General features: G+C 43.0%; 34 protein-coding genes, 1 other RNA gene, 1 pseudogene and 1 riboswitch (1 of these 37 cut by a window edge). Of the genes and pseudogenes, 21 read left to right on the forward strand and 15 right to left on the reverse strand.

Translation table 11 applies throughout. From position 1 onward, the window contains the following. The 3 genes from J7623_RS31340 to J7623_RS31350 form a co-directional block, all read left to right on the forward strand. Positions 1-569, forward strand: partial view of a gamma-glutamyl-gamma-aminobutyrate hydrolase family protein gene (locus J7623_RS31340; RefSeq protein ID WP_291929236.1) — the 3' portion only. It extends 136 nt beyond the left edge of the window; 569 of the gene's 705 nt are visible here — the last part of the coding sequence; its start codon lies off the left edge, out of view; it ends in the stop codon at positions 567-569. 2 nt (positions 570-571) lie between these two features. After that, a complete protein-coding gene (locus tag J7623_RS31345) occupies positions 572-1,936 on the forward strand; it encodes an aldehyde dehydrogenase family protein (RefSeq protein WP_291929239.1) in 1,365 nt (454 codons plus the stop codon). A 136-nt stretch (positions 1,937-2,072) separates the two neighbouring features. Then, a riboswitch (cobalamin riboswitch) is annotated at positions 2,073-2,284 on the forward strand. Between the two features lie 183 nt (positions 2,285-2,467). Then, positions 2,468-3,598: a DUF5074 domain-containing protein gene (locus J7623_RS31350; protein WP_291929242.1), complete on the forward strand. Its 1,131-nt coding sequence runs from the start codon at positions 2,468-2,470 to the stop codon at positions 3,596-3,598. 42 nt (positions 3,599-3,640) lie between these two features. On the opposite strand, the gene J7623_RS31355 is transcribed toward J7623_RS31350, so the two are convergent. Further along, positions 3,641-4,741 carry a UDP-glucose--hexose-1-phosphate uridylyltransferase gene (locus J7623_RS31355; RefSeq protein ID WP_291929245.1) on the reverse strand — a complete coding sequence of 367 codons (1,101 nt, stop codon included), beginning with the start codon at positions 4,739-4,741 and terminating at the stop codon, positions 3,641-3,643. A gap of 332 nt (positions 4,742-5,073) precedes the next feature. On the opposite strand from J7623_RS31355, the gene J7623_RS31360 reads away from it, so the two are divergent. The 4 genes from J7623_RS31360 (at position 5,074) to J7623_RS31375 (ending at position 9,057) form a co-directional block, all read left to right on the forward strand. Continuing rightward, on the forward strand, positions 5,074-5,838 hold the full coding sequence (locus J7623_RS31360) for a MerR family transcriptional regulator (protein ID WP_291929248.1): 765 nt from the start codon (positions 5,074-5,076) through the stop codon (positions 5,836-5,838). 253 nt (positions 5,839-6,091) lie between these two features. Further along, positions 6,092-6,682, forward strand: a complete 591-nt coding sequence (locus J7623_RS31365; protein WP_291929252.1) for a hypothetical protein — start codon at positions 6,092-6,094, stop codon at positions 6,680-6,682. A gap of 94 nt (positions 6,683-6,776) precedes the next feature. Beyond that, entirely contained in the window at positions 6,777-7,727 is a 951-nt protein-coding gene (locus J7623_RS31370; RefSeq protein WP_291929254.1) for a helix-turn-helix transcriptional regulator, read from the forward strand. Between the two features lie 97 nt (positions 7,728-7,824). Next, positions 7,825-9,057, forward strand: a complete 1,233-nt coding sequence (locus J7623_RS31375; RefSeq protein ID WP_291929256.1) for an MFS transporter — start codon at positions 7,825-7,827, stop codon at positions 9,055-9,057. A 248-nt stretch (positions 9,058-9,305) separates the two neighbouring features. Here J7623_RS31375 and J7623_RS31380 read toward each other — a convergent pair whose 3' ends face one another. Further along, the gene (locus J7623_RS31380) at positions 9,306-9,824 is read right to left on the reverse strand and encodes a GNAT family N-acetyltransferase (RefSeq protein WP_291929261.1); all 519 of its coding nucleotides are present in this window, start codon (positions 9,822-9,824) and stop codon (positions 9,306-9,308) included. 514 nt (positions 9,825-10,338) lie between these two features. Between J7623_RS31380 and J7623_RS31385 the strand changes: the two genes are divergently transcribed. Next, the gene (locus tag J7623_RS31385; RefSeq protein WP_291929264.1) at positions 10,339-11,337 is read left to right on the forward strand and encodes a hypothetical protein; all 999 of its coding nucleotides are present in this window, start codon (positions 10,339-10,341) and stop codon (positions 11,335-11,337) included. 77 nt (positions 11,338-11,414) lie between these two features. Here the strand turns inward: J7623_RS31385 and J7623_RS31390 are convergent, their stop codons facing one another. The 4 genes from J7623_RS31390 to J7623_RS31405 form a co-directional block, all read right to left on the reverse strand. Then, positions 11,415-12,998: an SIR2 family protein gene (locus J7623_RS31390; protein WP_291929267.1), complete on the reverse strand. Its 1,584-nt coding sequence runs from the start codon at positions 12,996-12,998 to the stop codon at positions 11,415-11,417. 317 nt (positions 12,999-13,315) lie between these two features. Then, positions 13,316-14,032, reverse strand: a complete 717-nt coding sequence (locus J7623_RS31395; RefSeq protein ID WP_291929270.1) for a GIY-YIG nuclease family protein — start codon at positions 14,030-14,032, stop codon at positions 13,316-13,318. Positions 14,033-14,408: 376 nt separating this feature from the next. Next, a complete protein-coding gene (locus J7623_RS31400) occupies positions 14,409-16,949 on the reverse strand; it encodes a toll/interleukin-1 receptor domain-containing protein (RefSeq protein ID WP_291929272.1) in 2,541 nt (846 codons plus the stop codon). A 58-nt stretch (positions 16,950-17,007) separates the two neighbouring features. Then, positions 17,008-17,733, reverse strand: coding sequence for a hypothetical protein (locus tag J7623_RS31405; protein ID WP_291929275.1), 726 nt, complete (start codon positions 17,731-17,733; stop codon positions 17,008-17,010). Between the two features lie 612 nt (positions 17,734-18,345). Between J7623_RS31405 and J7623_RS31410 the strand changes: the two genes are divergently transcribed. From J7623_RS31410 to J7623_RS31430, 5 genes are all read left to right on the forward strand, one after another. After that, positions 18,346-20,046 (forward strand): AAA family ATPase, encoded by a 1,701-nt coding sequence (locus tag J7623_RS31410; protein ID WP_291929278.1) that lies wholly within the window; start codon positions 18,346-18,348, stop codon positions 20,044-20,046. Beyond that, positions 20,030-20,935: a hypothetical protein gene (locus J7623_RS31415; RefSeq protein WP_291929281.1), complete on the forward strand. Its 906-nt coding sequence runs from the start codon at positions 20,030-20,032 to the stop codon at positions 20,933-20,935. The genes J7623_RS31410 and J7623_RS31415 overlap by 17 nt, the downstream gene beginning before the upstream one ends. 956 nt (positions 20,936-21,891) lie before the next feature. Then, positions 21,892-22,839 carry a hypothetical protein gene (locus J7623_RS31420; RefSeq protein ID WP_291929284.1) on the forward strand — a complete coding sequence of 316 codons (948 nt, stop codon included), beginning with the start codon at positions 21,892-21,894 and terminating at the stop codon, positions 22,837-22,839. 104 nt (positions 22,840-22,943) lie between these two features. Beyond that, positions 22,944-23,498 (forward strand): hypothetical protein, encoded by a 555-nt coding sequence (locus J7623_RS31425; RefSeq protein WP_291929287.1) that lies wholly within the window; start codon positions 22,944-22,946, stop codon positions 23,496-23,498. Between the two features lie 193 nt (positions 23,499-23,691). Continuing rightward, positions 23,692-24,312 carry a hypothetical protein gene (locus tag J7623_RS31430; protein ID WP_291929290.1) on the forward strand — a complete coding sequence of 207 codons (621 nt, stop codon included), beginning with the start codon at positions 23,692-23,694 and terminating at the stop codon, positions 24,310-24,312. 284 nt (positions 24,313-24,596) lie between these two features. Here J7623_RS31430 and J7623_RS31435 read toward each other — a convergent pair whose 3' ends face one another. Next, complete coding sequence (locus tag J7623_RS31435; RefSeq protein WP_291929295.1) at positions 24,597-26,657, reverse strand: ATP-binding protein; 2,061 nt, start codon at positions 26,655-26,657, stop codon at positions 24,597-24,599. Positions 26,658-26,954: 297 nt separating this feature from the next. Between J7623_RS31435 and J7623_RS31440 the strand changes: the two genes are divergently transcribed. Beyond that, a complete protein-coding gene (locus tag J7623_RS31440) occupies positions 26,955-28,637 on the forward strand; it encodes a recombinase family protein (protein ID WP_291929297.1) in 1,683 nt (560 codons plus the stop codon). A gap of 339 nt (positions 28,638-28,976) precedes the next feature. On the opposite strand, the gene ssrA is transcribed toward J7623_RS31440, so the two are convergent. The 4 genes from ssrA to J7623_RS31460 form a co-directional block, all read right to left on the reverse strand. Next, positions 28,977-29,350: a transfer-messenger RNA gene (gene ssrA, locus J7623_RS31445) on the reverse strand. A 114-nt stretch (positions 29,351-29,464) separates the two neighbouring features. Beyond that, positions 29,465-30,805, reverse strand: a complete 1,341-nt coding sequence (gene rseP / locus J7623_RS31450) for an RIP metalloprotease RseP (protein WP_291929300.1) — start codon at positions 30,803-30,805, stop codon at positions 29,465-29,467. Between the two features lie 85 nt (positions 30,806-30,890). Then, entirely contained in the window at positions 30,891-32,057 is a 1,167-nt protein-coding gene (locus tag J7623_RS31455) for a 1-deoxy-D-xylulose-5-phosphate reductoisomerase (RefSeq protein WP_291929303.1), read from the reverse strand. Between the two features lie 89 nt (positions 32,058-32,146). Further along, entirely contained in the window at positions 32,147-33,646 is a 1,500-nt protein-coding gene (locus J7623_RS31460) for a GH3 auxin-responsive promoter family protein (RefSeq protein WP_291929308.1), read from the reverse strand. A gap of 384 nt (positions 33,647-34,030) precedes the next feature. Here J7623_RS31460 and rplU point away from each other — a divergent pair, with 384 nt between their 5' ends. The 7 genes and pseudogenes from rplU to J7623_RS31495 all read left to right on the forward strand — a co-directional run bounded on the left by rplU (position 34,031) and on the right by J7623_RS31495 (position 39,059). After that, entirely contained in the window at positions 34,031-34,387 is a 357-nt protein-coding gene (gene rplU, locus J7623_RS31465; RefSeq protein WP_291929311.1) for a 50S ribosomal protein L21, read from the forward strand. Between the two features lie 48 nt (positions 34,388-34,435). Further along, the gene (gene rpmA, locus J7623_RS31470; RefSeq protein ID WP_291929314.1) at positions 34,436-34,714 is read left to right on the forward strand and encodes a 50S ribosomal protein L27; all 279 of its coding nucleotides are present in this window, start codon (positions 34,436-34,438) and stop codon (positions 34,712-34,714) included. A 374-nt stretch (positions 34,715-35,088) separates the two neighbouring features. After that, positions 35,089-35,166: pseudogene (locus J7623_RS31815) on the forward strand (50S ribosomal protein L21); the annotation flags it as partial. 334 nt (positions 35,167-35,500) lie between these two features. After that, positions 35,501-37,189, forward strand: a complete 1,689-nt coding sequence (locus J7623_RS31480) for a DNA polymerase/3'-5' exonuclease PolX (protein ID WP_291929317.1) — start codon at positions 35,501-35,503, stop codon at positions 37,187-37,189. Continuing rightward, positions 37,186-37,890: a PrsW family glutamic-type intramembrane protease gene (locus tag J7623_RS31485; RefSeq protein WP_291929320.1), complete on the forward strand. Its 705-nt coding sequence runs from the start codon at positions 37,186-37,188 to the stop codon at positions 37,888-37,890. The genes J7623_RS31480 and J7623_RS31485 overlap by 4 nt, the downstream gene beginning before the upstream one ends. A 32-nt stretch (positions 37,891-37,922) precedes the next feature. After that, a complete protein-coding gene (locus tag J7623_RS31490) occupies positions 37,923-38,558 on the forward strand; it encodes a DsbA family protein (RefSeq protein ID WP_291929323.1) in 636 nt (211 codons plus the stop codon). 6 nt (positions 38,559-38,564) lie between these two features. Further along, positions 38,565-39,059, forward strand: a complete 495-nt coding sequence (locus J7623_RS31495; protein WP_291929326.1) for a GNAT family N-acetyltransferase — start codon at positions 38,565-38,567, stop codon at positions 39,057-39,059. A gap of 353 nt (positions 39,060-39,412) precedes the next feature. Here J7623_RS31495 and J7623_RS31500 read toward each other — a convergent pair whose 3' ends face one another. From J7623_RS31500 to J7623_RS31515, 4 genes are all read right to left on the reverse strand, one after another. Further along, positions 39,413-41,896 carry a Calx-beta domain-containing protein gene (locus tag J7623_RS31500; RefSeq protein ID WP_291929329.1) on the reverse strand — a complete coding sequence of 828 codons (2,484 nt, stop codon included), beginning with the start codon at positions 41,894-41,896 and terminating at the stop codon, positions 39,413-39,415. Between the two features lie 42 nt (positions 41,897-41,938). After that, positions 41,939-44,083 (reverse strand): OmpA family protein, encoded by a 2,145-nt coding sequence (locus tag J7623_RS31505; RefSeq protein WP_291929332.1) that lies wholly within the window; start codon positions 44,081-44,083, stop codon positions 41,939-41,941. 22 nt (positions 44,084-44,105) lie between these two features. After that, positions 44,106-45,005: a type IX secretion system membrane protein PorP/SprF gene (locus J7623_RS31510; protein WP_291929335.1), complete on the reverse strand. Its 900-nt coding sequence runs from the start codon at positions 45,003-45,005 to the stop codon at positions 44,106-44,108. 71 nt (positions 45,006-45,076) lie between these two features. Next, a partial coding sequence (locus J7623_RS31515; protein WP_291929337.1) for a Calx-beta domain-containing protein occupies positions 45,077-49,182 on the reverse strand: 4,106 nt, incomplete at its 5' end.

The raw sequence follows: 49,182 nt of genomic DNA on the forward strand, positions 1-49,182 counted from the left end.
CCCGCTGCGATGGTTTTGTATTAACGGGTGGTGTGGATGTATTACCATCCTATTATGGCGGCAGTACTCCTTATCCACATCAGCCGTCACACTTTTCACCGGAAAGGGATGCGTTTGAAAAAAAGATCTATGAATACTCGCAGCAGCAGCACATCCCCGTGCTCGGCATCTGCAGAGGATTACAATATATCAATATCCTGGAAGGCGGAAAAGTATATGAAGACATCGGCGAAGCTGCCAACAACATTCATAAAAAAGATACAGCAGATAAAATACACGACGTCACCATCCGCGAAAACACGCTGCTACACAGCATCACCGGCGTCACCAGCGGACAGGTAAACAGTGCCCATCACCAGGCCATTCATCCTGGTCACCTGGGTCGCAACCTGATGATCAGCGCTACTTCGACAGATAATATCATTGAAGGCATCGAGTTTGAAGACAAAACCGACAAAGCTTTTATGCTTTGTGTACAATGGCATCCGGAAAGAATGCCCAACAAAGAAACGAACCCGCTTTCGCAGAAAATAAAAGCACAATTTATTCAAGCAGTAAGAAACCATTAACCATGAAAATTATTAATCCGGCTACAGGAGTTACCATTAAAACCCTGCGTGACGACTCCGATATTTCTCTGATGGAAAAATTCAAGCTGCTACGGGTGGGACAACGTCAATGGATAAAAATACCTTTACCCGAGCGCGTAAAGATCATCGGCAAATTCAATGAGCTACTGGAAAAAAATATTGAAAAGCTGGCCGCCGTACTCACCTCTGAAACAGGCAAACCCCTGCAGCAGTCGCGCAACGAAATCAATGGTGCCAGGGCCCGTGTACAGTGGATGGTCGACAATGCGGAAAAATACCTGGCAGACGAATGGGTAACGAATACGGATACACTAAAAGAAAAAATAACGTACGAACCGCTCGGTGTCATCTGTAATATTTCTGCCTGGAACTACCCTTACCTGGTTGGTGTCAACGTTTTTATTCCTGCATTGCTGGCCGGCAACGGCGTACTGTATAAACCGTCTGAATACGCCATCCTCACGGCGTTACAAATAGAAACACTGCTGGTAAGAGCAGGTGTAGATCCAAATGCTTTTAAAGTAGGTATCGGCGGAAAGTACGCCGGAGAAGCACTGCTGAATATCCCCTTTGATGGCTACTTCTTTACCGGTTCCTATAAAACCGGGCAATTCATTTACGAAAAAGTAGCAAAGAAAATGGTGCCCTGCCAGATGGAACTGGGTGGCAAAGACCCGCTCTACGTTACCGATGATATCACCGACATCGCCGCAGTAGCTGCAGGTACCGCCGACGGCGCATTTTATAACAACGGACAAAGCTGCTGCGCCGTAGAACGGATATACGTACACGAAAAAGTATACGATGAATACGTCACCGAATTTGTAAAAGCCGTGCGTTCCTGGAAACTCGGGCTTCCTACTGATGAAGGCGTATATTTTGGCGCCTTAACCCGGCCGGAACAACTGGAAGTACTGGAAGGACAGGTAAAAGACGCCCTGATCAGGGGCGCTACCCTTTTACTGGGAGGGAAACGCATTGAGCATGATGGCAATTTCTTTGAGCCAACCGTTCTCACGCATGTACACAACAAAATGAAAGTGATGCAGGAAGAAAGCTTTGGGCCCATTATCGGTATCATGAAGGTACAGTCAGATGAAGACGCCATACACCTCATGAATGAAACAGAATATGGCCTCACTGCATCTGTATATTCCAACAGCCAGGCAAGAGCAGAAGAAATTCTTTCACAGGTGAATAGTGGCACCGGCTACTGGAACTGCTGCGATCGCGTTACCGCCGGATTACCCTGGGCTGGCAGAAAACATTCTGGTTTTGGTGCAACATTGTCGCATCAGGGCATGCGTGCGTTTACGAAAACAAAATCATGGCAAATGAAGCCGTAGCATAAGGCATAAAGCTGAAAGCATAAAGCAAAAAGCTATTACAGCGAATGATCTTTGCGATTAATTATATACGCTTAGATCATTCGCTGTAATAGCTTTTTGCTTTATGCTTTTTGCTTTATGCTCCTTTTCCCGTACGTTTGCATCCACAATTGGTTCCCGCCTTTGGCGGGATTAAAAGGGAATCCGGTGAAATACCGGAGCTATCCCCGTAGCTGTGATCCTGCATTCATTTTAGAATGAATCGTTTTTCCGGATACTCCATACCACTGTCTGTCTTACCACAGATGGGAAGGTTGCCGGAAAAGCAGGAGAGCCAGAAGACCTGCCAGCTGTGAACAATCATTCAGCGCTTTCGGGTGAAAGGCCAGGGATGTAAGCCTAACGGCATATATTCTATTGAGTAAAGTATTATTTACCCCAGGGCGCCTTATGCGGATGTACTAACATCGGCCTTCTTGATTTGTTGTTTTTTTCCGGACCAACCATCCGGACAGGGAAAGGTATGTCATCAATCCAAACAATTATTATATGAAAAAACAGTTATTGTCCTTTTTCTTTGTAGCATTTACCCTATTCATCGCTTCCTGTAAAAAAGAAGATGCGCTCACCTCTTCCTCCTTACAAAAGCTGAACGCCAACACTAAAACCGGTGTTACCGCTTCATTGATCACCGGTAAATATGCCAATGGTTTCTTTATTGCCAACGAAGGCTGGTTTGGTCATGGCACCGGCGACCTTCATTTTTATTCGTATAGTGGTGATAGTTTGGTACAGAATGTATACCAGCTGGAAAATCCAACCGGTGCCTTAGGTGGCTCTTCCAACACCCTGCAATTTGCTACATTCTTCAATGATAAACTGTACATCGTAGTGAAAGCAGGTGGCCCGCTGGTAGTCACCGATGGCGGCAGCATGGTGGAAACCGGCCGTATCAGCACCCTGCCAGGCAACGACGGACATGCCTTCCTGGGCGTAGACGCTACACACGGCTTGTTAAGCACCGGCGACGGCGTATATCCGATTACGTTACCTTCCCTGGCAGTGGGTACTAAAATCAGTGGTGTATCCGGCTATACCGGTGATATGCTGAAACTTGGCAGCTACATCTTTGTATTATCTCAAACAGATGGTATTGTAGCGTTGAACAGCAGCACTTATGCGGTGGTAAAAAAATTCGGTGCGGCTAACCTTGGCTTTGCTGCTGGTAAAGACGGCGCAGTATATGCTACCACGGCTGATTCCCTGGTGCGTATTGATCCTGCTACACTCACCCGTACAGCGGTAAAACTGGGCTTCACCGTTCCTTCTCCATGGGGCGCATGGCGTCATGCAGGTATCAGTGCTTCCACCCAGGAAAATGCTATTTACATCGTGCGTAACAACAACTTTGCCGGCGGTACCCAACTATATCGTTATGTAATTGGTAATGCTGCGTCGTTAACCACGCCATTTATCACCCTTCCTACTGGTCAATATTTCTACGGCGCAGGCGCTGCTTACAACAAAGAAACAAATGAACTGGTGGCAACTACTATCAACGGATCAATGACTGGTAGCGTCAACCGTGTGTTGATTTATGACGCCACCACTACTACCCTGAAAAAAACATTGACTTATAACGGCTGGTATTTCCCCGCTATGCCAGTGTTTCATGAATAAACATAATATACAAAAGGCTGACGAAATCGTCAGCCTTTTGTGTTATTGTCCGGCACTTACATTTTCCAACAAAGAATAATGCACATCTGACAGCGATTGTAATTTCTTAGCTGCCCACTCCGGCGTAATATCACGCTGCGGACTCGCCAGCAGCTCATATCCCACCATGAATTTCTTCACAGATGCGGAGCGTAATAAAGGCGGATAAAAATGCATATGCCAATGCCACTCCGGATGTGCGCCACTATTCACAGGCGCCTGGTGCATGCCGGCAGAGTAAGGGAAAGACGTTTCAAAAAGATTATCATATTTGGTAGCCAATATTTTCAATATCGCCGCCAACGCTTGCTTTTCATCTTCCGTAAAATGCGTCATATCCGTTACGTGGCGTTTGCTGACGATCATGGTTTCAAAAGGCCATACCGCCCAGAAAGGTACCAGCGCCACAAAATGTTCATTTTCTACTACCACACGCTCCTGTTTATCTAACTCCTGGGCAATATAGCTTTGGAGTAAGCTTTTACCGGTACTGTCGTAGTATTTTTTCTGGTGAGATGTTTCTTTAATCAGTTCTGCCGGCAAATCGCTGGTTGCCCAGATCTGGCTATGTGGATGCGGGTTGCTGCACCCCATGATATCCCCTTTGTTTTCAAAAATCTGAACATACTTAATCGCCGGATCGGCGGAGAGCTGGCGGAATTCATCTTCCCATAATCCTATTACTTTACGGATGTCTGCCACTTCCATTAAGGGCAGGGTAAGATCGTGCCGGGGAGAGAAGCAGATTACACGGCAAATACCTTTTACGCCGCGCGCATGTAATAAGTCGTCCACCTGCTCCACACCTGCCGGGGTATCCGGCATCAGGGCGCCAAAGTCGTTGGTAAAAGCAAAGGGCTCCTTGTAGTCAGGATTCAGGTCTCCCCCCATCCGGCTGTTACCCGGACATAAATAACAGGAGGCATCATAGGCAGGCAAAGGTTCCTTATTTACTTTCTCTACTTTGCCATTCCACGGCCTTTTGGTACGATGTGGCGATACTAATACCCATTCACCCGTTAATATGTTTAACCGCTGGTGAGGGTGGTCTTCTAACTGGAATTTGTGCATAAATGAAGGTGCTTCGATGATTGCAATAACCATACTTACCGGGAGGTATTTATGGTCAACTGATTAATAAGCGTTAAAAATACGCGTAAAAATAATATTCCGGGAGATAGTTGCACCTTTCAGGGGAAAATATTTATGTCTTTCAGACAATATCAGGTTGTGAAATCCTTATCCGGGGCCTGTTTATCATTCGTTTGTCAGATAATTGCTTCTTTTCGATCCGCCATCCCGATCCGGAACGGTGATTAGATCCGGCCATCACTTTTTCCTTCTCCCGAAAAATTTCCAAAAAAAACTGATTTTTCCCTTGACTCTTACCTTACGTCATACCCTACATTTGTTGCGATAAGGTATAAATCCAAACGATGGACAATTATTCTGTAAAAAAGTTATCCCGTCTGGCAGGTGTGAGCGTGCGCACCTTGCACCTGTATGACAAGATGGACTTATTAAAACCTTCGGTCCGTACCAACGCGGGGTACCGGCTATATGGCGAAAAAGAACTGCTTCGTTTGCAACAGATCCTCTTCTACCGGGAACTGGACTTTCCACTGAAAGAGATCTGCATTATCCTCGACGACCCTGCATTTGACCTGATGCAGGCGCTCGAAGCACATAAAGCAGCGCTCCTGGCCAGGAAGGAAAGGATCAACACATTGATTGGTACCATTGAAAAAACATTGGTAACACTTAAAAACAACACTATGTTACACGCTGAAGATTTATACGAAGGCATCCCACAGGACAAAATAACGGCGCACCGAACAGCCGCCATCTCTCAGTGGGGTGATGCTACCATCGCATCCGTAGAAAATAATTTACGCGCACTGGGCAAAGACGAGATGGCCGCTATACAAACGGCCTTAAATAACCTTACCGCACAGTTGCTAGCATTGATGCCTGAAGGCCCTGACAACCCTGCAGTACAACAATGCATTGAACAACGTCAGGAACTGGTTGACCGGCTTATTGGTGGTAAACCCGAAGCAGGGAAACTGGATTACCTGAGAAAAATGGCGGAGTTACATACAGCCGGGAATGCAGCTATCGCACCGGATGGCCTGCCGGGTAGAGAAATCGCGGTTTTTATTAGTGAGGCAACGGGGTATTATTTGAGGAAGAAAGGATAAAATGAAAAAGCCGGCGAAATGCCGGCTTTTTCAGAATAATCAAATATCTCACATTAAAAAAGACATCAGTTATATAACCTTCTCGCATCCTATTTTATTTCACTGTTCTTTTCAGGATAACTATCTCCGCTATTCTATGCACATCATCAACATTTTCACCTACCTTGCCCGTTAATAACAGCTCAATATATTATATTTAATTTAACACGCACAGATATCTATTTCGTCATAACCCTTAATCATCTGGCATCCCATGAATCGCAAAATAAAAATGTTAAGCCTCGTACTGGGGCTCTGGGCAGCTTCCGCAAACGCACAGTCTAACGCGAAGGACTACCTCCACATTCCCGGACCTCTCCAGCTAAACAACAACAGCTATACCCTGGTATGGACCACACATCCCAGCAACAACTACTACAAACAGGAGTACCTTACGGCCAGTGATAACCTGGAAAAGTTTAAATCACTTGTCACCATTGACTTTCTGCAAGGCGATTTCCAGTCCAAAGACCTTGCAGGCGCGAAAATCGAAGAATTAAAGAAATTGAAGGCCACTAACCCGGTAGTCAATTACAATGTTTATGAAAAGAATGGTGAATACATCCTCGACTTCCTCATTAGTCAGAATACTGCAGACGGAAAACGTGTAGAAATTGTAGAAAGGAATGTATATCGTTATCATGCTGTCAACAGCAAGGGCGTAAAGGGCGTACTGCTTTTTGCCGGCAGCGAACGGGCCTATGGCGACGACGTAACACCTTTCTTAAAAAACCTGCCAAAAGAAAAAAGCAAACTTTTAAACGCAATAGCCAGCTATCAACTACCGAAAGTAACGATTAAATAAATTACAAGTCCGGTGCAAATGTGGAAAAAGCGCCGTGCGGGATGAACGATCTTTTAAATTCCACTACCTTTGATTTATATAAGATCATAAGGTTATGAAAGAAAAAATCATTCCCACCGAATCGCTACTGCAGCACTACAGGCGCACCGGCTATGACATTCCATCAGCACTCCTGCACGAATCAGGGAAAGCACACTTTAATGTACGCAAAGCGCTTACCACTACAGTAAAAACGCCTTTTAACCGGCGCGATTATTTCAAGATCTGCCTGGGTTACATTGATACAAAAGGTAGCGGTACGCTCCTGTATAATGAACAGGAAATGCCGCTGGATCAAAACTGTTTGATCTTTACCAATCCGTCGGTAGCTACTTCCATAGAAATAAACAGACCGTATGACCGCCTCTATTGCTTATTCAACGCTCCATTTATAGAAGGGAGCATTCCTCCGGATATACAGCGGGCATGTCCGCTGTTTAATGCATCCCTGATGCCTGTTGTCCTGCTTACAAAGAAAGAAACACAACGGATAAACACTTATTTCACACAAATGCAGGCGCTGCAGGAATCCGACTATCCTTTTAAATGGGATATGATACGCAACCTGCTCCAGCTACTCATTCACGAAGGGATCCGTTTACAGCAAAAATCAGAAACACCGGTTGCCATCGCTGCTGTAACCCGTGACCGGCTGGCGAATGAGTTCTTTACCTTACTGAACCAGCAATTCCCGGTAGATTCACCTGAATCTCCCCTGAAATTATTAACCCCTGCCTGGTTTGCCGATCAGCTACATGTGCATGTTAACCATTTAAACAGTGTAGTGAAAAAACATGCCAATAAAACGACCCGTGAAATTATTCATAACCGTGTGATCGCCGAAGCGAAAACCTTACTGCGCAATACCAATTGGAACATCTCTGAAATCGCCTATGCACTGGGTTTTGAATACCCTTCTCACTTTAATAAATATTTCAAACAATCTACTAATCAGTCTCCCCTGGAGTTCTGCCTGAACAAGAAACCGGCAGCACCACGAAAGTAACAGGCATCTTTGATTTGTATAATCATCTCTTTGAAACGTGTAATGTTGATAGCTACCAGGCTTCCTAATTTTACAGCGCTAATTTAAAGCAACAAGTATGAGAAGGATCAAAGCATCAACTACCCGTTGGAATACTATCATGTCATTATGCCTGATGCCGCTATCTGGTTTTGCGATGGACATCTTTATTCCCTCCCTGCCCGATATGGCGGTACAGTTACACGCCTCACCAGCCGCTATTCAACTCACTTTGTCTCTCTTTATCATCAGTTATGGTGTTTCACAACTGATCGTAGGTGGGCTGATCGACAGCTATGGCCGCTATATACCCAATTTGATATCCATACTGTTATTCAGCGTGTCCAGCTTTATTATTGCGTACTCCACCCATCTACAGGTGATCTACGCCATGCGGATATTACAGGGATTTAGTGTAGCAGTGATCGCCATCAGCAAGCGTGCCTTTTTTATAGACCTGTATAAAGGTGCAGCATTAAAAAAATACACCAGTATTTTCTCGGTCATCTGGGCTATAGGTCCCATTGTAGCACCTTTCCTTGGCGGATATTTTCAAACCACCTGGGGATGGTCTTCCAACTTCCTGTTCCTCGGCTACTTCGGGCTCATGTTCTTCATTATTGAACTGATTATTGGTGGAGAATCGATGAAAGCAGCGCAACCATTCAGCGTGTCATCAATAGCAAAAGCCTATAGCGGGATGATTAAAACACCTGATTTTACGTTTGGTGTAGTTGTACTCGGGTTAACATATGGAATGATACTGCTGTATAGTATGTGTAGTCCCTTTTTGATTGAGAAACAATTGCACTTCCCGCCCACTATAACAGGTTATTGTGCACTATTCTCCGGCATATCAGTAATGATTGGTGGTATGATATCAAGAATACTGGTAAATAATCCATTCCGCCCCAAAATGCTGCTGGCCAGTGTATCACAGTTGGTAGTAGCAGCCATTATGATACCATTGACAAGGTACTACCACAATTTATTTACGCTGCTTATATATGTTTTCCTGTTACACAGCACTGCCGGGTTCCTGTTCAATAACCTGATGTCGTATTGCCTGATTCGCTTTCCGCAATTTGCAGGCAAAGCAAGCGGCTTAACAGGTGGCGGATTTGCTGTCGTGACCGCCATATTGAGCTCATTAATAGTAAACACTATTTCCATCACCAACCAGGTGACACTGGGAATAGCTTATGGCTTTATAGCCCTAATCACATTCTTCTGCCTGGTAAAAACGAAATGGAAAGGGGCGGAAGAAAGCCATGAGGTAATTCCGATGCCATCAGTGTCTGTGGAAGTGTAAGGTGGCAGGAATCGAGCCCGTGTCCAAAGCTGACTTTCTCTACATGATGCAAAACACGGTGGCTGGCTATAAAAAATAAGATATCATCCTTCAATATGACATTCTCATCAGCAGTTCCATCATTGCGCCATTTGTGTTTTTCAATTGTACAATAGCCATAACAAAGGGGTTTATTGTAAAATTTGTTGTAAAGCTATTGTAAAAAAAGAGGGTAAATGTAGTGTATCCAAGTATATCTGAAATTCCTGTCATGCTGACCAAATAGCTTGCATTCCTGATTTCAAATAGAGTCTAATAGCAGATGTATTTCCTTCCTCAACTTTCAGGTCAACGGCTCTGGCGCCCCGATGATAAAAAACTGCAAATGCGTGTAAAAGCAGCGATGCGCCAATCCCTTCGTTGCGTCTGCGTGGGTGGACGACCAGGTCTTTTACAAATGCACTGGTCCAGCATTGCGCAATCCCAATAATACCTTTTGTATCCCGTGCCAAAAAGCAGAGAGAAGCATCGAATTCAGCATCAGATAACAGGCCTGACCACCAATCCGAAAATGGGGCTACCGAGCCGCCACCATTCTTATACCCCAGGGTAAGAAGATCGTGAACCTCTCTTGCTATATCCGGAATTAATTCCGTGAGGGAAACGTCTGCTGGCCAGGATGGAGGATCAAAAGGATGATCAAGCAACTTCTGCATACGGAATATTTGAGTACCTGGTTCAGACATTTGAGGTTCTTCTTTTGGAATTAAAAATCCCTGATTTTCCAAGGGTTAAAAGTACTCATTTTTGAGAATCCCTGGGTACCTGCAAAATGAGCGGCACTCACCTTACAAAAACAAAAAAGCCGCTATAATAGCGGCTTTAGCACTCTTTTCTTGTGGGCATGACGGTACATTTGTCCGAACAATTTTTGAAGGATCTTAAAAATTTAGCTGAATTACATCTTGATACTTAAGCCAAATCGAAGGAATAGAAATCATAATATGTGATTGGACAAGCAAATTTTCATATAAAAAAATAATATATATCATATGACCGTTTGTAGTCCCAGACCATCTTCCATGCTCACCTCCCTTCTAGTTATGCTTTTAAAAAGCCTGGGCGCAAATACACCAATTTGTTTTTTCATAATTCAACATCTGCTCAATTGTCGAAAAAAGTGTACCTATTCAGGTAAATGCTGGCACTTTCAAAAAAATAGAAAATGCGATACCCTAGTTGCAACCGGCACCAGTTTGACACACGAACTCCATTTCTGGTATTTATTTTTATATTCGGACAATGGCAAAAGGGAAATATTTAAAAACGGATCTGGAAAACAGAAACGATACCCCAGCAGAAAAAAATCGTTTGAGGGCAATATACGATGACCTGGTTGCACGGGGGAGCGCCGGCATCCCGCTTTCCGCTATTGAACAGGCCCATGTACAAGCAGGCTTGCGATTTCTTGGAGAACCTCTTGGGAAATATGCATTTGCAGAGGAAGGCCGCTTCAAAGAAATTTATCTAACATATTTCCATGACATAACCGGCGGCAGCCGATATGTCAAGACGGACGGGCGCGGGAATCTTAGAACTGTTCCACAGATGGAAAGGGATTCTGATCTACAATACCTGATCGACGAGGCAGAAAAATGGGAGAGGTTGATACAACCTGGTGGGCACACCGATCTATTACTCCAGGAAGCAACAAAAGAAGCAAAAGCGGACAGAAAAACTCTTGACAGGCTGGAAAATATCGCCAGCCGGCCAGGGCACTCCGGCACCTACTATTACAAGTATAAAGTATGGGGCCTGTATCTTCGCTCCCGCTGGATGTACCTGTTAGCAAAAGAGATATTGGAAAATACAGATCCAGGCGATTGTTTTTACCAATTCTGCGGCGAGACTATCGAGTTTACTGAATTTTCGCTAATGCACATTCTCAACAGACATTTCGCTGAAGTAACCAAGCAGTTCGTGTCAGGCAAAGATTATCACCCGGAAGATTTCAAACCGCGGATACTTACAGCTCAAATCAAAGCAATTGTTGATTCTATAGATAAAACGGGACTCTTTACCCCACAGGTACGGACCGAAATCAACCTAAAATTTGAGGGAACAGTATATCAACTATGGGCTACCATGCAAAATCGAAATATACCGGGAAGGGGGATTGTTCCTTATAAACGGCTGCAGTCGTTCTATCCAGTATCTGATCCCGCAGTACTAGCAAAACTGACTACAGGATTTAGAGAGGAAACTGTTTCAGCAGTATTATCGGTATTTGTTCCAATTTAAATTCTGGTCGGTTTGAAATAGCTTCATAAAAGGCTATAAAAAGACTAACCAGTGGTTTGAGAAAAACGGGGATATTATTATGCTTTGAAAGCATGTTTTAAATAGTCATAATAGCATACGATTTTTCTGTAATGGGTATTTTGGGCGTTTTTCTCGTTCAATTCAGAAAGTAGCCACTTTCTGAGTACCTCTAAATCAATTTTCTTGCGATCAAGCAGAGGGATGTAATATAAAATATGTAGAAAATCGGTTTGGGATTCGAGCAGCTCAGTTAAGGATTTGAACCTACGGTTAACCTGTGGTTTGTGATTCTGGTAAGAACCACTAGGCAGCAAGGATTTGGGCATGTCGTTCCGAAAAGCGATTTTATCCCTGGTGGCAACAACACCATCAGCGGTTAGCACCCCATTCTCATCAAAGTATCCAAGATCCGCTAAATATCGACACATTGGAATAAAGGGGGCCTTAGTATTGTTTTTCCTCGCCGGAACCAAATTTGGCAACACCTTTTCAACAATTGGCGTGCTCAAATATGCTGATTTTTCCGATAAAATGTCTTTGAAAATGTCGTAGAATTGAACTCCAACGTAGCCTTGTTCTCGAACAGCTTGGTCAGCTATGCCGACCCCCGCAACAAATTGTATATTTTCTTCATCTATGCCATCGACATCGCCAACATACATTTTGTTAGATGGACCATTTGTCTTCACTATTTGAACGACCGCATCTTTAAACTGGCGAAGTAATTTAACAGAATATTGCCTTTTAGCAGAGGCCAAAACCTCAAACAATTCCGAAAATGAATCGAGAGCAATTTTTTTGATTTGAAGGCTTTGGTTTCCTGGACGAAAAAGCGTACTGTCAGATAGCTCCGGGGTGAGTTTTGTCTTATCCCATTCTACAAAAATCAATCGGTCTTTCAGATTAGCAGCATTTTGACCATCCAGGCATTTTATAATGGCATCGAGTATTTCATTGATATTTTCGTCAGTTATGGAGTATCCCAAAAAAATAATTGGGTGCTCGACAAAAATAGTCAAGAGCTTTGCGGCGAGATAGGCATTCCGGTCGTTAAAATTTGTGTAATCCTCATGGGTTAGGACAATACTATCATAGTCACTAATACATCCATGGATTTTATAGATTTCCCCAATTGGCATAAACTCCGCAAAGAGCAACTGTCGCTGACCGATATAAGGCTTAAAATCAGGGAACATTTGTTCAAGAAAATCGTCGTAGTTGGTGGTGATAATTCCGTCTACCACTATCTTCTTAAACAAGTCGATTTCCGTTTGGAGTGCAACGTTTACCTTTGATTGAGTCTTTAAATACTCGCAAAGCTCATATTTAAATGGAGAATGCTTCCCCTTCATTTTCCCACCCAGCGCCTTTGTTCTTTTTGCAAATGCGGGGTTCTTCCACCAAATATCGAAAAAATCATTGGCCATGGCACTCGCAATCTGAGGGGCGTGTCCATTATATTGCGAAATATAATAGTTAAAGTCAGTTGCACCATGCATATTAGGGAAAAACCCTCGTAACAAATCCATCCATGTAGGAAGGTTGTAATATCGACGTGAAAGACCAGAACCCACAAAAATATAGGGGTTTGTCTTGAACTGACTCAAATGGGTTGCTAGGGATTGCTTGAAATCTGGCATAACATAAATATACTATAAAAAAATTATCATAAAAATCTGGCAAAGAACCCTAAGGGTTACGCCAGCAAGTCGCCTTGGCGAACTAAGCGGCGAAAAAAATGGGGAGTGGAATTTATTACTGGCTTTGGCGTTAATTGTTCTTCATCTGGCCATGTAAAGGTGAAGTGTGCTATCTGGCCTTCACAAATCTGTATATAAGGATAATTGATAGTGCTCTTTGCCTTCATAGGAGACAACATGAAGAATTGGTTCGTTTCAAAATCAATGGTCAGAATGAGTTTTGACAATTAAGCAGAAAAGAACCGGCAGTATAATTATTACATAAATTTACGACGTTTGAACGCTTTTACATCCTCAGCACTCAATTCGAACCATTCCCCATTTTTCCTTTTATCTTTAAATCTACTGTGCCAATAGGCTTCTATACCAACTGGATCATCTGTATTAATTGAATGAACCATTTCTATTGATTCGGGAAGTTGTATGGATAATTCATAGTGTCTTCGTCCTGTAGAATTTGACCTTCCTATTTTATAAAACTTACCGGATTTTATCAGATAGACTGCGCCAATAATTAAAACATCTTCGTTCTTCTTTTTTAACTTGTTCAGAGATTGAAATGAAGAACATATTTGGATTATGTCCGAATATTCATCCCTATTTGCACAAAACGTAAGGAGTTTTTTAATAAGCGTTTGCTTATTCCCTACTCGATTAAAAACAGTGTGAGCAGGGAAACTCTTGTCTTCACTTGATTTTATTCGTATTTCGCCAACTACCGGATAATGTCCCAATTCTCGAACTAATGATATTAGCTTTTCAATTACGTATTCGTCGGAGTATGCTTTCTTGAATTCGTTTGCAGCAAGGCCCGCGTCTTTAAGAGCATCTGACCACCTCACCCAATATTTTCCATACCAGTCTGACATTTGGATACCTGTCTCTTTGGAAAAGCGTTCTTTACCGAGAGCCTTTCCATTCACTGTTCCCACTCGCTTTATTTCCGATAGTATAAACTCTTTTGTGTATTGCATTGTCTTACAGGTATCTGTTTAAAATTAACCTAACTCTTTATTTCTATGCTACACCCAATAATTTTCTAATTCATCCTCCAGTTGCTCTAATATCTTGGAAATATCATTTTGTATTCTTTTTTGACGCTGCTTGAGATGTTTCAACTGCTGTTTTATACCCTTCTGGACTTGGTCTCCCCCATCTTTCTTTCTGAAATGTTCAAGTTAACCAGTTGCACCTACTAACAAGTAGGCTGCCAAATAAGCCGCCTTGGCACTTGAGTGCTGTGCATCCACCTTATTATACCTCTTCTTTGTCAGAGACGAAATGGTTAAACTGGACGCCCCTTGACCCCTATCCCGATAGTAAAAATTTGTCCCATTCTCAATACTGAATTTAAAACCGCATTGTTTTCTGCGCTGCCTTTACGAAAGCATCAAGAGTCGAGTCATCAACTTTCAGTAGTGGTGGCATCGCGTGTATTAAGTTCGGGGATTTCAAGTGGAACAGTTTTGCCAATCTAGTAGCCATCGTCTTAAATAACGCAATGTCGTATTTGGGTGCATGTAGGGACAATACCTCTTCAGCTTCGTCAAATACATAAGAAGCCGGAAGGCCTAGTTTCACAAGGTGGCTATTCTGGGAGGTGAAGTTTATGGTTGAATTGGTTTGAAGTTTGACAGTTAATGTGCCTGACATATCCTGCAAGGCAGGACTTCTCATGATAGTTGCGATCACCGCTAGGCAATTGGCAAGTTCATAGTACAGGTTTCTGACAATACTTGAACTAGATCTTGTCACCATTTCGAGCGTTAAACTTTTGTTCTTTGCACTGATCGCATGGATGTCTTGGTAGCCAGAAACGTTTGGTTGCGATAGATCACCGATGAACAAAAATTCCTTGTGTGTTGCCGATTTTCGAAAAGCAAGGTTCAATGCCGGCAGAAAACTCATTACCAAAGGACCGATTGTCGTCTGCAGCTCTTCTATTACCGATTCAATATCGAACAACTTATCCTCCGGGGCGAAAGTGGCTTGAAAGCGATAAAAATTGGATAATCCAACGTTCATAATTTCCGTACCGTCCTCGATCAAATTTTTACTGAGCTTACTTTCGCTTTGTTCGTCCGCCCGAGCCTCTATACTATCTATGGAAAAGGGGTTTATTTGCTTTGGCTGTAACTTCTGTTTTGACGTCGCGACATTGCTGAACTCAATTTCTGGAACATCGTCGAGTTTATGCCGAAGTCGATCAACGGCTCCGCTCTTCTTTAGGTCTAGTATTTCTCTATCCCGAATCTGGGCAGGAACTACGTCATCACTATAGCCATCAAAAGAAACGAAAATATACTTTTTGGGATGCCTTTCAATATCCGACAGGATGTATTGTAACTCTGTCCCAACTCCGCCCTCATATCTTTCGGCACGTCCCTTATACCTCTTTGTTAAAATCACGACAACTTTATCCACCTCTCCAAGCGTCTTGTACATCATCGTTTTAAAGTTGGTCGCAGTTTCATTTTGACTCAAGAGTCTGTCAACAACAGCCTCGTACCCCAGAGTTCTTAGGTGATCCGTAAACGAAACAACAGTTTCATTTTTACGCTCGTCATCTTCCCAGGCGTAGGTTACAAATACCTTAATAGGTGCCCCGGCGCCTTCGGCCGGCGAACCCTTTGATTGATCATTCATAGTAGATCGTTTAGTCTCTTGTGAATTGGCTTTGGGCCTTTCTATGGTAGCTTGCAGAAACTTCTTAAAATGTTCTATACTAAGAAATTCAGAAAAACGCTCCCGATCTGCGGGGTGCCACTGGTAGATTGATTCGAGCCAGTTATTGAACGCTGTTCCCTTTTTTACCATCTGTACCGCTAAAGACTCAATGCCTTCCGGCGTCGGCACCAAGCCCTCGTCAATGGCGGCAGCATAAAGTTCATTGAAGCTGGTAAATTTTCTTTCTGTTTTTTTAAACGGGAATTCCGTTTGCTTGGCAAGCACGTCGATCGGGATGCCGGTCTCAAATGAAGTGTTGGTCAGGGATTCATAGTACCGGAATAGCTTGTGCGTATCAACATCAGCTTTGCAAATCTCTTTTTCGGGTGTAGCCTCTGGGTATGCCAAAAACGCGCTACAAATTTCCTTCAGCGTGCGATCTGCATCCTCATCCAGGTTGTCGACAGGATAGCCGCCGTGCCATTTTAGGATGAATCCCATCAAAACGTGTTTTTGAAGGTCAGAAAATGGTAGGCGCTTAAGCTGATTCATCACCACTGGCGTATCAGCACGCATTTTATTTACAAATTCATTTTGCTCCCGTAAAAGATTGAGAAACTCCAAGGCCTCGAATGCGCGGGAGCCAGGTCCATTTGTAAAATGCTCGATTGTTTCCAATACCAATCGTTGGTTGGGTATGTTCTTGGGATCGGTGTAAAAGGTCAGTTCATGAGAAGCTGAATATCTCGGATTTGGTTCCATGTTGTTAGGTGGTAGGTTTTGCTGACGTTCTGAAAACAAACTTTTTTTTACTTCGTCCAGCATTGCCCTGTATTCAGGGGTATATTCTAACCTCCCCAAATGGTCGGTTTCAAAGCTCTCCATTTTACTAGAAAACACATCAAAATTGCCATCCCCAAGGTGTTTGGTGACGATATTTGTATGTAACCAAACCAATATGTGGTGAAGATGGGATTGGTAGCCAGTCAATTTGATATCACCCCTGGAAAAGACCAGGTCATCATCTTCTATGGCAAGGTCGCCCTCCCCTGGAGCATTCCCCCCTTCAAGGAGGTAGCTTATGTCTTTATAGAGAATCTCATCAAAGTACTTGTTGGCGGCGCGAAGGGGTTCTAGTACCCTTTCAATAAATTCGTCGAGTGCAAGTAGCTCCGTATTACGGATCTCCTGGATAATGTCAATATAGTCTTTACGTTTAAGCATAACCTCAGCTTCGCCGCGAATATAATATTTACAGTGAAAGTCAAGCATTCAAATTGCGTTACAGGCTGATCTCAACTCCTGGGTGGGCTGTCCTAAAGTACTCGCAAAGTTTGTCGTGTAAGGGCAGAAAGAATTTTTCCCCTGAAGGTTCATTATTTGCGAGCCAATTGGCAAGTGTATTATTAATCACCTCGAAAAGTTCAGGCTCTAACGTTGACAGGCACTTCAAATCAATGGACGGGTCAATACACTCGCTAAAATACGATTGAAGAAGCTGCAGGTGGATTATGGCATCTATGTAGTGTGCCACGAATTCCGGGGAGTTTTTAACTTCCAATAAATATAGTTCCTCAATGGTTTGTCGCACTTCATCCAATTGTAGTTCTATAGGGCGTTGAAAGAAATCCCTCTTCTCGAATCCAAGGTCTTCGAATTTTGTAACCATGAAATGGTGTTCCAGGTTGTTGTAACAGCCATCCAGGTATTCGGGTGAAAGTTGGATCGGGTAGCCGTATAGCTGACATGTTACTGCGAGAGGAACCCGAAAACCATCTAAATCCAACCTGGCGTGGAGCAATTCGTGGGCAAGAGCCGAAGGGTTTGGGATTTCACTATTGGCAGTAATTTCAAATTCGGGAATTATTTGACCTAAATCATTCCTATGCCACCAAGCCTCCCAAGTTGCTAGATTCGGGTCGATGTCAAATATAATCTTAACGTCTTCAGCTTCAATGGAGGCTTTCAGCACCTTCGTGCTTTCAGTAAGATTTGCTTCAATTTTCATAGAAAGGGTTTGAGGTTCGTTAGCAATCATACAAATCACTGTTATACTTCCATTAAGGTAAGTAAATTCTGAAAAATGTTGAAGACCGCTCTCTGGCATTTTTAATGGACGTCATGCCCTGTCACTATTGGTCGCTTGCAAATATTGTTAAAAATTTATCATTATTAAAGCCGCACCTGCATGAGCAGCAAAGTGACTGTGAAAAAAGACGATGTGATAAAATGCCTTCCCAATATACCCAATTGGCATGGCGCAAGTGCAGATACAAAATTCGTTTAGATCGCAATTACAAGTCGATAAAAGGGTGAAACCGCTTGGTTGGAGCCTGTTCCTTCGCTTTTAAGAAAAAAATCCAGCGACACAAATTCTATATTTTATTAATGCAAAGATTGCGAATTTCGGGTACTTTCAATTATCCACCCCATAGCAGGATCTGGAGGCTTTTCTCGTTTACCTCATTATAATTGCAAGTGCTATTTTATTATATAAAAATGATATTTTCGTCATGCCCGGCGCCGCCATTTTAGCATATAAAATACACAATACTGGAAAATTTCAGGAAAGTCTGCGACGGAGGGTGTTTTACTAACTTGATCATACACTTTAATAATCATGACTCTTGATATAAAAGATATTCATAATAACATATTCGACTATCTTCTCAATGTACGCAGAAACGACCCTTCTTTCTATTTTAGCCTGCGGCGGAGTAACAGGGAAGGGCGGCTGGAAAACGGTTACTGGTTTCATGGCAATGATCATTATGTCGCAGTCTCTTTCTGGAGCGGTAATGATTGGAAAAATCGTACACCTAATATCATTTTTGTTGCATTAACTACAGGTAAAACATATCTTGAAGTCAACGTTACTGACTCCTCAGTTAAGCGTCGATTTGCCGAAGATGAACTTGTCCCCCGACTGAACCTTCAACAAATAGGCAAAGCATACAGAAAAGAGTATTACTGGGACGAGTATATGCCATCGATCATGGAATTTGTCCATAATGATAAAACAACGATTGATAATATTATAAACGACCATCAATCATATTTTGGTGAGCAGGCGCCAGAGGATCGTATTGGATTTATTGACGGTAGTGATTTCGAGAAAACGCTTCGGAATACTCTGAATTATCGCGAACTTGACGAAGCAATACATGGGCCATTGGAAAACAGATCATTACATGCAATAGCTATAAAGAACTTTGGCCCTATTAAAGAAGTGAGCTTAAATGGAATACCATTTGATAATCAGTGGATATTTTTAACAGGAGAGAATGGAACTGGTAAAACCACCTTACTACGTGCCATCGCAATTTTAGTAGAAAATACACCTTTTCCGAAGAACGCCTCAGCCGGCGATTCACCTACAATCATTGAAGGCTCATTTTTTGATAACACTAGGCGTATATTTGAAGCACACCGAACATCCGAACATCGGATCGTCAACCATAATCTACTTGTACAGGGGTTTGCTGCATATGGTACGTCCAGGTTGACCCGGGGCCAAGGTCCCAATATCAGGGTCGAAACAAATGTAAAACAACGTCTTTCTCCCTATTACAATTTAACCAATTCAGACGGGCTATTATTTGATCTTCTCGAAAAATATACAGAATGGGAACGGAAAAAGATTCATCACATACTCTCTGAAAGATTTGATAACATTAGAGAAGTAATGCACGATTTGATACCCAATTTATCGCGAATAAAATTCGAGCTGGATACACGTCCCCGCAGGACACTTTATATAGAAGAGGATACCTATGGAAATGAGTATGAAGGTGTACCATACTATCAACTGGCATCAGGAATCCGCAGTATGGTTGCTATGTTTGGTGACATGATGTGCCGCTTGTTCGATGCCCAGCCAGAAAAAACTGATCCTTCTGAATTGACAGGAGTGGTTTTGATCGATGAAATAGATCTTCATCTTCATCCTAAGTTGCAGAAGATACTGGTCGAGCAATTATCAAAGACATTTCATAAAATCCAGTTTATCGCAACTACACATAGCCCGATACCTTTACTTGGGGCCTCTATACGAAGTAAGTTCTTTAAGGTTAAACGAACCGCAGAAGAAGCCGTTGAAATCGTCGATCTTTCAGAAATCAAAGTATTCGAAATGCTTCCAACTGCAATTCTGACCTCCGATCTTTTTGACATGAATGGGATTTTCATTCGTGAAGCAGTAAATCCAGAGGACATAAGAACTGAAGAGACCTTTAGCGAAATTAAAAGGAATGATACGCTCAAAGCAGAATTGGAAATCATCGCTAACAGACTAAAAGGAAAGGATGAGAGCAATCACTAAAGATCTTAATGCTGTACCACCAGCATTATTGAGTGCAGATTGTATGCAACACCTGAACGAAATCATAGCAAACCCTGGAACAGTTAAAATAAATAGCAAATTCTATAAAGGAACGGTCAAACTTCCAGATGGTACCGAAGTTAACACAGTATGGGTAGCACTCAAAGAGCTCTATCTTAACAAGTGTGCCTATTGTGAGGCCTTATGTCATCACCCGGATGTAGAACATTTTAGGCCCAAAGGGACACTTTTCGCGCACCCAAGAAATACGTTTGGTTATTATTGGCTGGCATTTGAATGGACAAACCTTGTTCCAGCCTGCCATGAATGCAATAAAGTGTTTCGAAAAGGTAACAAGTTTCCTATTCAGGGTACCAGGGTGACCAACTATCCTAGTACGGGGGTACCAGCTACACTCGACCACCCCCGGAATAGATTTGATTCGCCCTACTTAATGCATGAAGGCCCACTGTATGTGCATCCTGAATATTGTGCCGATCCGTTTACCCACTTTGATTTTTTAAGGACCGGAGCAATTGTCGGACTAACTTCTGAAGGCAGAAGGACGATTGAAGATTTGCAACTTGACCGGGATGATCTCAATGGCTGGCGACGACAAATTTATGAAACGTATCTGGATAGCTTCCGTGATTTGTTATTTCGTTATCGGCGCCAGGGAAGTACTAAAAACTCCGATTGGTTTATGGAAGAAATATACCACCTGGTGTTTAAAATAATTTTTGACGGGTTGGACGAAAAAAAAGATTACACTCTTTTTCGAAAAAGTCTATATCGGAAAATCGATTATTTCTTTATAGATGCCTTTGACCCTATATTTCATAATGATTTGCGCACTGCAATCGAAGCTGCTATTCATCAAATTATTTAACCATAAATTCTTTACCCTGAAGGCACTATTGTTGAATCCTTGGCTTGCTACGAGGTGAAACTTCGGCCATCTGGCTTGCTGGCTTACTGGCTCTCCAGGCGCGTCGCCTAAGATAGATGCTCATCTATTCTCTGCAATAGCTCTATGAAGGCTTTTCTACAAAACTTCAATCGCCACCAGTGGATGAAATTATTTAACTCCTACAAGAAAAGCAAAGTCAATCACCCACAGCTACTTCTCTTCACAAAATGGGACTGATTTAGCAGGAACACTGTCGAGGCGTATGCAACAATTCATGCACTCGAAGCATTGTGCATACAGCCAATTACTATAGAACAGCCATTAGATATAACGGTTCCTGAAAATCAAATGACTCTGGCTTTTTATCTCACCATTCCGAAAGTAGAAAATGTACGCCGTAGTTTAAATATTAAACAAGGAATAAGCAGAGCCAAGAAAGAAGGTCGTTGTCCTGGGATTGCCCTGATTGGTTATGTGAATAAAACTACGGAAACAGGTTTGAAATATATCGCAGACAGATTTCTTCTATAATATACTCTGGTATGTTTTTCTTCTACCAGTTACTCAAGACGATGCCTTACTCCTGCTATTTTATTATCCACATAGGCGGTCCCCTATGCTCCTGCAGGGAGATAACGAGATCAGAATTATTGTCAATCAGGTATGCCAGTTGCATTCTCTTTAATGTAGCCTCCATTTGTTGCATGTTGTTGAAGGTGAGACGCACCATCAGGAGAGGCTGACGGCTAGAAAATAACTGGCATACAAATTATCGGGGGATGGCGGAAAAATCTGGCAGGTCTTGGTAGTGGTAAAAGATATTTTTCAGGTTTGGGTTGTGACCGCCTTTTCCTATAGTATAGAGATTTGGGCAATATTGATGTATTGCTTATATTTATAAAAACATCCCTTTTCCTTAAAATTTTTATCGCCCCATGAATCTCAATCTTGCCATTGGAGTATTGGTACTATTTATTTATGGTTTTATTCCTACCGCCAATGCTCAGGTTCCCAAACCTCGCTATCAGCATATTTTCCAGGATGTCCTTTATCAATTACGCTTAGGTGCAGCTACTATGATATTGCAAGCAGACGAATCTGCCACTGGTATTGCGGATATGGATTCGGTGGATGGTAAGTACCGCATCTTATTTCGTCCATCTTACTTTGACCTCTATCCTGACGTTATATTTATCGGCGCATTATGTCATGAATTAGGCCATGTATTTTATCACCATATAGGGCCAACTACTTTGGAGAAGGAAATGGCAGCAGATATATATTGCGGAGAACAAATGCGCAAGCTTTCTTTTCAGCGTGTAGAAGATGCCTATGAATTTTTAGTCACTGTTAATGAAGGTACAGAACAATATTCCCCAAAGGAGGAACGAAAAAAATACATAAGCCAAGGATGGCAAAATGCCTGTCCACAATCCCCGGTGGCTTTCTATACGGCCTATAATCCGGTGGTACAATGGGAATCCTCCGGTGATACTTTGGTAGTGAAGTTGGATGACAGGATTATAAAAGGTGACTCGCTTTTTACCTATAAATTCGGGATTTTTTATGACAGTAGTAATTTTGCGACCTACCAGCTAGATAAGTTTTCGCGTAAAAATGGTAGTAAAGGTGCCGGGAGAATGGTAAACAATAAGACTACACTGGTTTACAGAAAAATCGGTCGCCATTCCTTTATACTTTATGAGCGTGGCGAGGAACTACCCATATCCCCCTGTTATTCAGACTTAAATGGATATTATGTGACTGATGGTGACCTAAAGGTTACTTGTTATGATGATAAGACAAAGCAAAACGTAACCTACCTATTGCGCAACTATGCCATAGCTGCTAAAGATTTCTTATTCCCTGTTTATAAAAAATAAATCTCATGAAAAAAGTTACACTTCTATTTTTACTGTTCTCATTTATTTTTGCTGATTGTAAAGCACGTATTGATGTGGAGTCCCACCAAAAGATCTTGGATATTATGTCTGCTGCGAGAAATTCTGCCGCTACCGTCCAACGGGAGGCCCACAAAGCGAAATGGCCGGATTCCGTAAAAACTGAGATAGCACTGCTTTATTTTGATGTCAAGGAGGCCGCCAATCACCTGGCCGATGATTACAACAACATGATACTGCTCAATACGACTGGAAAAAGTAAGGAACAATTACAGGCATTATTAACTACATTACAGGATGCCAATAATAAGATGGTGGTATATTTCAGAGCCAACTATAAGCATTATGGCAGTGCTTCCAGTGTCGGCGTCACCACGGAGATAATCGACCTTGTTTTTAGCGGTCTTACCAAGCTATGGGATTGGGTAGCCAAAATTAAAAAGGATAAAAAGGAAGCATATATCAAAATGGTGAATGATCAACGGATCACCGCAGACTTTGACGGCACCACTGCCGAAGCTTCTAAAAGTCCGAAGGCTGCAGATCCCGGTGGCAGTATACAAGGTAGTAAAGCAAAGGATACTGCAACACAGCAAAAGGCAGATACGGCAGATAAAGCAAAAAAAACAAGGGGTAATTAGCTTTATAATAAAAATATGGCCGTTCGTAAAGGCCAGTGGTAGCATCCATTGGCATTCTCTTTGAAATACTAAATCTATTAATTGCGTTTTTATTAGGAACATCTTCCACAGCAAGTATGGCAGCAATGTTGATTTTGCCGGATATATTGACAAGTTTTATACCCATGAGGTATTTCAATTCGATATACGTTCTTTGATTGCACCGATCGTTTTTGACGTCGCTTCAGAATTTCAAATAGGAAATAAGGAATTAAAAAGAAAACTCACCGAAGCTAACGACCAGTTACTACATTATCTGGCACGAGCCTTATTTAATAGAAATCTGATTAATCTGCGTTCCTTTCTAAAATTCTATCAACAAAGGGAGCAAATCCAATTTCGCGTAGTCGAAGTAAACGGGACACTATTGGATCCTACACATCATACCGTATTATGGCAATTAGTATTACTAAAACAAATCTTAGGGGACCGGACAACACTAATAAAGGCAATATCGGGGCTTAGCCTGGGTGATCTTATAGACGATCGTTTCGACACGAAAAAAGTCACTGGCCAGCTGTTATACTGCCTCACATTCACTGATCATCATTTCTCCAAACGCGAAGCCCTAACCTATAACCTGGATGAAAATACTACTTTCCTCTTTGATACTCCAAGCCAAGGCTTTCGAGTAGATAAGCTCGCATATCTGAGTGCGGATCCGAGTGGAGCTGACAAGGGAGATCCTATTTATGAAAAGATTGCGTATCATAAGCACATTATACCATTACTTAATAAATTGGTAATCTGGATGAGCGATATAAATCTGTTATGATATAACACTATACATATATGCCTTTACCGTCGCATTTAGATTACCAATTTCCCCTTGAAGGGAAAGGGTATCAACTATGCAGTCTGCCAAATTCTGGATATTCCCCAGCAATTATTTGCTTCGCGATAGTGTACGGTATATCCGGGTGACCCAGCTGAGGCAGAAAAGTGTTTCTTTTTTATGTAAATACTTCCACATTATTATTCCCTGGATACCAGGTACCCATCAATTTCTCGAATAAAAAGTGAAGTTGAGTTTTCTATTATGCTACCAGGTGCTCCTGTTTATAAAACCAAATTCAGCTTATCAAATAGGACCTTATTGCGTTGTTTAGCATCTTTGATAACCTTTTCGAAAGGTAGCACTTCGACATACGCACGATAATCATCAGTATCGTAAAAACGGAAAGAACCCATTCCATCCGGAGTTGGTTTAAATATCTCCTCTTTGAGGATATGTTGTAAAGTATTTGTTATATCAGCAACGATATAGCAGTAAAAAGGTGTATGTTGGCGAACCTCTATAGTTCTACCATTTCGTTTAATTTTGCCATCGATGATTTCTCGGATATAACGTCGCACTTGGAAAACAGGATCTTTTTGGGGATCTCCATATACGTAATCATTTCTGCCGGGTTTCTTAAATTCTACAATGGTAAATGATTCAAAGGGCGTCTTATTCTCAGCATACAAAGCCGCATTATGATATACTTCATCCTTTCTTATAATAAGATCCATTCGATCTGCGGAGTTAGACTGCAGATCGTCGATTTGCTTGAACAGTTTATCTGATGCCAACAAGGAATTGAAAGTTAGCCGCTCATCTAGTAACCAAAGGTTCTGTTTATCAGCGGTTACAGTTCGCCCCGTCTCCCGAATAGGGAAAAATAGGCTATGAATGATGTCTTCGTCTGTGAACTTGTTTTTCTCGTTCCATTGTATTAGGTCTTCTAGTAAGTCGATCACCGATCTCCTGTGAACGATATAACGTGCTAACTCAGATTGCCCTATTTCATTGAACTCTGCTACAAATTTCTCATAGAGTTTTTTGTATTGTTCCAATGATGTAATATCTTTTTTCTTACTGATGATCTCCAATCCTGATCGCTTCACTTTTGCCTTCCAATCAGATTCAATCTCATACAAGGCGATGTCCAATTCTTGAGTATTCAGACCTGCAGGTAACTTTTCTACGGCCTCTCGATTATAATTGATAACAGTTGTATAATTTGGAAGCTCTTTCCTGATAATCGGCAAATAGCCCTCCATTTTCTCTTTCCTCACCTTTGTCAAAAATTCTTTAAGCAACTCCTCAATCGTTTCTACTGCCTTGGTTCTAATTTTAGCCAACGATATTTCTCCTATATCTATCCCATCCTCATTATCCTCCAGGATAAAGTTAAATCCAGTTCGCTCTTCGTTCACGCTATTACTTAAAAAATCACTTACAACAAATGCCTGGAAATAATAAGACTCTCTCACATTTGCGTCAACAACAGGAGTTCTAAGATCAACAATTATTCGAGAAAGCCCTTCATCTCTAACGCTCCGCTCATTACCGCAATAATGGATTTTATGACTTTTCGCCTTCCGGCTTTTGGAAATAAAAATATCAAAAGGGGTTTCCTGAACGTAAAAAGCTTGAGACATGATTTCATTAGAGAACTCATCGTTGAAAAGTGTGGCCAGGTCAATCCGCTGTGAATTTTGGTTCCTTATTACGATTCTAGGTTGTTTTTGTTGAATAAAGTACAGCTGAAAATGTGCCACAATCTCCCGAGCAATTTCGTCTAGCGATAAAGGCACATGTTTCTGAAAATCGTCTTCGTATCTAAATAGTGTTATAATCGTTCCTGATGTATCGAACGACGTTTCTACCTCCTCCTTATGATTTTCAAACCCTTCTTTGGTTTTTTTATATTCAAAACTTCTGTACTTAAGTTCTCCATTCTCCCTATATGCGCTTTCTACTAACAATTTATTAAAAGCCTTTAAACACACCAGCCTTCCCACTCCCTTGCCTCCTATTCTTGCTTTATATTCGCTATCAACCTCTTTAAATGAACTAAAGTTCTCCCTATTCAAACCAATGCCATTATCTCGAACCCTAAAAGAATGAATAGGGTAATTATTGATGTTATCAAGGCTAGCTAGTGTACTGTTGTCTCCATTGCGAAGCACGGTAATATTTATGGTCCCTTCGAACTGGTCATTCACCTTATCCAATCGCTCCTCGATCGCGTGAATTGCATTACTGATAACTTCAAATAATGGAAGCAGTGGCTTGGTTTTGGGCAAATGAATCTTATTGACCCTATTCTTTAAATTTGTTAAGCTTTTTTCCATACTAACAATTGGGGAATATTGTTTTCAATGTACCAAGAAATTCAATATTTTACTTAACTTTTTTCATGATGCCAATTGGAGTAAAAAACGTATAATATACCTCTTATTAGATATGGCCTTGAATTTGCGAATTATTTTCTAACGACTCGGGCCAACCTCCCTCCGGCTAAACTCTATGGGAAGTTATGGCGACCAGATTCCATCACTTCATATTTTTTACAATTCTATTCATAAATAATTTGCACTCTGCTCTTGTGGATTTCCCACCTTTCTTCGCCTATTTAAATTTTTTTTCAGATGAGCAATTCTATCAAATTCGCAGACCTCTATATCCGGGTCAGTACCGAAGAACAAGCAAACAAAGGCTTCTCACAACGCTACCAAGAAGAAGTACTAAGAAGATACTGCGAAGCAAATAGTATTCATGTGAAATCTGTTATTTATGAAGATTTCTCTGCAAAAACCTTCAATCGTCCCCAATGGATGATATTATTTAACTCCTACAAGAAAACCAAAGTCAATCGCCCAAAATTGCTTCTCTTCACAAAGTGGGACCGATTTAGCAGGAATACGGCCGAAGCATATGAAACAATTCGGACACTCCAAGTATGGGGCATACAACCAATTGCCGTAGAACAGCCGTTAGACATCACTGTTCCGGAGAATCAAATGACTTTGGCATTTTATCTCACCATTCCAGAAGTTGAAAATGCGCGCCGCAGTTTAAATATTAAACAAGGAATAAGAAGAGCTAAAAAAGAAGGCCGCTGCCCTGGACTTGCTCCGATTGGTTACGTAAATAAGACTACAGAAGCAGGTGTGAAATATATCGCACCGGTAGAACCTTATGCGAGTATTATGAGAACTGCTTTCGAGCAGATTGCCTCAAAGACACATAACATTGCACAGGCATATATACATGCTATTGAAAATGGATTTCCGAATAGTAAAAGCTGTTTTTGGAGGGCAATTCGCAATCCTTTGTACTGTAGCAAAGTATTTATACCTGCAACGACCTATGAAGGTGAACAGTATATTCAAGCTATACATAAACCTATTGTATCAGAATCTCTTTTTTTCAAAGTCCAACAGACAATAAACAAAAAAAGACAGAAGCTAACTAAACGATCCGGTATTGAACATCTCTTTCCCTTAAGGGGATTCCTAATTTGTAAAAATTGTGGAAGAGTATTGACAGGCAGTAGATCTATTGGTCGATGCAAAAAATGCTATTATTATTATCACTGCCACTCCCATTGCAAATGTCATCTAAGAACCGAAAAAATACACCAGCTTTTTATTGAGGAATTGAAATCCTTTAAACTCTCCGAATGTTACTTTCCAGTTTGCCACAAAATATTGAAACGAATATTAACTGAAGCTTCAGAGCTAAAAGTCAAAACTACTCATCAATTGAATAACAGGGTCATTGAACTCAATAATAAAATAAACAAGGCGCGCGAATTACTTTTACAAGGCGACATCGACGGCACCGACTTCAAGAAGATTAAGACAGATTGTGAGGTACAGATAACTATCCTGTCTGAGAAGCTTAATACGATGTATCTTGCCTCAAGACAGCTTTCAAAAGATGTGAACACCTGCTTATCGTTATTTTCCAAACTATACCAGGTATACGAAGAAGAAGACATTTATGCTAAACGAAAATTGATGGAGCTCATCTTCACAGAATATCTCATATCTGACGGTACATGCTTTCATACTACAACTGTAACTAACGCCATAAAAATCTTGTATAACAAAGAAATCGCTTTTACTGGCGGTTTTCCTTTTAGTCACTCCATAAAAAAGATGAGAAAAAGCGAATGGGATACACAAATAATCAACCAGGAAGATTGCGATAATCTGAAAAATATAGCGCTATTTCAAGAACAGAAACTCACGGCAAAGGAAGCCAAAGAAGCTGTTTCATTTATCACAACATTATCAACAATTATAACAGAACACTTAATTAAATAAATGACAGTTTTTCACAGCTACGAAATTTTCTAGTGAAAACATCCCGAATATTTATAGATATAAAAATTAATGACTTAAACATTAAGAGTCCTGATATAAGTGTTCGAATCCCGTCACCTTTGGCTAAATAATTGGAAAATTCCGATAAATCAAGGAAGAAAAATCAGGAAAGTATCAGCTTTTTTAGCCTGCAAATAAATGTATAGGGAAAAAGCAGGATGTTCAAATTCACTATAACAGATTGGGAATAAATAACCTATCCATAAAAATAAAAACAGCAACCACACCTGTGATTGCTGTCAATTTTCTTCCCAGATAACAAAAAACTGGGATATTTTGATGTGGAGATGGCGGGAATCGAACCCGCGTCCAAACATATTCGCCGAAAGCTTTCTACATGCTTATTTACGCATTGCTTTGTCGGGACCTGGCAGGGGCGTAACGAACCAACCCTATCCGTATCCGTTGTAGCTTCAGCATTCACTCACAGAAACCATGAATGCCTATCCCTATGGGTTTATGATTCAGCGGCGGGAGTCGCATAAGGCGACAACTCCAGGCGGCTATAATGGGTGTCTAATCTCTGATTAGGCAGCCATGGCGTAGTTAGATTCGCCAATTATAGTTTGAATATTCAGATTATCGTGCTAATTATCCAACGCACGGCATGCTTACACTTTCAAAGATCTATGCTGTCAAAACCAGGCATCCCCGGTATACTAGCCCACAAAGATACATTTTTTTTCTCCTGTGTCAAAACAAAAAAAATTGCAGCCGGAAAATATCCGGCTGCAATTTTCTTTATTACAATAACTTATCTACCGATCTCAGGAAAACCACTTGCTGACACTTCTCCAGATATCCAGCCCGTTTGCAAAAAGGAGCAAACTAAACAGCAACACCATACCTACTATCTGGGCATATTCCAGGAATTTCTCGCTGGGTTTACGGCCGGTAATGATCTCGTACAACAGGAAGAGTACGTGTCCACCGTCCAATGCCGGAATAGGCAGGATGTTCATAAATGCCAGGATAATGGACAGGAAAGCCGTCAGCTGCCAGAAGGAAACCCAATCCCAGGCCGGAGGGAACAAGTTGGCGATACTGCCAAATCCTCCCAGGGATTCCGATACTTTTACTTCTTTGGAAACAAAGATCAAACGGAATTGCCTGATATAATCTACCAGCTTATCCACTCCTTTCTGATAACCTGCCGGGAATGATTCCAGGAAGGTGAAATGTTTGGTGCTGTAATTAAAAGGAATTTTCGCAAACACGCCTAACTCGCCTTTTGCAGTTAATGTTGCTGCCAAATTCACCGTATCGTTACCGCGAAGTACAGTAATGAGCACATTTTCATTCTTATGCTTACGTAGTTCTTTGACAAAGTCACTGTAAAAAGGAGTAGCAACGCCGTTCATCGCTATCAACTGATCTCCTCTCTGTATTTGCGCTTTCGCTTTAGACGCCGGGCCACCAGGCAGCAGGCTGTCTGCCACAAATGGGAAACGCGGCGCTGCAAAAGGCGCTTTCTGCTTCAGCAAAGCCCGGATAAAACCAGCAGGTACAGGAACATCCACTTCTTTCCCATCCCTGGTCACCTGGATACTTTTAGCTTCATGTAAAATCACTTCGCTGGGAATAGACTCAAAGGACTTTACGGGGCGGTGATCAATGGCAATGATATTGTCGCCATCTTTAATACCGATGCTATGTGCCAGTGAATCTGCTTCTATTCCGTATTTCACTTCGCTTACCGGCAAATAGCTTTCACCATAGTGCCATAACAGCATCGCATATATGAAGAACGCTAACAGAATATTTACAGTCACGCCGCCAATCATAATAATTAATCGCTGCCAGGCTGGTTTGGCGCGGAATTCCCAGGGTTGTGGCGGTTTGGCCATCTGCTCCTTGTCCATGCTTTCATCGATCATACCGGATATTTTTACATATCCGCCTAACGGTAACCAACCTACGCCGTATTCGGTTTCTCCCTTCTTAATCTTAAAAAGAGAGAACCATGGATCAAAGAACAAATAGAATTTTTCTACCCTGGTTTTAAATAGTTTGGCGGGGATAAAGTGGCCCAACTCATGTAACACCACCAAAATAGAAAGTGACAGTATTAACTGCCCTGCTTTCACCAATATTTCCTCTGTAGTCATTTAGTTGTTTCTGCTTTAATCTGCCCAATATATTAGTTTTAATACATATTCAGGCAAAACTCTTTGTTAATTTTTACCGGCAATTTTATATAACAATAGAATTGATAAGGGATGCAGCGTGTTCACGTGCGGCATTATCGCATTCATAATAATCATGCAACGTAGGTGTTTCGATAAACGGTATTTTAACCAGCGTTTCTTCAATTACTTCGGTCATTTGCAGAAAGCCGATCCGGTTTTTCAGGAAGGCATTCACCACTTCTTCGTTGGCGGCATTCATTACGCAGGCGGCGTTACCACCTTTTTGCATGGCATCAATGGCGATAGCCAGGTTGCGGAATGTTTTGGTGTCCGGTTGCTCAAAAGTAAGGGAAGGGTAGTTTCTGAAAGAGAAACGGGGGAAATCATTGGCCAGGCGGTCAGGATACCCTAAAGCATACTGGATAGGCAGTTTCATGTCCGGTAATCCCATTTGTGCTTTCAGGGAACCGTCTACAAACTGTACCATGGAGTGAATGATAGATTGTGCATGTATCACCACTTCAATGTTTTCCGGTGCCAGTCCAAACAGCCAGCGCGCCTCAATCATTTCCAGCCCTTTATTCATCAGGGTGGCAGAGTCGATGGTTATTTTGGCGCCCATGCTCCAGTTAGGATGCTGCAGGGCATGATCTTTCTTTACATTAATCAGGAAATTGGGCTTCTTTCCAAGGAAAGGTCCGCCGGATGCTGTGAGAATTACTTTTTCCACTTTGGCGAAAGGTTCTCCCAACAGGCATTGGAAAATAGCGGAATGTTCAGAATCTACCGGGATAATGGGTACATTCTTCCTGCGTGCGGTAGCCATTACAATGTCGCCCGCTACTACCAGGGTTTCCTTGTTGGCCAAAGCCACCGGGGTGCCCTGTTCAATAGCAGATAAAGTAGGCGCCAGGCCTGCAAATCCCATAATAGCTGCCAGCATCATGTCGATAGAACTCCATGCAGCTACTTCTACCATGGCTTTGGGGCCGGCAAATACTTTTATGCCTTTATCAAATAAAATGTCTTTTACCTGTTTATATTTTGCCTCGCTTCCTATTACGACGGCATTAGGTTTGAATTTTAATGCCTGCTCAATCAGCAGATCAGCGTTCTGCTGTGCAGTCAGTACTTCTACACTAAATCTGTCGGGGTGTGCTGCGATCACCTCCAGTGCCTGTATGCCAATAGATCCGGTGGATCCGAAAATGGCAATCTTTCGTTTATTCATTACGGTGATTTACTTTTTTACAGTTAACAAAAAATGAAGAATCAGCTGCCGGTAATGACCTGGCAGCTGTTACAGCTTTGAATCGCCGGTTATTTTTGTAAGTATGCCGACAGTTCATCTGCCAGCTTTCTGTCGTTACTCAAACGAGGCACTTTATTTTGTCCTCCCAGTTTTCCAATAGCTTTCATATAGTCGATAAAGCCTTGCTTACGGACAGTCCTTATCTTCAGGGGTTGCAATATATTACCTGTCAGCAGATCATCGTAATAAATATTCTTCTGACGCATATTTTCATCTACTTTCCTGGCAAATGCGCCCAGGTTTTCCGGCATATTCTCAAACTCTACAAACCACTCGTGGTAGGGCAGCTCTCCGTTAGTTTGCACCATAGGCGCTACTGTAAACTCGGTGATATGCACATTTTCTTCTGCAGCCGCTTTCATCAGGCTATATTCTACTTCCTCTCCGATCACATGCTCTCCGAAAGCGGAGATGAAGTGTTTAATACGGCCGGTTACCAGCAAACGGTAAGGATTGGTAGAAATAAACTTCACCGTATCTCCGAGGTTATAGCCCCATAATCCGGCGTTGTTGTTAACCACCATGGCGTAATTTACGCCTGTTTGTACATCTTTGAGCGACAAACGCGTCGGATTTTCGTTGAAAATTTCCGCAGCAGGGATAAATTCATAGAAAATCCCGGAATTGGTGTTCAACAGCAGGCCTTCCTTATCCTGGGAGTCCTGGAAGGCAAAAAAGCCTTCTGAAGCAGGAAATGTTTCCACGGTGTGGATAGGTGCGCCAATAGAAGCCATCAGTTTGGCCCGGTAAGGTTCAAAGTTCACCCCACCGTACACCATCACGTCAAAATTCTTAAATATTTCTTTAATACGTTTGCCACTGGTGCGTTCCATCAAGCGGTCGAAATACATCTGTACCCATGGTGGTATGCCGCTGATCAGCGTCATATCCTGGTTAATGGTTTCTTCTACTATCTTGTCCAGCTTGGTTTCCCAATCGTCAATACAGTTGGTTTCGTAAGACGGCAGCTGGTTGGTACGCAGATACCGGGGAATATGATGATTCACGATACCGCTGAGGCGGCCGGTAGGAATTCCACCTACCCTTTCCAGCTCCGGTGATCCGGATAAAAAGATCATTTTACCATCTGCAAATGCCGTATTACCCGTTTCTCCCATATAATTGAGTAACGCATTACGGGCGGTATCTATATGATTACTGACAGATTCCTTGGAGATAGGAATATATTTTACACCGCTGGTAGTACCGGAGGTTTTAGCGAGATATATAGGTTGCCCTTTCCACAGTACGTTCTGCTTCCCTTCCTTAATTCTTTCTATATATGGCTTAAACTGTTCATAATCCCTTAAAGGCACAGCCTGCTTAAACTCTTCATGGGTTTGTACAGCGTTGAACTTATGCTCTGTTCCGAATTCAGTCTTCTTGCCTGTCTTTATCAGCTCCTGCAGGATAGCATCCTGATCTTCTACCGCCCTTAGCATTTCCTTCTTTATCTTATTATGTACGATAGAAGCAAATGGTTTGGCCAGCAGTGATTTAAACTTCATGCCTGTTGTTTTATGATTGAGAGACTAAAGATTGGAATATTTTCTTATTTAATAGCCTGAAAAACCGGTCTTTTTCCCAAAAAAGGGGTGGCCGGAAAAATAAATGGCTAAATAAATAAATAAAAAAATACGCCTATCCTATCCGTATTTAATTCGCGTAAACGACAAAAGTATACAAATTTGCGTTGGTTTGCACAGCAAGATAGCTGTTTTTAAATGATCCGGAAATAGCATAAAGATGTGGATACAGCGGCCCGGTGCCGGGAAGGATAATTTGTTAAATTAATTTAAAATTCAGGAAAGTATGTATCTTTGAAAAGATTAAGCTTTTGTCGGTCCTTCATAGATGTTTATACATTGTGATTTAAAAAAGACCGAAAAACTTTGTCTATTAAAAAACAAAAGGTTACTTTTGCGGAAATTATATTTTGGATAATTATGTTTGCAGTTGTAAAAATCGCAGGTCAGCAATTTAAAGTACAAAAAGACCAGGAAATATTTGTACAGCAGTTACAAGGAAATATTGGAGACAAAGTGGAGTTTTCCGATGTACTGTTAACCGATAACGGTGGTAAGCTGTCCGTAGGAACTGATGTAAAATCAGTAGTAAAAGCAGAGATTCTGGCTCATGTTCAGGGTGATAAAGTTATCGCTTTCAAAATGAAGAGAAGAAAAGGCTTCAGAAAGAAAGTTGGTCACAGAACCCATTTTACAAGAATCAAAATCAATGAAATAGCTTAATTTGTTTTAAGCTAAAATTTTTATTAGACATTATAAAGTAATCATACAATGGCACATAAAAAAGGTGAAGGTAGTGTAAAGAACGGCCGTGATTCCCATAGCAAAAGGCTGGGAGTAAAAATCTTCGGTGGTCAACCTGCTGTATCTGGTAACATCATTGTTCGCCAGAGAGGTACTGTTTATCATCCAGGTCAAAACGTAGGCGTTGGTAAAGATTTTACCATTTTCGCAGTTGCAGACGGTGTAGTAGAATTCAGAAAAGGTCGCGAAAACAAAACTTACGTTTCTGTTAAAGCATTTGATACCACTGCTCAGGCGGAAGCCTAATCAGTGTTAGCCATAAAGTTTTTTTTAATACCCAATTATTTTTACTAACCCAAATTCAAAAAACAATGGCAACAATTAAAAAAGCGGCTGCTAAAAAAGCTGCGCCTAAAAAGAAAGCTGCTCCTAAAAAAGCCGCTGCAAAGAAAGCTGCTCCTAAAAAAGCTGCTGCTAAGAAAGCTGCTCCTAAAAAGAAAGCTGCTGCTAAGAAAGCCGCTCCTAAAAAAGCTGCTGCTAAGAAAGCTGCTCCTAAAAAGAAAGCTGCTGCTAAAAAAGCTGCTCCTAAGAAAGCTGCTGCTAAAAAAGCCGCTCCTAAGAAGAAAGCTGCTGCTAAGAAAGCTGCTCCTAAAAAAGCTGCTGCTAAGAAAGCCGCTCCAGCTAAGAAGAAAGCCGTTGCGAAGAAAGCTGCTCCAGCTAAAAAACCAGTTGCTAAGAAGAAAGCTGCTCCTAAAAAAGCACCAGCTGCTCCTCCAGCAACTCCTGCAACTCCGGCTAACTAAGATCGGAATTACAAAATGTAGTTATAAAGAACCTGGCATTTATGTCAGGTTCTTTTTTTATGCCCATCCCCCCAGCAAGTGTTTGTCTTACCCGGGATGATACTGATTACCTGGTTTTTATTTTTTTGATTTTGGAAGATGAGAGAAGATTTTGGAAGAAATCAGCCAATAATTTTACTCATATCTTCCAAATTCTTTTTAAAATCAAAAAACAAAAACCAGGTAATCAGTATAATCAGACTAATCCCGGACAAGACAAAAACTCGCAACATCTCCGTATTTTTACCACATGGATAATTACTCAATCGCCGATAACTTCTCCCTGCTCTCCAAACTCATGGACATCCATGGAGAAAATAGCTTCAAAGCCAAATCATTCGCCTCCGCAGCATTTACCATAGAAAAACTGCCCTCGCAGTTAAAAGAAATACCGAAAGAAGAGATTTTCAAGATCAAAGGCATCGGGGAATCTACCGGTAAAAGCATCATCGAAATGCTCGACACCCAGGAATTCTCGCTGCTCAACCACTACCTCGGAATCACTCCCGCAGGAATCCTGGAAATCATGAAAATAAAAGGCCTGGGACCCAAGAAAATTGCCACCATCTGGAAAGAGCTGGAAATAGAATCTATGGGAGAACTCCTTTACGCCTGCAACGAAAACCGCCTTATGCTCCTCAAAGGCTTTGGCGCCAAAACACAGGAAAGCGTTCGCCAAAACATAGAATTCTATCTCTCTAACCGCCACCGCTTCCTCTACGCAGAAGTAGCCAACACCGGTCAACAACTGGAGAAACAATTACAGGAGCTGTTTGCACCTGTCCCCGTTTCCCTCACCGGCGCTTTCCGCCGCCATAGCATTATCATCGACGAAATAGAAGTACTCATCGCCGCCCCGGTAGCCATAGTATCCCAACAACTGGCTGCCCTCCCCGGCTTTGAACTCACCGCTACCAACGATCATCACCTCGTATGGCAACTCGATGGTAAACTCAAAATAGTAACACATAGCTGCGAACCTGCCGACTTCCATAGCCAACTGTTCCTGACCACCGGCGCTCCCGCTTTTATTGATAAATTCAATGCCGCCGGCGGCGCTGCCTTCCTGCACCAGGCTCCCTCAGAAGAAGCCATTTTCAGCGCAGCAGGAATGGCCTTCATTCCTCCGTTCTTACGGGAAGGCATGAACGAAATTGCGCAGGCCCGCGAACAGCAACTACCCAATATCATAACTACTTCCGATATCAAAGGTATTATCCACTCCCACAGCAACTGGAGCGATGGCGAATCTTCCCTCGAAGAAATGGCCACCGCCGCCAAAGCACAGGGCTTCGAATACCTCGTTATCAGCGACCACTCCCGCACTGCTTTCTATGCCAACGGACTGCATATTGAAAGAGTACTGGAACAACACGCCGAAATAGATGCCCTGAATAAAAAGCTGGCGCCATTTCGCATTTTTAAGAGCATAGAATCCGATATACTCAATGATGGCACCCTGGATTACCCCGATGAAATACTGGCCAAATTTGACCTGGTAATTGCCTCTGTGCATTCCAATCTCAAAATGACAGAAGAAAAGGCAATGGCGCGCCTGCTCAAAGCCATCGAAAATCCATATACCACCATCCTCGGACATATGACCGGCCGCCTGCTACTCAGCAGAAACGGCTACCCGGTAGACCATAAAGCCATCATTGATGCATGTGCCGCCAACCAGGTAGTAATAGAACTGAATGCACATCCACGCCGACTGGATATCGACTGGACCTGGCTGCCCTATGCCCTTGAAAAAAAGGTGCTCATCTCCATTGATCCGGATGCCCACAGTATCCATGGATTCCAGGATATCCACTATGGTACACTGGCCGCGCAGAAAGGGGGCATCACCAAAGCAAACAATCTGAGTAGTTACACTGTTGACATGCTGAACGACTACCTGCAGCAACGCAGACAATCCAAAAACCTACTTCCATGATGCTACTGGCATTGGCCGTGGCCCCCGGGTTCGCCATTTGTTTATTCATTTACTTAATGGACAAATACGACCGGGAGCCAACCGGCTTATTGATAAAAAGCTTCCTACTGGGTATGGGCTGCGTAGCCTTGCCATTGCTTATACAAGGACTGGCAGTTACCATGGGATTAAGGGAAAACGATGGCACCCTGCCGGGTACCGCCGCCTTTGCCTATGGCGTGGTAGGCGTTTCAGAAGAACTGGCCAAGTTCCTGGTCCTCTATCTCTTTGCCTATCCTAAAAAAGCATTCAATGAACCTCTCGATGGAATTGTATATGCCGTGATGATCGGAATGGGATTCGCGACCCTTGAAAATATTGCATACGTAGGCAAATATGGCTTTGGTACCGGCGTGGCAAGGATGTTCCTCTCCGTTCCCGCTCATGCTACCTTCGCCATCCTGATGGGATATTACGTGGGAATGGCGAAATTTACCCGGGATAGAAGCAGCATCCTCCTGTTCCAGGGACTGCTGATCGCTATTTTCTTCCATGGCACATTCGATTTTTTCCTGTTCCTCGGTAATAATATTTTCCTGATGGGCGCCTCGGTAATTACCCTCATTTTTGCGGTACGACTATCTATCAAGGCTATACGAAAAGATAAGGCGCTCTCCAAAAAACTGTATGAACAGCATTTTTTTGAAGATGAGCAGGGATAAAAAGGTATCCATCTCACAAAAAAAATTATAACATGAAATTTACCTATATATACGATCCGCTCTGTGGCTGGTGCTATGGCTTCACTCCCGTAGTACAGCAATTGCAGGAACGTGCCGGCAACAATATGACATTCGATATCCTCTCCGGAGGAATGATCACCGGCGCTAACCGCCATCCATGGTCATCTATGGCCAACTATATCCAACAAGCACATGTGAATGTGGAAAACATGACCGGTGTTAAGTTTGGGGCTAACTTCCTGGAAAAATTACTACCCTCGGAAGAAATGATGGACTCTGAAAAACCCAGCATTGCGCTCACCGTATTCAAAGAGTATCAGCCGGAAAATGCCATCACCTTTGCGCATGATATGCAGGTAGCGCTGAACTACGATGGGCTGAGCCTGAACAACGACAGCACCTACCGGGAACTGATTAAAAAATTTAGTTTACCGGAAGAAGAGTTTATTGCCAAACTCGGGGAAGAACATTACCGGTATGAAACCAACCAGGAATTCCAGTTGATACAAAACTGGGGCATCACCGGGTTTCCCGCGGCCATACTCGATACCGGCAAGCAATTGTATCTCTGCGCCCGCGGATACACACCGCTGAATAAACTGGAAGAAACCATCGAAAATATATTAAAGGAAGACAACAATTTATAAAAACCTATGTACCAGATCAATGCTGCAACAGTGAATGATATTCCTGTTATACAAGCGCTGGCAAATAAAATATGGCCGCCAACTTACCAGTCCATTTTAACGCCTGCACAAATGGAATACATGCTGGATATGATGTACAGCGCCAACGCACTTCATCAGCAAATGACCGAAAAACAACACCAGTTTTTACTACTGCTGGATGATGCCCAACCAATAGGTTATGCAGCGTATAGTACTACTGCCACGCCAAATGTGTATAAGCTCCAAAAAATTTATGTGGACCTGAATTACCAGGGAAAAGGTGCAGGCAAATTACTCCTGCAGGAAGTGACAGACCGGGTGAAAAAACACGGCGCTGATATACTCGAACTCGATGTCAACAAATACAATAAAGCGAAATTCTTTTACGAGAAACAAGGCTTCAGCGTATACACAGAGCGGGATACAGACATTGGGCAGGGCTACCTGATGGAAGATTTTGTAATGCGTAAATCAATATAAAAAGAAAGCCCGGTAAGGACATACCAGGCTATTCCCAAGTTAACCATTAAAAGACACAACTCTTTAAAAGTAAAATAACATTGTTTTATAAGCGTATGTACGATAACAATTAAAGGGCGGTTTTTCAATCCATAAAAAAAGCAGCATCTTTTATATTTTAATATAAAAGATGCTGCTTTTAAGTTTATTAATATTTATAAAGATGTCCGGGACTCCTCGTAATGTTGCTTTTCCATCATGCAACAGAAAATAGTAAGGAATCCCATTTGCTGCAAAAAAATTCCCGCATAGCTAACTATGCGGGAAGTAGGTGTGCCTGAAGCGCGTATATCGGTTATTGATCCAAGCCGTTATTATTTAGCTGTCAGCACGGTGCCTTCATCATTATCATCATCATGGATGATAGCTACGGCTTTGTTCAGTTTCAGCTCAGGAGAAATTTTCAATACCCCTGCATTTGCTGCTGCTGTGGCATCACGCAGTTTCACTGCTACCAAAGCATCTGCTTCTTTGATACGGTCGTTTACCAGGGCTACCTGGATGTCTGTTTCACTGAATGCACAGTCGCCGGTAATTTTCACCATGTCACCGTTCATAATCACATAGTCTTTACCGTAAGTGGCGGTGCTCGCAGAATCAACGCCGAAGAAGATATTGATATCGCTGCCCGTACAATTGGTTTGTACTGATTGGTCGGCAGCTTTTACCAGTATACATTTAAACATACTAACCGGTGCGGTAGCAGATTCGTTGGCATCTGTCAGTTTTACCAGGGTAATATAGGCAGCCTGATCTTGTATGTATTGGGAAGCAGAGATAGAGGTAACGTCACCGTTGTAGCCTACTACCGCTTCATTTTCCGCTTTAATTTCGCTCAATACCAGTACTACTGTTTCCGCCAGTTCAAAACGGTTATCGTCTTTTACTTTTACATTCAGGCTGGCAGTGGTAGCGCCGCTGTCGATTACAAACGGAGCTTTGATGCTGCTCACGAAATCCGCACCTGGTAAAGCGGTACCGTTACCAAACTTATAAGTTAAACGTACCGGTTTGGAAGTAGCGTTCACCAATGGCGTATTATCTCTTTTAAACAAACCGGCAGAAAATACAACATCAGTATTAGGCTCTGCTCCATTGTTACCACCAATGAATTTCACCATTGCCGGTTGATCCAGGATGGTTACTTCCCCTTTGGCTTTAGTCAGGTACAGGTCTGATGCATCCAGCACTTCTACGTGGAAAGCTTCTTTTCCTTCCAGCAGGTTATCGCTTTTAATCGGGATCTGGATAGATTTGGAGATAATGGCACCCGCAGCAAACTCAGATGGTACAAAAGAAATGGTTCCTTCTGTTACGTCGAAGTCGGCAGCACCTGCGCTACCTTTATGCGGAATGGTTTTGTAATGCACGTTAACGGGTGTACGAACGCCATTGCTTCTCAAAAATCCGGATAAGGTAATGGTGAGTGTAGCATTGGATAAACCGTTCAGTGGTTCAGACACCGCGATATCGTTGATGGATACCCCATGGCTGATTTTAATGATACGGTTGCCATCCTCATCACCGCCGCCAGCAGCAATGATTTCGCCAGAAGGGCTCATCAGCAGGGAAGCGAGACTGGTTTTAGCGTCGTACTTACCGAGTTGTTTGTCGAACATCATTTCACCATCGGGAGTAACTTTAATCATGCGATAGCCATCTTTCGCCACCACGCAGATTTCGTCTTCTTCGGTGAGTAACAGGTGTTGAAAAACGGAGCCGAGGTTTTTATTTACCACCATAGTGCCATCAGGCAGCAGTTTTACAATTTTACCGGTATTGTTGCTAACGTTACCACCGGCGGCTACTACTTTACCATTTTTACCTACTTCCAGGGCGTATAAAGCCGCATCGGTTTCTTTGTTAAACAGTTCTGTTCCATCCGGACGTAACTTTACGATACGGCCTTTATCTTTTTCTTCTGCACAGGCAAAGATCTGCCCCAGGTCATTTACTTTGATGGCGTTGAATTTACCATCTACGGTGCTGTATTCTTTGTCAAATACTACCTGGCCTTCCGCATTCACTTTGGAGATACGGCTGGCATTACCGGTACCATAAGCGCCGCCACCCATTGCCAGTACAGCGCCATCTTCCAGCAATAACATCTTTTCAAAAACGGCGCCTGGTTTACCGAAAGAAAGCTCATATTGCTTTTCTCCCTTACCATCTACCTTTACCATGTATGCCTTGCCTTGTCCATCACCTACGTCGCCACCTACAGCAACGATATTTTCATCTTCATCAATCAATACATTGGTAAAAACGTTGTGTGCACCAAAGCCTTTATCAAATTCTATTTTACCGTCGGCACTCATTTTAGTGATACGTGCCTGGGCTGGCTTGCTACCATCTACCCCAACGGTGATATAATTACCATGACGATCCGTAATAATCTTTGTGAAATAGCCACCCTGACCGTTGCCTATGCTTTTGTCGAAGATGACTTCACCGGTAGCCGACAGTTTGGTAATACGTGCATTGCCGTAAGCAATGGTACCACCGCCCACCGCCACCAGTTCATTTTTAGGTAATAAAAGCAGGTCCTGGTATGCTACCAGGCCACCTTTATTCAATTTGGCATTATAAATAAGGTTTCCTGTTGCGGATAATTTGGTGATGCAACCATTATCTGTTCCGCCGCCGATAGCAACAATAGCATTGTTTTCCGCAATTGCCAGCTTCTTATACTGGTTCTTGGGAGCACTGAAGCTCTTGTTAAACACTACAGGCATTTCCTGTGCGAAGGCTTGTGTACCTACCGCCAGTAAAAGCATTAGTGAAGAAATTTTGTTCATTTGTGTTAGTTTGATATACGCAAAAAATAACCGATAAACATTTTATTGAATCCTGATCTCGCATCTCCTGTTCACGCCCTGCAGCTGAATGAAGATCTCCCTGTCATTATCCAGGCTGTATTGTTTTGCTACCCATACCGGCCTTGTAGAGCCGAAGTAGTTGATTCTTATTTTATCTGCATCCACGCCCCGGCTCAGCAGGCATTCCTGTATATATACCGCCCGGTTCTTCGACAAGGACAGGTTATATCTTTCTGTACCAATGATGTCTGTATGGCCATTCACCAGGATTACCCGGTGTGGATTGGCTTTCCAGATACTGAAGATGGAATCCAGTTTCCGCCATTCCTGGTCTTGTGGTACATAAGAATTCAGATCGTAATAAATAAAGCCTGGCACTTTCCAAAGACCATCCAGTGCTTTTAAAGCACTGTCTTTTCCCAGTCCATAACTGCTACCCTTATACGCAGCAGGTACCGCCATAGGTTGATGCCAGCTCACTATTTCCGGGCTGCTGTAAGCTGCCTGGCTGGTTTGTACGGTGGTGGTGGTAGTATTGGAAGATGGGGACGCAGGAGTAGTGCTGCCCGCCGTGGTCGTTTGCCAGGGAATGTTCTCTGGTGAGCTGTCTATAATTTTTTCGGAATAATCTACCACGTTACGCTCAGGGCTAACGGTTGCGGCTATACTGGCTACAGGTGTCACTACAGCAGGCACCTTCACTGTTGATGGCACAGGGAGGTTGTCATACTGTTTATTACCTACTAAAGTTAGCTGTTGGCGGCTATCTGTCTGATTCGTGGTATAAGGCACTTTATCGTCTTCTTTTACTGGCTTGCCGGGATAAGGCAAATCCAGCTGTTTCAAAGGATTTTTCTTCAGGTTTAATACATAAATATGATCATTGTCATGCGCTCCCGAACGATCTGATGTAAAATATAACAGCAGTTTATTTTCGTCTAATACCGGGTTCAGATCATCGAACTGGGTATTCACAGGATAAGGCAAATGTACGGTACCTTCTTCTGGTTTTTTAATGTTGATCACAAATATATCCAATCCGCCAAAGCCACGCAGGCCGTTGGAAGAAAAGAATAACTTATCACCTACCACAAAAGGATACAGCTCATTACCATTTGTATTTACTTCGGGACCCATATTCACCGGTGCTTTCCACCGTTTTGCTTCCTTGTCCCAGTCGGCATAGTAAATATCGGTACCACCTTGACCACCAGGCATATCGGACGCAAAGTACAAACGTTTACCATTAGCTGCAACAGATGGGTGCAGGAAAGAATAAGATTCCATGTTTTTCCCCAGCTTCACCGGCACTGGTTTACTCCACATATCATGATCCGGCTGGTAAACGGCCGACAACAACTGGGTACCGTTGTTATAATTGATATAGGAGTTCTTGTCATTTTTCACATCCGTGAAACGGTTGGAGGTATAAATGACTTTCTGCCCGTTGTCAAAGAAAGAAGCCGGTCCAACCTGTAATACACCCCGCAGGCTGTTATTAAAAGGCTCTACCCCATCTTCGGACACCTGGTATAATTTGGAGTTGGTATAGAACGTTTGTTGTTCCTTCTTCTTAAAATCATTGGACAAAAAAACAATATTGCTCTGGTATAACGCAAGCCCATACTGATAACCGGGCAGGTTTAACCGCAGGCTGTCTACCCGGATATTCTCCATGGAATCGCGGTTAAAGAAGCTGTAGTAATCAACCAGTGATGACTGCAAATTGGAAAAGCGGGCGTTGCTCTTGTAGTTATTGGCATATACCGCACTTATTTCCTGGGCTTTAACCACCCTTCCGGTGCGCTTCAGCAGGTCCATATAATTGGTAACATCTGTTACCAGGATATCTTTCTCCGGCTTGTATAACAACTCGTCATACAGACTAATTGTTTTTTCGAACTGCCTGGTTTCAAAATAGGTTCTTGCCAATAGCAATTTTGCCTGGCGCAGCACCTCTTCGGCGGCGCCATTATTGATCACATCATTGCACAATGAGATGGCGTGCTCATAATCCTGTCTTTTATACAAGCGTTCTGCACGCCTGACCTTGGCCTTACTCCCTAAGCCACCTATTTGCACGTGATCCTTTACAAAACTGCAGGAAACAAACAGGGAAACAATGCTCAGAAAAAGTATGAGGGAAGAGAAACTAAATTTTCGCATACTATTCTTGATTTTAATATAATTAGAAATAACGCGGCGCCACCACTTTCCACTTAGACCAGGCAAACCGGTAGTTTACCATCAACTCATGCGATACCGTTTGTGCGCCTTTCAGGTTCGACTGCATAGGGGTATCATAAGAATACCCGATCTGCAGATTCTTGGTAATCTGTACCTGTACCAACCCCGTCACGGTTTTCTCGGAACGCCAGGAAGCTCCCAGCCATACCACATTTCTCAACAGGATATTCGCGTTCAGGTCGTACTGGAAACCGGCGCCTTTTACCTGGCGCAATAATACGTTGGGCTTAAACTTCACGTCGTCATTGATATTAATCAGGTAGCCGGTTTGCAGGTAGTAATGGGATTCTACCTTCACCTTATTCACACTGTTGCCTAAATCGAAGCTTTTAAAAGTAGGCGATGACAACCCGATAAAAAACCGGTCGGTGAAGATCATAAAACCAAACCCGATATCCGTTTTCCAGTAACTCTGGTTATGCGCAAAAACAGGATCCGTAGTTGACAGGGAGCTGTTATCCTCCCGGAACTGCGACATTCCGCCTTTGATCCCCATAGCGAGGTATATTTTTTCGTTGAGCTTTACCCGTTGGGATACGTTAAAGTTGACCTCCGTCTGGGAATTCACCGTGATTTTTTCATTCATCAGCGACACCCCAAAGCTGGTATTGGTGGCTTTAATAGGCGTATAAAAAGAAGCGGTAGCCGTTTTAGGCGCTCCGTCTACTCCCACCCACTGGTTACGCGCAACGGCAGTAAGACTGGACGACTCATCCATAGAAGGATACGCCGGGTTTATAATCATGCCGTTGAACATGTACTGCGAATACAGTGGTTCCTGTTGCGCAGTCGCTTTCAGACCAACACAACAGCATAGGATCACACCCCCTAAAGCTTGCATAAGACGCTCTTTCATAGGTATCAGCTTAAATATTTTATCAAACTCATCTTACTAATAAATTCATATACGCGTTAACGTTTAATCACGATGAAGCCGGTGTAGCGCTCTTTCTTACCATCAATCATTACTTCAATGTTATAGAAGTAAGAACCATCGGGTACATCATTACCCACACTACCGCCAGCATTGGCGCGGCCACGGAAGTTGTTCGACTTATTGTCGTAGTTATTCAACTTAAATATGGTACCGCCCCAGCGATTAAATATTACCACTTCATTATTCGGATACTTTTCAATGTTTTCGATATACATCGCATCATTACCCAAACCGTCATTATTTGGCGAAATAGCAGGATGTACACGGATCTTACCGCTATTGCTGTTGATTACACGTCCGTCGGTAGTAAACTTCTCCACGGAATCCGGCACGCCATCACCGTCGGAATCAAGATCCAGGAAGTTTGGAATACCATCGCCATCTGTGTCATCATCAAATGGATCGCCGTTACCGTTAATATCTTCCTGTGCGTCTGTTAAACCATCTCCATCCGTATCGCAGGTTTTGCACATGGCATCATCATTCAGGATAACGCCGGTTGCTTTCAGCGGATCAGCGAGAACAGGTGTGTTTTGTCCGGACGGTACTGATACGGAAGATAATTTCACGATGAAGGTTTCATTTTGTTCAAACGTAGTATCACCCTTGATATTCACCGTAATCTGTCCGATGGTTTGCAGCGGGGCAAACACAGTTTGTTTGATCGTGTTATCGAAGTCTACACCCGGTGTGGCTTTAAAGTCCATGTAAGGATAAGATACCCCATCTGTTGACGCTTCAAAGTCGTAGTTAACGGTAATCTTACGGGAGCTTTGTCTGCTCAGCTGTACGTTAAACCGCAACGGTGTATTTTCTCCCATGTTACCTTCTTTCACGCTGAATTTATCGGCAGCGAAAGACAGGGTCAGCGGGTCATTATCTGTGATGGTCACCCTGGCGGTATCGCTATCACCTGGTTTGTATACCAGCGTGCTGCTGCCGCCATTCAGGAATGGCAGTACGGTTGTTTTCAGATAGCCATCATCATCGTTGATATCATTATCACCGGTAGTGAGGGTGAAGGTGTGCTGCTTCGCATGTGCCGGCATGGTAATGGTCACCACGTTACTATTGGTGGTGCCTTCTCCGGCCGTAAACGTACGTGCTGCATCCTGGGCTACCTGTATCCGGATAGGAATATCATGTGCCGCAGACGATGGAGAGCTGAGCGTAAACTGTACGGCCTTACCTTCTGCTACACTGATATCTTTTGCAGCAATTTCCACTACCAGGGTATCATTATCATGAATGATAACGGTAGCTGATGCGGTGGAAGACAATGGCCAGGTTACACCCGGAATGGTGCTGCTAACGGTATTTAATTGCGTTACTACATCTTCATCTCCCTCTACTATATCATTGTCAATAGGCGTAACCGCAATATCAGCACTATGTTGACCAGCCGGGATCACCACTGTACCACTGAGTTTACGGTAACGGGTATCTGCAATAGCGCTACCAGACACGGTGTAGTTAATAGTTACGTCTTTAGCTGCAGACAACTGGTTGTCTGTAAACTGTACCCGGAAAGCTCCTGCAGTAGATGGCTCAGATGCATCCACTGTTTTCCGGATTGTGATAGCACGGCCGGCTGCATCGGCATCGTCGTCATGTACATTCAGGCTTACTGAGTCACGATCATCTACATCCAGGGCCAGGTTTCTGCCGAAGCGTTTCATCTGTGCCAGCATCAGGGCAACTTTCACTGTTTCATCTCCTTCAATAATCTTATTATCAATCACGTTAACCGGAACGGATACACTGTTCTGTCCCACCGGTATCACTGCAGAAGTTTGTATCGGAGAAATGTTGGTCGTTCCGGCAATGCTGCTGACGAAGAACACCACTTTCACATCGGCGGCGGCGGTCAGGTTGCCTGGCAGTTTCACCAGGTAAGCACCATTTGTAGCCGGTTCAGATGCGTCTTTTTCTTTCTGCAGCACTACGGGCATATCACCGGTTTCAGGGATGAGCACTATGCCCGGCTGCACCAGGGTGTAACCAGCCGTGCCCAACTGTGCAGTGAATTGCAATTGCTCATCACCTTCCAGCACCTGGTCGTCGGTGATCTTTAAATCATATACTTTGTTATGTGTACCAGCTGCCAGGGTTACCTGCGCAGGTACGCCGCTGTAATCTGCGCCATCTGCTGTGGAACTGATATTTCTGGCGATATTGATAATTACATCTTCATCAGCAATAATCCCGCTATTCGCAAATCCAACAGTTACTTTGCTGGTGCTGCCTTCATGCACCAGGGAAGAGTCGATATGTACCTCCACTTTCAGGTTGTCCGGGTTCAGGCGGGTAGCGTCATCAATAGTAACTGACAGGCTATCCCCTTTCATGCCCGGATACTGTGGCATTGCCTGAATCCATAACAGTTCCGGTTTTTCAAGTATGAAATCTGTTTTAGCCTGGAAGCTAAAGTTTACACCAGGCTGCCCGGCAGGAATAGTCACGGTAACAGGCAGGTTGTCGATGTCTCCTGCAGTAGCCACAGATCTTGCGCCGATATTCAACGTCACATTGATTGGCTTGCCGGAAGTTACACCCGGTGCCAACGCCACATTCATGGTATAATTATTACCTTCCAGTACATGCGTACCCGTAGTTACGGCCGTGAGATGTATCAACCCGGTAGCCGGATCATCGTGAGTTCTGTCGTTGATAGTAACGGTGGTATCTTTTACTACTGCTGCACTGAATACCGGATCGGTGATACTACCAGTAAACACTACAGTTTCATCATCTTCCAAAATCAAATCTTTCACTGCTTTCAGTACAAAAGGATGTGTACCTATATTTTGTCCTTTTTTGATAATAATATCATATGGAGATGGTAGTGCGTTATGATCTGTATTGATAGCCGTACTCAGGGTGTTATCCTTATTAATATGTACCGTGATGTCCCTGCCCGCCTGTAAGTTAGCCGGCAACTGTACACTGAGTTGAGCACCCTTTGCACCACCTTCATCAATAGCGGTGGCGGTAGTATGCATCACTATCGGCGCAGGTAACGGATATTGTGTCGCATCGTCCTGGATAGTCAGGGTTGGTATAGCGATGGTATAAGTACTGATACCATCTGCGGCCGTTGGTGAAAGGGTAATTGTTTCAGGGCCTTCTGTGAAATTATCCTTCCTGATAGCCAAACCAGTTACCACGCTGCTGCTGTCGATGGTAACAGTAGTAGCCATGGCATAATCCAGCCCTGCTTCTGCCGTACCTGCTGTTTGTGGTAATTGTATGTGGATAGGAATGGCAGTGGTCACGCCTGCAGGCAGGCTAATGGTCACTGCACCGCTATCGCCTTCTGTCAGCGGTGATTTGAAGATATTCACATTCAGTTGCAGGTTAGCCGGAATTGTGCGGGTAAGATCCTGGATCTGCAGGTTCAGGTTATTTACCGTATAGCCGTTGCCTGCAGTTGCTTTCACTACAAGTGTTTCGTTGTTCTCCAGCACCTTATCTGCTACCGTTTTCAGCAGCTCAAAGTCAGCGGTAGTAGTACCGTGCGGCAGTACAAAAGATGTAGCAGACATCGTATAGTCGTCTACGTTTTTAGCCGTTGTCAGGGCGTTATCTACCGGTAGTTGAACGGTTACATCTTTGGTGGAAGCATATGGTACAGATACATGTACCATTACTTTATTGCCTTCCGGCACCAGGGTAGCATCTGGCGTCAGCGTCATTGTTCTGGCGCCTGGCTGAAGCTGGGTGATGTCTTTAATATAGATAGCGGTGCGGGTGGCAGGCATATTTATATTACCATTATTACCATCTACTACAATAGCACCTTCATCATCTAATATAGCATTGGTGCTGGTAGTGACCGGAGATGTAGTAGCGGAAGCTGCGTTATTGGCAATGGTGATAGTGGCCGGGATGTTGCTGTGGCGGCTATCTGCCACAGTAGATAATGTAGCATTCTTCGCCAGGTTGATGGTCCAGGCTTTTCCTGCTTTCCAGCCGTGAGGGAAAGTAGCGGTAATCACGGAGCTCTGTCCTTCGTTTACGCTATCAGGTGTGCAGCTCAGTAATACTGAGTCGCCTGCTGGGAATGGATACTGCGCATCCT

Source organism: Chitinophaga sp. (assembly GCF_017745275.1).
Lineage (GTDB): Bacteria > Bacteroidota > Bacteroidia > Chitinophagales > Chitinophagaceae > Chitinophaga.

Bases quoted from the DNA above. Each gene is read 5' to 3' on its own strand.
- rpmA (WP_291929314.1), top strand. From the start codon at position 34,436: ATGGCACATAAAAAAGGTGAAGGTAGTGTAAAGAACGGCCGTGATTCC.
- J7623_RS31360 (WP_291929248.1), top strand. From the start codon at position 5,074: ATGGACAATTATTCTGTAAAAAAGTTATCCCGTCTGGCAGGTGTGAGC.
- J7623_RS31510 (WP_291929335.1), bottom strand. From the start codon at position 45,005: ATGCAAGCTTTAGGGGGTGTGATCCTATGCTGTTGTGTTGGTCTGAAA.
- J7623_RS31375 (WP_291929256.1), top strand. From the start codon at position 7,825: ATGAGAAGGATCAAAGCATCAACTACCCGTTGGAATACTATCATGTCA.
- J7623_RS31410 (WP_291929278.1), top strand. From the start codon at position 18,346: ATGACTCTTGATATAAAAGATATTCATAATAACATATTCGACTATCTT.
- J7623_RS31370 (WP_291929254.1), top strand. From the start codon at position 6,777: ATGAAAGAAAAAATCATTCCCACCGAATCGCTACTGCAGCACTACAGG.
- J7623_RS31480 (WP_291929317.1), top strand. From the start codon at position 35,501: ATGGATAATTACTCAATCGCCGATAACTTCTCCCTGCTCTCCAAACTC.
- J7623_RS31440 (WP_291929297.1), top strand. From the start codon at position 26,955: ATGAGCAATTCTATCAAATTCGCAGACCTCTATATCCGGGTCAGTACC.
- J7623_RS31500 (WP_291929329.1), bottom strand. From the start codon at position 41,896: ATGAACAAAATTTCTTCACTAATGCTTTTACTGGCGGTAGGTACACAA.
- J7623_RS31495 (WP_291929326.1), top strand. From the start codon at position 38,565: ATGTACCAGATCAATGCTGCAACAGTGAATGATATTCCTGTTATACAA.
- J7623_RS31400 (WP_291929272.1), bottom strand. From the start codon at position 16,949: ATGCTTAAACGTAAAGACTATATTGACATTATCCAGGAGATCCGTAAT.
- J7623_RS31425 (WP_291929287.1), top strand. From the start codon at position 22,944: ATGTCTGCTGCGAGAAATTCTGCCGCTACCGTCCAACGGGAGGCCCAC.
- J7623_RS31395 (WP_291929270.1), bottom strand. From the start codon at position 14,032: ATGCAATACACAAAAGAGTTTATACTATCGGAAATAAAGCGAGTGGGA.
- J7623_RS31435 (WP_291929295.1), bottom strand. From the start codon at position 26,657: ATGGAAAAAAGCTTAACAAATTTAAAGAATAGGGTCAATAAGATTCAT.
- J7623_RS31350 (WP_291929242.1), top strand. From the start codon at position 2,468: ATGAAAAAACAGTTATTGTCCTTTTTCTTTGTAGCATTTACCCTATTC.
- J7623_RS31355 (WP_291929245.1), bottom strand. From the start codon at position 4,741: ATGGTTATTGCAATCATCGAAGCACCTTCATTTATGCACAAATTCCAG.
- J7623_RS31390 (WP_291929267.1), bottom strand. From the start codon at position 12,998: ATGCCAGATTTCAAGCAATCCCTAGCAACCCATTTGAGTCAGTTCAAG.
- J7623_RS31490 (WP_291929323.1), top strand. From the start codon at position 37,923: ATGAAATTTACCTATATATACGATCCGCTCTGTGGCTGGTGCTATGGC.
- J7623_RS31385 (WP_291929264.1), top strand. From the start codon at position 10,339: ATGGCAAAAGGGAAATATTTAAAAACGGATCTGGAAAACAGAAACGAT.
- J7623_RS31505 (WP_291929332.1), bottom strand. From the start codon at position 44,083: ATGCGAAAATTTAGTTTCTCTTCCCTCATACTTTTTCTGAGCATTGTT.
- J7623_RS31455 (WP_291929303.1), bottom strand. From the start codon at position 32,057: ATGAATAAACGAAAGATTGCCATTTTCGGATCCACCGGATCTATTGGC.
- J7623_RS31460 (WP_291929308.1), bottom strand. From the start codon at position 33,646: ATGAAGTTTAAATCACTGCTGGCCAAACCATTTGCTTCTATCGTACAT.
- J7623_RS31415 (WP_291929281.1), top strand. From the start codon at position 20,030: ATGAGAGCAATCACTAAAGATCTTAATGCTGTACCACCAGCATTATTG.
- rseP (WP_291929300.1), bottom strand. From the start codon at position 30,805: ATGACTACAGAGGAAATATTGGTGAAAGCAGGGCAGTTAATACTGTCA.
- J7623_RS31405 (WP_291929275.1), bottom strand. From the start codon at position 17,733: ATGAAAATTGAAGCAAATCTTACTGAAAGCACGAAGGTGCTGAAAGCC.
- J7623_RS31420 (WP_291929284.1), top strand. From the start codon at position 21,892: ATGAATCTCAATCTTGCCATTGGAGTATTGGTACTATTTATTTATGGT.
- J7623_RS31345 (WP_291929239.1), top strand. From the start codon at position 572: ATGAAAATTATTAATCCGGCTACAGGAGTTACCATTAAAACCCTGCGT.
- J7623_RS31485 (WP_291929320.1), top strand. From the start codon at position 37,186: ATGATGCTACTGGCATTGGCCGTGGCCCCCGGGTTCGCCATTTGTTTA.
- J7623_RS31365 (WP_291929252.1), top strand. From the start codon at position 6,092: ATGAATCGCAAAATAAAAATGTTAAGCCTCGTACTGGGGCTCTGGGCA.